This is a genomic window from Neobacillus rhizosphaerae (assembly GCF_050477885.1).
GTDB lineage: Bacteria > Bacillota > Bacilli > Bacillales > Cytobacillaceae > Neobacillus > Neobacillus rhizosphaerae_A.
Map to the genome: position 1 here is coordinate 1 of NZ_JBCNAC010000180.1, position 56,297 is coordinate 56,297.

A 56,297-nucleotide genomic window follows, 5' to 3' on the forward strand; every position below is an offset into this window, starting at 1 on the left:
GCTATGGTGATAGTGAGAGGGCGTTAAACTATAAGGATCCAAATTAATTGGCTATCTTAAAGAACAGTGTTAATTTTTATACCCTGATGATTGGAGCGGAAGGCACGAAGACTCCTGTGGGAGTATGGTTTAGGGGAGACCCCGCAGGCGCATGCGCCGAGGAGGCTCGCCGAAACACCCACGGAAAGCGAAGTGCCTGGAGCGGAAATCAACAGGCAAGTTTAACAGAGCCATTTTGAAAGAAAACAAAAAGCATGGATATTTTGCATTAATTGCAAAAATCCATGCTTTTCTAAATTACTCGTCTACTCTTGATAAATCATCATTTCCATCCTGATCCTCGAATGAGAACATGGTTCCGAATGGCATTCTTAATATATCGTTTATTTAATTTGGACAAAAACAAATAGGAAGGCGTCATACTGATTATTTTGCTTATCGATGTTCAGATTTTGAACGACGATCGTTATTTTGACAAGATCATTTTCCTTTGTAAAGGTTGCTTCTTCTACAGATATTCGCTCTTTCATTGCTTGATGGTTATAAAACTTATCATAAATGTCTTTTGTATTAAAAGTGAGAAGATCACTTTCATTTTCTCCCTTTAATTTTATGTCTACCCTGTTTTTATTAAAGTCTTTTAACAAGGTATACGTTTTTCCGTCTTTTTCAATAACACAAATCTTTTGATTGTGCTGTTTATCGTACATATTGATATCTGTTTGAATAAAAGTGTCATAGCCAGTAATAGGTATTGCTGATGATGAATCAAGATTTACGTATACAGGTTGCTTGAAATCAGTATCAACTGGGTCTTGATACTCTTTAAACCCAAAGGTCTCAGAAAAATCTTCATATACTTTAAAATCTTTTGGAAGCCAAGCGATTTTTTTTGTGTAGCCCATATTGTCTAAGTAATAAATGATAGTTGTAATTTTCTTCTTATCCTTATCAGGGATGGATTCCTTTGGCTTGATTTTGTTATTTTCAAGCATATTATTTTTCTCTAGTACGCTTTCAAGTGTATTAATCTGACTTGTTCGACTGATGGTAAACGCATCAACAGGAGGTACGATGGAAATTGCTGAAAAAACAATTACCATGGCAGCCACTATACCATTTTTCCGTACAGGCAATATACTAAATAAGATCCCAGCAGCAGCTGCGTATATACCAAACAGAATTACGTAATAGCGAGTATGTGTGACACCCGTATCAGTTAGACTTAAGACGGATGAGGCAATCTGGAAAAGAACAATGGGTACTAGTATCTTGGGGAAAACCTTTCTGAAAAAGACTGTGAACTTATTTTCGATTTCACTCGCTAAGATATAAACTAAGATTACCGTAATCGCATAGGAAACGAGCATAGGTTCCAAAAGGTTATCCGTCCAAAAGTCCCCGCCGATATTTTTGATAATGTAAATTACGAGAATTAAGGTAAATACTGCAATCAAGGGTATGACAATATAGGAAATTAGAACTTGTAAAAATTTAGGACAATAGGCTGCAGTGTTAATGTACTCTGTCTTTTGTTTCATATTTTCTTGAGATATATTTTTGTCTTCCGCTCCGGGATAGACTGGAATAAGCGATAGAAAATACATCGGTGCAAATAGGGTGAAAATAATAGTTGCTGCATAAGAATACACTTTATAATTGATAGAAAAAATCAATAGGTCAGTGGCACCCAAAATGATGCTAACGCCTGCCATAATAACTCCAGAGAAGAATAGAGAGATAAAAAATGATTTAAATGCAATCATAAAGCTTGCATTAAAGCTAATGCTGCTTTTAATAACTGGAACCCAAATGAAGGCAATGAGCAGGGCAAAGAGAGCAACTCCTGTTCTAATTCCCATTTCCATGCTTAGTGAATCAGTTGGTTTGATAATCAGGTAGTATCCGGCAGTTAAGAAGACCCCCACACCCATTAATACGTAACGAGTAGTAACATTAGAGTAAAACCTCTCATAGACAACTTGTAAAACTGCACTTAGAAATGCTCCAACTACGAATGTTAGAATATATTGTGTTTGTTCCTTTTCTACACTGATGCTGTAAGCAATGAAAGCGGCTGCTGCTAAAAGAAAAAGTGTCATCAGTGGGAAACGTGTAATTGCATCGGTCAATCCTGTAAGTCTATCTTGTAGCTTTTTCATCCATTTCATTTCCTCGAACCCCCTTTATTTTTCATATGTATTTCTCTTTAACGAAAGTCCCTTCACAAAAAAAAAATTTTTCCATATTCTTCATCTAATTATATCATATGGATGAATTGGTGTAAATTTACACTTTGTTTATATGCCCAAAAAGGTGCCTGTCCCCCAGTGCGTTACTGTGTTAACGCAGCGGGGGACAGGCACCATTTACATCCATCTTTATCCGTTTTTCTCGAAAAACACAAATACGTTTGTAATCCATTTAGCAGCGAAAGAGCCAAATAAATAGAATAAGAATAAATAAAAGTAATTGGATCCATTTTCTAATTGAAATAAGTGTAGAGCTGCCAAAATCGGTTTTATTGCTAAAGAGAACAAAGCACTTACTACAATTGCGTAGATGTAGTAATTTTTCTTCCGATTTAGTATCCATTGATAGACCAGCATATATACAACAGGGATTAAGGAAGTATCTAGTGTAATACTGATTGGTAAGAAGGGGATAATTTTAAAGGGATATTCCCATAAACCATGTCTGGTAGCAAATCCATCAATATATCCTGCCATCATATGAACAGTATAGCCAAAAAAACCGATGTGAAAGGCGCGCTTACGGTCGATAGTAAAAAATAAAATGATCAGTGGGAGAATGAACAAAATTAAATTTACCCAAAATTGCCATGTATCTATATTGGAGTACTTAGACCAATAATCAATCCAACCATCAGAAAGTTCTTTTTGTATTCGGCCTAGTCGTTCAAAACTTTTTACCTGACCTTCATTCATAATTGATCCCTCTTGTTTTAATAAAATTCCTATCATTAGTTTGTCATTCTTTGTAAAAATTACTCGAATTTTCCCATAAAATTGTCTTTTCCCCGATTTCAAACAAAAGAGATGTTAAGTAGTGCCAGCGATTCTATATTATGTATGTACGATTTTTTTGAAAAATAGGTGTTATCTCCAAGTTTTAACATTGACTTAATAAACTGTATACATTAAAGTTACAGTAAGGTTCGATTAGGAAGGATGAATGACGATGAATAGCGATTTTGTTATAGCGTTACATAGTCTTGTTTTATTAGCAAACTTACCTAATCAAATGGCAAATAGTGAGGCCATCGCAGAAAATGTTTGTACAAATCCGACAAGAATTCGAAAAATCATGAGTATTTTACGAAAAGGTGGGTATGTAAAGACTAAAGAGGGCATAGGTGGCGGATATGTGCTAAGCTGTAACCCTGAAAAGACTACATTGTCTCAGATTTATCTGGCCATAGCAACTGGTTCACTTAAACCTAGTTGGTGTACAGGTGACCCGAATCAAGCCTGTGTGATTTCTTCCAATACTCAGGTGGTAATGGACCAAATTTTCACTGAGGCAGAGATGCATCTTCATTCCTATTTAAATCAGATAACGATTAGCAGTGTCCTCGAAAGAATAAAAAGCTGTGAATTGAAGGAGTAGGTTGATTTCTTTCTTTTTTAGGACGTTTATCTCGAATTCGTAATAAATTATTTCAAAATACTTTATGTTTAAGGAGTGTGTTTGAAGATGGTAACATTATACTCTACACCAAGTTGTACATCTTGCCGTAAAGCAAAAGCTTGGCTTGAGGAATATCATATTGATTACACAGAAAGAAACATTTTGTCTCAACCTCTTACAAAAGATGAAATCAAGTCTATCCTTCGTCTTACGGAAGATGGTACAGATGAGATTATCTCTACTAATTCAAAAACATTTAAAGAACTAGACATCAATATCGAGTCTTTACCATTACAGGATTTATATGACCTAATCATTAATAATCCAAAAATTTTACGACGTCCAATTATGGTGGACGAAAAAAGACTGCAGGTAGGCTATAACGAGGAAGATATTCGTAGTTTCCTCCCACGCAAACTGCGTACTTTCTTAAGCATTGATACACCACAGGTAGTAAATTATTAATAATTGAAAAACATCCAATCTGTTTGGATGTTTTTTTATAATTATTTTTAGAAAAATAAAAAAACTAGTAGTCGACCCTGAAATATTGTTATATAATATGATTTAAATAATATAACTGTTATATAACATTCAGAGGAGGGAATGAAATTGTACAAAACAGATTCAATTGCAAGAAGAATACTTGGTTGGAAGTTAAATAGATGGGATCGTTGGTATGATTATGAAATGGGGAAATTTATTCATGAGTCTGATTTTCAGCCCGAACATAATCTGGAACACGCGATGCTGATCGTTGAAAGATTAGAGAAATTCGGATTTAGTTTTTCCAGTGATGGAGTATCAGAGGCTTCCTTTAATGACGTCAGAGGAACAGGTGAAACATTATCACAAGCCATTACCAATGCAGCTTATACTATGATTGAAAATACCTCTGTAGTAGAAAGCACTAGATTATGGAATCAGTTATGCTAAAACATGAAAAAGTTGGTTACTTAAAATAGGTAACCAACTTTTTTATTTGCATACATTAACGCGTTCATTGGCCAAAATTATTTTTGGTTTGTCTAATTATTTCCACACTCGGATATTTCGTAAGTGAAAATAATTTGTTGTTATGGTATGATAATCCAAAATAAGTGATCATTGGAAATGAAATGGTAGACAAACAACTTTGGTCAACCTTGGGAGATGGAACAGCGTGCAGAGTTGGAAACGTAATTTATGGGTGTTATGGATTGGGGTCTTTTTTACCGCGGCTAGTTTTTCTATGGTTATTCCCTTTTTGCCGATATTTCTTTTGCAAATTGGTGTTCATGAACATACGGAAATGTGGTCAGGATTGTTATTTAGTTCAGCTTTTTTTGCCGGTGCGGTCGCTGCCCCTTTTTGGGGAAGGGTAGCCGATCAATATGGCAGAAAACCAATGATTGTTCGGGCAGGGATTGTTCTCTTTTTTATCTATACTCTAATGGCCTTTGTGACTAATCCCTATCAAATATTGGTGTTGAGAATTCTACAAGGATTGTTGAGCGGATTTATTCCAGGTGCTATAGCCCTAATCGGAACCAATACTCCAAATGAAAAAGTGGGTTATGCACTTTCCTTAATTTCTTCAGCTTCTGCATCTGGAACGATTATCGGGCCATTGCTTGGTGGAGGAATTGCTCACCTCGTGGGAAATCGATGGGCATTTGCTAGTGCAGGTAGCATCGTTCTTATTGCCACTTTGTTAATTATTTTTTGGGTTAAAGAAGAGAACTTTACTCCTAGCAAGGAGCGGGGCTCTGTTAAAAAAGACCTGAAAATCGCTTGGTCCAATCGTCCGTTTATGTTCGTGCTGTTGCTGTTGGTGGTCACGTCGTGCTCAGTGATGACGATTGAACCCGTTCTTCCATTATATATTGTTAAATTAGGTGGTTCGTCTGAAAATGCATCACTGATAGCAGGTATAGTTTTCTCACTCCCTGGAATTGCTTCTGCCATTTTTGCACCATATTGGGGGAAATGGGCAGACAAGATCGGCTTCCATCGAGTACTTTTTATAGGATTGTTAGGTGGCGGGATAGGAATGCTAGCTCATACAATATTCAGCCAAATTTGGGGATTTTCCATAATTCGCTTTGCTTTTGGCATATTTTTCTGTGCAGTGTACCCGGCTTTAAATGGTCTGGTTGTTACATCAACAGATCGTAATTTCCGAGGAAGAGCGTTCGGGTTAAGTCAAACGGCCAATCAAATAGGTGGAATGGTGGGACCGATCCTTGGAGGATTCATCGGTGGAATTTTTCCAGTTCAAATTGTCTTTATCGTTACAGGTGTTTTACTTCTTGCTGCCACAACAATGGCCTATTGGAACAACACTGCACAGAAGCGAATTATAAAACGCAAGGCAGTTTCATAACTCCGGAATATAAAAAAGGGCCAACTAGGGCTCTTTTTTAATTTTTCATCCTCTTAGGAAGTAATATTGTCACAACTGTTCCTTCACCTTGTTCGGTTTTGATGGAGATTGTTCCATGGTGATTTTCTATGATGCGCTTACAAACCATTAATCCTAAGCCAGTCCCTTTTTCCTTAGTAGTATAGAAGGGCTCGAATAAGCGTTTCTGCCTCTCTTTTGAAATGCCGTAGCCATAATCTCTTATTTTTATAGAAAAATAATTCTCACTTTCATTCTTTAGTGATATTTCTATATTTTTATTAGTAGATGTTGCTTCAATCGCATTTTGTAGGAGGTTGATTAGAACCTGTTTGATTTGATTTGGATCACAAAAAGCAGTAATGGATGAATCAAAGTCCAGTGAAATATTAACGCTATTCATATTAAATTGTGGTTTCATGAAATAAAGTACACTCGAGATTAAGGTACCAATATTAATTTCTTTACAGATAAAACCTTCAGCTGGTTTGGCTATAAACATAAACTCACTAACAATATTATTAATTCGTTCTAATTCATCAAGCATAATTTCAAGATACCCTTTTAAGGAAGGATCTTGAATACTTTCATTAATTATCTGGGTAAAACCTGTTATTGAGGTTAAGGGATTCCGGATTTCATGGGCAATTCCAGCTGCTAATTCACCAACGAGCGATAGTTTCTCCATTTGCCTCAACTTGATTTCGTTTTCCTTTTCAGTTGTAATATCGATGGCTGTTCCATTTACCTCAACTGTTCGACCATTAACGACCATCGGATTTAACGAGGCAATATAATAGTAGCCATTCACATGACCTTCATAATTAACAGGCGTTCCACTCCATGCCTGTTCATAAAATTCATTCTTCTGTTTCGCAATCTCCATGGGTAAAAAATCAAAGAGTGTTTTTCCTATAACCCAAGCAGAGTCAATTCCTATTGTCGTAAGAAAGTCACCCTCACTAAATGTATGTATAAAATGATCATCTTTTTTTACAAACTTAAAGACAAAACCTTTTTGTCGTGGAATTAAGTCGCGGTAATTAATGTGAGTATGAGTAGTTTTCATGAAATACACCCTTTTAAAAATCTATTATAACAACTAAATAATAGTTCTTTTTCCATAGTGAAAACTCCTTTCTTTTTATAAAATTTGTTTCTGCATAGATGAGTTTTGGTTCATTTCTCTATCTCCGAGACATACATTTATAGTGGAAGGCAAGAAGTGAAAGGGTTGGGGACAAGCCTTCTTTCTTCTGCAATTTACAAAATTAAATGAAAGGGAGAAAAAATGGAATTTCTACTAGAACTGCTGCATAGCTACAGTACATTCTTTTCATTAGATGAATTACGAGAAGTTTTTTCAAATCCCGCTAGTTGGGGAGTAATTGGTTCTCTTGTTATTCTTGAAGGGTTATTATCCGCCGATAATGCGCTTGTTCTGGCAGTATTGGTGAAGCATTTGCCAAAAAAGCAGCGTAAGAAAGCTCTTTTCTATGGAATCTTCGGTGCTTATCTGTTTAGAATCATAGCGATTGGTCTTGGAGTGACCTTAATTAATGTGGGATGGATCAAAATTGTTGGCGGTCATTATCTACTTTGGATTGTGTTTCAAAACTTTATGAAGAAGGATGAAGAGGAAGACGAGGTTCAAAATAAGAAAATGAGCTTTTGGAAAACCGTGATAACTGTTGAGTTAATGGATATTGCGTTTAGTTTGGATAGTATCATTGCTGCATTTGGTGTATCCAATCAAGAATGGGTATTATTTCTTGGAGGAGTATTAGGAATTCTATTAATGAGGGGAGTGGCCAATTTATTCCTCGCTTTGATTGAGCGGGTCCCTGAATTTGAGACCACTGCTTTTGTGTTAATTGCTATTATCGCCATAAAAATGATTACCTCGGCATTTGGCTTACATTTAGATGAATTTGTTTTCTTTTCTATTTTAATTATTGTATTTTTAGGCACATTTGTTGTTCATGCCATAAAGGGGAACTCCGGCAAGGAGAGGACGATGTAGGAGGAGCGAAGAGGTTCGCTCCTTATTTACATGCGTGCCTAGAATGCTTGCCTCTTCTACAAACAATGCATTTCCGCTTCCACTTGATCCCAAGGTACAGAATAGCCTTGTCCCTTTGAGCAAAAAATGGATGACGAAGAATATTCTGGATCTGCATCCTTGTTGTAGTTAATTCTCTCTATTACTTGGTTGGAATTGTGACAAGGGTAATAACCGCCAAACACTAGGTTCAATATACCTTTCCCTTGTGTAATCGATGCAAATTCAGGGCCATAGTTCATAAATGTGGCAACAGGTACTTTTCCAGTTAGTATTGTTTTATTCCCTTCTGTAAGCGGAGCATCAAAGCTACCATGTGCATTTTGAATATCTGTTAATACCTTACCCAAGTGGTCTAATTCTAGTTTCATTTTAAAATCATAGAAGGGTTCCAACAGCACATTAGCTGCTTTTTCCAGACCTTGTCGTAAAGCGCGGTAGGCGGCCTCTCTAAAGTCACCACCTGAGGTATGTTTATTGTGGGCCCGCCCTGTTAAAAGAGTGATTTTCACATCAGTTATAGAAGAACCCGTTAACAATCCATTGTGGTCCCTCTCAAACAGGTGATGCCGAATTAGATTTTGGGTTCCGACAGGTAAATCATCCGTATGGCACACGTTCTCAAAGGAAATCCCGCTATTTCTAGCTGCGGGTTCTATTTTAAGATGCACCTCAGCATAATGGCCCAACGGTTCAAAATGTCCGTACCCACAAACTACAGTCTCAACCGTTTCTTTGTATAATATTTCTGGTTCCCCAAATTGAACATCCAAGTGAAACCGTTCCTTAACTATTTGCTTTAACACCTCAAGCTGAATCGTACCCATGACCCGAATGTGTATTTGCTGAGATCTTTCCTCCCACGTAACATTCAAGGAGGGGTCTTCTGCATCTAGGATATTGAAGTACCGTAATACCTCTTTTACATGTATAGATGGGTCAAAGATGACCCTTGCTTTTAGTGCAGAACCCATTTCGTAAACAGCTTTTTCATTTAATGCCCCCAATCCATCCCCGGCAGTAGTGGAGGAAAGTCCTGTCACGGCGAATATTTCACCTGCAGATACCTGATCAACTGTGATAAATTTATTTCCATTGTATATACGAATTTGAGTGATTTTTTCGCAGAGGATGCTGTCCGCATCAGTGTAGCTAATTTCTTCACGAACTTTAAGATTACCGCTAAGAGCTTTTATAAACGTTAGCCTTGTCCCTTTGTCATCATAGCGTATCTTATAGACTCTGCCTGCAAAAGGTAAATGATTAACATAATTTGTCGAAGTTAATAGGTCCATTTTTCTAAGAAAGCTCTCCACACCGATATCTTGCAATGCAGAGCCATATACACACGGATAGATTTTATTTCCGTTTATCATGGTCTTCATTGTTTCCAGCCAAATATCTGGCTGATATCCTGTGTCCATAAATTGATCTAAAAGTATCTCATTTCGTTCGGCTAAAAATTCAATTAATTCCTCATTCATTTCCATATCATTCAGAGTGTCGGTTATATCACAGGCATCTAGGGTTAGATTATCTCGAATTTCATCCATAACCCTGTGGATATCTGCACCTATTCGGTCTGTTTTATTGATAAAGAAGAATGTGGGAACTAGATGTTTTTGTAGAAGTCTCCAAACCGTCTCGGTATGGCCCTCGATTCCCTCAACGGCACTAATTATTATTACTGCATAATCCATCACCTGAATGGCTCGTTCCATTTCAGGAGAAAAGTCCACATGGCCCGGAGTGTCTATCAGATAATAGTCAGATTGATTAAAAGTAAACTTGGCTTGGTCTGCAAATACGGTAATGCCTCTTTGTTTTTCGATCTCATGTGTATCGAGAAAGGTATCCTTATGATCTACACGACCTCTTTGTCTAATTGCTTTCGTATGAAAAAGAAGCTGCTCTGCCAATGTGGTTTTTCCTGCATCCACATGAGCAAACATACCTATTGTTTTCTTCATGATGCACCTCTTTTTTCGTTCTTCTTATGTAAAATATTATACCAAATTGACCGTTGGCCCTCCTAAAAAGTTGCCAACGTCTCGAATATATAGAAAAATAGACTTATAGCTATTAGAAAGCTGAGGTGTTTGATTGTTGAAAAAACTCATCATTCTGTTTCTAGGTGCATATGCTTTTTTTTATCTTGGGCAAAAGGACCTTCTTCCTTCAATAGATCAAGTGAAAAATTTCTTAGACTATATTGATTCTCCGTTAAAAGAGGAATCAGAGCCGGAGAGTGCTCCGAGTTCCCCGCAGGTAACAAATCAAGAAACAGTTGAGGAACAAGAGGTAACATCGTCGGTACCAACTACAGCTGCAAATGGAAAATATCAGCCTACTGAAATCCAAACCTATCTGGTAACGGTTGAGGACGGGAAATTAGTGGTTTCAGGAAAGCCGACTCCTTATGGGAAATTCAATCAGGCAGATGGAGTTACTTTATATATTCAAGAACAGCGGGCAGATAAGAAAGCAACGATAAAGGTTCCTTTTAAAAAAGGAAAGATTCATTATGAATATCCGCTTGCCTACACAGTTGGGGATGTAATCATCAATTTGGATGAGTATTATAACGGGAAAGAGGATGACCCTGAACGGGTTCTCGGTTATGCTGAATATCATTTAACAGATGGTGATCCTTATTTATTACCAAGCTTTATGGTACAGAGCACGGACCCTGGTTTAGTAGCACTCGCGCAAAACATAACCAATGGCAAAAAAACGGATGTGGAGAAATCTAAAGCGATTTTTTCCTGGGTAGCGAAAAATGTTGCTTATAATGCACCATTGGTTAATTCAACCAATCCACCCATGTATACTGCAATGCAAGCCTATCAATCCCGTAACGTGCTCTGTTCAGGATATGCGGATTTAAGTGCTGCGCTTCACCGTGCGGTAGGGATTAAAACGAAAGTCTCTTATGGTGAAAACCACGCTTGGAATGAGGTCCTTCTAAATGGTGTCTGGCAGGCAGAAGACCCAACGTATGGCTCAGGGTTTATTAACGCGAATACCCAAAAATTTGTTCCTCATTATCAACCTGCGTATTTTTCCAAAACGGATAAACACAAGGAAGGGGAATATCCGTGGTAATAGGATGCGCCTAAACTATAATTGAGAGATACGTTATCTGTAACTAACAATAGGTAAAAAGCCAAATCCATAAATATAAGGATTTGGCTTTTTACTTTTTTAGGGTTCCTAAGTCATTTTTTGGACATGACTTTGTATATTCTACATAAAATGTACAAGTTGATACAACGGTGTGGTAGGGGTGGTTTTATTGAGTACTAGTATATTAATTAGCTATATTATCTTGGGATTTACCTTGGCAGCACCCATTGGACCAGTGAATTCTGCTCGGTTGGATAAAGGGATAAAGAATGGTTTTTGGCATGCATGGATTGTGGGTGCTGGATCCATGATTGCAGATGGAGTGTTTATGTTTTTGGTCTATTTAGGAATGGTTCAATTTTTAGGGATTCCTATTGTTCAAATCTTTCTTTGGTTATTTGGAGGGTTTGTATTAATTTATTCCGGAATTGAGAGTATTAAGAATGCAAATACCATAACTCTTTCGTATTGTAGACAGAAGGACTCATTATTTAAGTGTTTTTTAACTGGATTTATTATGTCGATTACCAGCCCGTTATCCATTTTGTTTTGGCTAGGGATTTATGGATCAGTATTGGCCAAAACGGCTCAAACTAACGGAACGGAGTCATTATTAATTTATAGTAGTATGATATTTCTTGGCCTCACTTTTTGGGACGTGTTTGTGGCGGCACTGACGACAGGGTTCCGAAAATTATTAAATGTGAAAAGTCTAATTGCTATTTCTATTGTATCCGGTGCATCGTTAATAGTATTTGGTTTATATTTTGGATATCAAGGAATCGATGCACTTTTGCTAGATAGGTAAAGGTAGTTTTTCCTAGAATATTTTATCTTAAGGTTATATATGTGAATGTTTTTCTTTCCTATGGTATAACATGGATGGAAAGAGCGTTATTGAAAGGATTAAGGATAGAAATGGATATCCTATTATCATTTATACATACACTACTAATTAGTTTTGTCGAGTTGCTTTATCTCTTCGGTGTCATCATGGCAGTGGGAGTGGTTTTAGGAATCTTGGAAAGGTATTCAAATTCCTTTCTTATAAGAGCATTTGGCCCAAGAGGAGTTATGTTCACAGCATGGATCGGAACTCCTATACATGAAATTGGCCATCTTATTCAGTGTTTCATCTGGGGACATCGAGTCAAGAAGGTAAAATTACTGCAACTTAATAGTCCTACAGGTATCTTAGGATATGTGGAGCACCAATATAACCGGAACAGCTGGTATCAACAGGCAGGCAATTTCTTTATCGGACTAGGACCCATTTTTAGTGGGATTGGTTCTTTAATTTTAGGTATGTACCTCTTAGTACCGGAAACGTACAAGGCCTTTGTTAAGGAGATAGACCTACATGTTACTCTAGAAAAAATTGATTTTACTTTTATACGTATAATAACAGGAGCAATACTTGCGATAAGTAAAAACCTATTTACACTTGAAAATCTAATCAATCCGCTATTCTGGATTTTTTTAATAGTAGGTATTAGTATTTCTTCACATATTGCACTAAGTAAAGCAGATATTGAGGGTGCAGCTAAGGGATTAATAACAATTTATTTCATTCTTTTATTGTTCAACGTTATTGCAGCTGTATTCAAACTCAATAGCTATGGGATGATAGTGAAAATTGCAGAATTAAATGCATATGTCCTGGCTTTTTCAAGTATCGCTTTATTTTTCTCAACTGTTGCTTTAGTGGTGAGCATCGTTCTCTTTAATATAAAAAAGCAATTACGCTAGTAAAATTGTACATGTTTCATAACTCATTAGAATGAGCAGTAAATAAAAACGGCAAACTATAGCGTGGTCGAAAGAACATTGAAGATATTAAAAATAGCTGGAGGGACAATTGTTAATGAATTCTAAGTATGCTGCATTATTTGAGTCGTTTACGTTTCGGAGTAAGGTTTCGTTAAAGAATAGGATCGTTATGGCTCCTATGACCAATTTCTCATCCAACCCGGATGGCACTGTCACAAAAGCGGAAGTTAATTATTACGCAAGACGTTCTGCAGGAGTGGGCATGGTTATTACAGCTTGCACGTATGTTGCAGAAAATGGAAAAGGTTTTCACGGGGAATTTGGGGGCGACCGCGATGAATTAATTCCGAGTCTACGACAGCTGGCTTCAGGGATAAAAGACCAAGGTGCAAAAGCCATTCTGCAAATATTCCACGGTGGACGGCAAGTACCACCTGAATTAGTTCCGAACGGGGATGTTGTTAGCGCAAGTGCTATTCCTTCAGAAGGTGAAGGGAAACCAGTTCCAAGGGAATTAACCGATCAGGAAGTAGAATCCATTATAAAGGACTTTGGTGAGACTACTCGTCGGGCAATTGAAGCTGGTTACGATGGGGTAGAAATTCACGGAGCAAACGGATACCTCATTCAGCAATTTTTCTCTCCACACTCGAATCGCCGAGAAGATCGATGGGGAGGAAGTTTGGAGAAACGACTTACTTTTCCTCTAGCTGTTGTCGACGAAGTAAAGAGAGTAGCAGCGGAACATGCAACCGGACCGTTTGTGATTGGCTATCGCTTCTCTCCTGAAGAGGCAGAAACACCTGGGATCACGATGGCAGATACATTGGTTTTAATTGATGCATTAGCTAAAAAGGATCTTGATTATTTACATGTTTCCCTACAGGATTTTTGGTCAAAACCAAGACGTGGGGTGGATGACACTCGCTCTCGAATTGAAATTATTCAAGAACGTGTAGGCGATCAAGTTCCTGTTATTGGAGTGGGCTCTATTTATACCGTGGATGATGCCATACAAGCGATTCAAACGGGCGTGCCATTAATTGCCTTAGGACGCGAAATCATTATTGATCCTGATTGGGTACAGAAAGTAGCGGATGGAAGGGAAGAAGAAATTATTACAAGAATAGATAAAGATAAGCAGCAGGAACTGGTTATACCTGATCCACTCTGGCAGGCAATTATCCATTCACCAGGTTGGTTTCCTGGGATAGAATAAATTAACTAAGAAAGTGTCCCAGTTATTGGGATGCTTTTTCTATATAGCTTTGTATTAAACGGAAAAAACAGAAACATTGTCATGTGGACTTTTTTTTACATTTTTTAATTTGAGACTAGTTTGGCTAGAATTTTGGGAAGCCAGAAGAGGATTTCTACAAATAGAAGGATGAATTCTACAAAATTTCAAGTTATTCTACTAAATCACGGGTGAATTCTACAAAACTTGGTAATAAACTTCCAATTATTAAAGTTTCAGAGGAAGATTGAGGATTATTCTACAAATTAAGGATGTAATTCTACAAAAAATTGATTTATTCTACAAAATTGAAGTTGTATTCTACAAAACATGGAAATCAATTTCCAACTAACAATTGAGTGAGCAAAATCGAGTCCCAAAATAGGATCATTCACCACGCAAGAAGGCAGAGGAACATCGGTCAGTATGGTGTAATTAATAGTAATCAAGTCATAAGATGTGTGAATTCAAAAGGAAACATAAGTATGAATAACAACATTCTGTACAAAAAAACTTAATTTTGTAAAGCATCTTATTTATATCCATTAAGGTTTGAAAAATATGCCTTTTAGAAGACTAAAGTTATAATAGTGGTATTGTTAAATGTGGAGAGGACATCATCATGAAATTTTTAGACAAATCATTGGCTCAGGAAATCGTCGATCGAACGATGAAAATAATCAAGCGAAATATTAATGTCATGAATGATAAAGGGGTTATTATTGGCTCAGGGGATCCAACTCGAATTGATTCCATTCATGAAGGAGCCCTGCATGTCATTGAAAACCAAAAGGAATTTGAAATTGAGGAACACGATGCAAAAGGGCTACATGGGGTTAAGGCAGGGATCAACCTTCCGATTAATTTTAATAATCAAGTGGTCGGTGTTATTGGAATCACTGGAGCTCCTGAAGAAATTCGTAACTACGGCGAACTGGTGAAAATGGCAGCGGAAATGATTCTTCAGCAGGCCGTTTTAATTGATCAAATGCAATGGGATGAACGACTGAAGGAAGAACTTATTAGTCAGCTTTTGCATGGAACGGAAAACCTCAATTCTCATTATTTTGAAAGAGTTCGGCGCTTAGGAATTAATTTAGATATCCCGCGGCTTGCTGTAATTTTAACAGCAAAGGACAGGGCAAAGGGATTCAAGACTATACGCGATCGATTGGACAAGGAAGATTTATTAGTCATGCATCCAGATTATTTAATTCTTCTTAAAAAAGTAACGAGCCAGAATGTTACTAGGGCAAGAATAGAACTTGAGAAATGGGCTGAGACAGTTGGAAAATATCTAGGGGTACACTGTAAACTGAGTATCGGAAACTATCATCCCGAATTAAAAGGAATTGCTGACTCCTATCGTGAGGCTGTTCTAACTTCATTTGTGGGAAAGAGGATTGATCCTGTAAAAACTATTTATTTTTATGACGATTATAAAATTCCTGTTCTGCTAGCAAGAGCAAAGAATCTTGGGATTGGGGAAGAACTTTTAAATTATTATCAACTCTTACAACAGAATGATAAAAAAGGGGAATTGGTGGAAACGTTATTGACGTTTATTGAGGAAAACGGGGATGTACATAGTATTACAGGAAAGTTATTTATTCATCGAAATACCTTAAGATATCGGCTTGATAAGATAACTGAAATAACAGGAAAAGACCCGAGAAAGATTAAGGATTTGCTCGAACTATACTTATCTGTTATTCAAGAGTTGATAAAGTAATTGTGCAATTGAACAAAAGACCTGGTCAAACCGGGTCTTTTTTTTGATGGTTTGCCCAATGAAAACGATGTAGCAAACGCTTACAATGAGTATACAGACAAACAAGGAGGGATATACAAATGGATGCAAATATCCAAGTAAGCGCTTTAGGTGCCATTTGTGCACTTGTAATAGCTATTATTTTAATTTTGAAAAAGGTTTCTCCTGCATATGGAATGATCGCTGGAGCATTAATCGGCGGACTGATTGGTGGAGTAGATATTACTAATACCGTAACCTTAATGATGGAAGGTGCGAAAGGCATTATTCCAGCTGTACTACGAATCTTAGCTGCTGGTATTCTAGCAGGTGTATTAATTGAATCTGGTGCAGCAGCTGTTATCGCAGAGACGATCGTCAAAAAATTGGGTGAAACAAGAGCGTTACTTGCCCTAGCGGTAGCAACCTTGATTTTAACGGCTGTTGGAGTATTCATCGATGTTGCCGTTATCACTGTATCACCTATTGCCCTAGCGATTGCCAAAAGAGCGGGCATTTCAAAAACTGCGATCTTGTTGGCTATGATTGGTGGAGGTAAAGCTGGTAACCTCATGTCACCAAACCCAAATGCCATTGCCGCATCGGATGCATTTAAGGTTCCCTTGACATCTATTATGGCCGCGGGTATCATTCCTGCCATTGTTGGATTAACACTTACTTATTTTATAGCGAAAAAGCTAGTGAAAAAAGGTTCAGCTATCAAAGACTTTGAAATTCAAGTACACAATGGAGGAAAACTTCCGCTCTTTTTACCAGCGATTGTTGCCCCTCTTGTAACCATAATTTTATTAGCATTAAGACCACTTTTTGATATCAGCATTGATCCGATGATCGCTCTACCGGTTGGGGGAATTGTTGGTGCCCTTGTAATGGGTAGAGGAAGAAAAATCAATGAGTATGCTGTTTCGGGCTTAGGAAAAATGTCAGGTGTTGCAATTATGTTACTTGGAACAGGAACACTTGCAGGAATTATTGCTAATTCTGGTTTGAAGGACTTGTTAATCGAAGGTCTAAATGCACTTGGGCTTCCAGGTTATGTACTTGCTCCAGTATCAGGTATCTTCATGTCAGCAGCAACGGCTTCAACTACAGCCGGAACAGCAGTGGCGAGCCAAGTGTTTAGTGGCACGATTTTAGGTATGGGTGTATCAGCTATCGCTGGTGCTGCTATGATTCATGCAGGTGCTACCGTATTAGATCACCTGCCACACGGAAGCTTTTTCCACGCGACTGGCGGAAGCGTAAACATGGAAATCAAAGAACGTTTGAAGGTTATTCCTTATGAAACGCTAGTAGGTTTATCCATGGCGATTATTTCAACCTTGATTTATGGAGTGTTTCACTTTTTCGGATAGATAAATGACCAAAAGAGGGGCGAAACACTCCTCTTTTTACAGCATCCAATGTAATTGATAGGAGAGGGATCGAGATGAAGATAGTTATTGCACCTGATTCATTTAAAGAAAGCCTCTCAGCCCTTGAAGTAGCTGAGGCAATTGAAAAAGGCTTTAAATATCATTTTCCAAATGCAGAGTATGTGAAAATACCGATGGCAGACGGTGGAGAAGGGACTGTTCAATCTCTAGTTGATGCAACCGGTGGAGAAATTATCCGGAAAACTGTAACGGGTCCTCTTGGAGAACCAGTCGAAGCGTTTTTCGGTATGCTTGGTAATAAACGTACGGCAGTGATTGAAATGGCGGCAGCATCTGGGTTACACCTAGTTCCAAGAGAGAAACGAAATCCGTTAATTACCACAACGAGAGGAACAGGAGAACTAATATCAGCTGCTCTTGATTATGGTGCCACTCATATCATTATTGGAATCGGTGGAAGTGCCACTAATGACGGTGGTGCTGGGTTGGCTAAAGCCCTTGGTGTGGGATTATTCGATAAGAATGGTTTGGAAATCGGAGAAGGCGGAGGGGCGCTAGGTAAATTAGCTTCGATCGACTTAGCTCAATTAGATTCACGCTTAGTGAATATTAAAATTGAGGTTGCCTGTGATGTAGATAATCCACTAACAGGAGAAAGAGGAGCTTCCGCTATTTTTGGTCCTCAAAAAGGCGCGACACCGGAAATGGTCGAACAATTGGATTGTAATCTTGACCACTATGCAACCATTATTGAACGTGAGCTTGGAAAAAATATAAAAGATGTAGCAGGAGCTGGAGCCGCTGGTGGGCTTGGCGGAGGCTTGTTAGCCTTCTTACCGTCCGTATTAAAACGGGGTGTCGATATAGTGATTGATGCAACTGCTCTTTCCAAATCGGTTGAAAATGCTGATTTGGTCATCACGGGTGAAGGTAAAATTGATCATCAAACCATCTTTGGGAAGACACCAATTGGCGTAGCAAAAATGGCTAAAAAATATGATGTTCCTGTGATTGGACTTGCCGGAAACCTCGGAAAAGAGAGTCATGTTGTTCATGATTATGGAATCGATGCTATTTTTAGTATTGTTCCAGGTGTTGTTTTACTTGAAGACGCCTTCGAACATGCAGCAGAATATGTAGAAAGAACAGCTGCCAATATTGCAGCAATTTGGAAAATGAAATAATAAATTTAGGCCTATCTCTCGGTACATATCGAGGGGTAGGCTTTCTTTTGGTATACTATTAGTAAGGAGTGACAAAGCAATTCCGTTGATTCATGTGTCAAATTTAGAAAATAACAAATCAACTATCTAAAGGGGAATTCATGATGGGTGAAGAGAGATTCATAGAAGTAACTGGGGGAAAAGTGTGGGTTCAAATGTTTAATGAAAGTGCACCAGGTACGCCAGTTATTATTTTACATGGGGGACCAGGGTCTTCCTCCTATTCGCTTCAAGGATTGAAAGCACTAGCAGAGGAACGACCAGTTATCTTTTATGATCAACTAGGCTGTGGAAGGTCGGACAGACCAACTGATACCTCACTGTGGCGTTTGGAACGCTTCGTGGAAGAATTAGGGCAAGTACGACAGGCCTTAAATTTAGGTGTGGTCCATATTCTCGGCCATTCCTGGGGAACCACCCTTGCTGCGGCCTATTGCTTAACACAGCCAAGCGGTGTAAAAAGTGTCATCTTTTCAAGCTCTTGCCTTAGTGCACCGCTATGGGAACAAGACCAGAAACGCAACCTACAAAAACTTCCTCTCGAGGTGCAAGAAACGATCAAACGATGTGAGGAAAATGGGACAACGGATTCGAAGGAATTCAAAGAGGCTACAGATGAATTTAATAAAAACTTTGTTTGCCGTTTAGATCCTTTTCCTGACTGGTTAAAGCAAGGCTCACAATTTAGAAATCCAGAAGTATACAATATCATGTGGGGGCCATCTGAATTTACGGTATTAGGAAACCTTAAAGAATTTGATTGTACATCTCAATTAAAGGGCATTACTTGTCCAACCCTTTTTACATGCGGCCGTTTTGATGAAGCAACCCCTGAGTCAACTGAGTATTTCAGCAATTTAACACCAAATTCACGCTTCCATGTGTTTGAAAACAGTGCGCACATGCCATATGTTGAAGAGCCAGAAGAGTATTTACAAGTAGTAGGAGAGTTTTTAAGAGAGGTTGATTCTAACTAAATCGTTGGCGGGACACTTGGTCTCGCCATTTTTTTCGTTAACTCCTTAAATTTATAACAATTTAGTGAAATGTAGGGAAGGAAAAAGGAAAATTACGGGATTTGTCGAATGGTATAGGAAAATATATCTATATAAGAGGGAAAATATAATGAAAAGATTGGGCCAACTTATTCTCGTTTCCATTTCAATTTTATTTACCATCTATCAATATATTACCGAGAAGGATCCAATTTTTGAAGTCGACTTCTTTCTCTTTACCTTTTTAGCTTGGGTCGTTGGATGGCAATATGATAAGTCACGTTATTATGCAAAAAGGGCCCAGGCTGGAGAGATTAGTTATAAGAGATTGATTGATTCGCTGCCCGAACCCGTTTATATTACAAGGGATCATAGATTTCTTTATGTGAATAACGCGGCAGTAAGTATGCTTCGTGCTCAAAATAAAGACGAAATCATTGGAAAGTCCATTTTTGACTTTATTGTTCCAGAATATAAGGGGCGTTTATTAGAGCGCTATAAGCAAATAAAGAAAGAGAAACAGCCAATCCACACGATTGAATATAGAGCAAAGCGTATGGATGGAACCACTTTCTTTTTTGAAGTATCTTCCCTGTCTATTGTCTTTGGTGAAAAAGCGGCCGTTTTATCCATTGGCAAGGATATTACGGAGAAAAAGGAAGAAACCGAGCGACTTCTTCAAAAGTCAGAAAAGTTGGCTCTTCTTGGGCAAATGGCAGCAGGTATTGCGCATGAAATTCGGAATCCTCTTACCTCCATTAAAGGATTCATTCAGCTAATGAAAAATAGCACTAAAAATGATCAGTACTTCGAAATTGTATTGACAGAACTTGACCGGATTAATTCAATCGTTGGTGAATTTCTCGTCCTCGCAAAACCAACGGCAGCTGTTTTTGTTGAACATAATATCAAGGAATTATTAACTGATGTTATAACCTTAATTAACAACCAGTCTATCTTGAACAATGTACAAATTCTCACTGAGTTTAGTCCTGAACTTCCTAGCATCAGCTGTGAGGAAAATCAATTAAAACAGGTTTTCTTAAACCTTTTGAAAAATGCAATAGAAGCCATGCCAAAAGGTGGAACGATAGAGGTCATCGTAAAAGAAAAGCAGGAAGGAAAAATTTCAGTCCAGATTATTGATTCAGGTTTGGGAATACCTGAAGAACGAATTTCTACGCTTGGAGAGCCTTTTTATACCACAAAAGAAAAGGGAACCGGACTTGGATTAATGACTTGTTTTAAGATTGTAGAAAATCACCATGGCACTTTAAACATAACGAGCAAAGTAAATGAGGGAACTCGTATTGAAGTTCTTCTTCCAACTATGACTCAGCCATTAATTAAACAAGAACCTGTCCTTTTTTAAAAAAGTTATTTGGAAATAATATTCCATTGTCGCAACTAAATCTAATACTATATGATTATCCTAACAGCTGGTCCTATATTACTAGTTTCGGAGGGATATCATCCGTTGAAGAAAATCTTGCTTTGTGTAGCAGTGTTATCATTATTATTATCTGTATTTACTTTTGGTCACGGGTTTGCAGAAGCGCAGTCGGAACCAATTGTTAAAGTGAAATTGATTAATTTTTTGGGTAACAAATCAGAAATCACCATAAAACCAACCGGTGACTATAAAACGAGTGACCAGATTATTCTTTTAAAATCAGGAAGCACTTATGTATTAAAATTAGAAAATGAAAAAATAGTACTATATAAAGATAATAATCTAATTAAATCATTTGATTCCTTTTCTGCCAGTCCTATTTCATCTAGTTCACAACTTTCCATTAATAATCGCCTCTATTTAGGCAACTTTGATTTTATGATTGAAAACAAAAAATATATCCGCCCAATAAACTCCGTTACAATGGAGAATTATTTAAAAGGCGTTGTTCCAATTGAAATGTATCCATTTTGGAACATCGAAGCGTTAAAAACTCAAGCTGTGGCAGCAAGAACGTATGCAATGAGTTATATTAATCGCGGTTTGATAGATGACACCATTTTATATCAAGTATACGGTGGCTATATTTGGACACCTAATACAACAAGAGCAGTAGATGAAACGAAAGGCCAGGTTGCCCAGTATAATGGCCGTCTAATCGATGCTGTATATTCTGCCAGTAATGGTGGTCGGACTGAAAGTAACGCCAATGCGTGGGGAACAACTGCTGTTCCTTACTTGCCCATTAAACAAGATCCTTATGATCCAAAAACAAGTTGGAAGTTTGCATTTCATCAAACACAAATAGATATTTCCTCGTTGGACTTAACAAAACCATCAGATTGGTGGTCCTCAACAATAGAACTTGATTCAACCATTTCATCTAATATTAAGCTGTGGCTAACCAACAATGGTTATGCAAATAAAGAAATGAAAATTATTTCCATTCCTGAATTTTCACTTCATAGTGTGGGTTCTGGTGAACGTGTCTCAAAAGGAAACATAACGGTAGAGTTTTTTGTAAAAGATAAGGTAGACGAACTAGGTAACTTAATAACACAACATATGTCGCTTTCAAATGTCAGTATATCTAAAGTACGATCTATAATAGGTAATCGTATGATGCTTAGTTATTTAGTAAATGAAGTGAAAGTAGAAAATGGTGTGATTAATGTATCAGGTACAGGTGACGGCCATGGTGTAGGGATGAGTCAATGGGGCGCCCAAAACATGGCAGGAACAGGGAAAAATTATCAAGAAATATTAAAGTTTTATTATCCAGGGATTGCTGTTACACAAATGTATGAAGGAAATACCCAAACTATAGCTACTGCTAAAAAGCCAGGCTGGTTAAAAGAGCAAGGAAAGTGGTATTACATTCAATCAAACGGAACTAAAGCAACTGGTTGGCTAAAGGATGCTAGCAAGTGGTATTATCTTGGGACCAATGGTGTCATGCTAACTGGCTGGCAAAAAGTTGACGGAAAGTGGTACTTTTTAAATCCAAATGGAGCAATGGCCACTGGCTGGCTAAAAGCTAACAATAAGTGGTACTATCTATATTCCTCTGGTGCAATGGCTACTGGCTGGATTACCGATCGTGGAAAGAAATATTTCTTATCATCATCCGGTGCAATGGTTCAAAATAAGCAATACATTAATGGAAAATGGTACACCTTCCATTCAAGTGGTTATTTACTATAATTTTTAAGCGGTGCCTGACACCCAGCGGATTTTTCTGCTAGGTGTCAGGCACTTTTTTTTGGAAAAAGATTGACTTTACTCTGATAAAGATTATAATAAATTTAATTAATATTAATCCGATAAAACTAATGTGAATTATAGGTAAAGTGGGTGAGGTATATGTTTCTTCATATAGACCATGTGAATAAAGAATTTGGTAACCAATCTGCGACTAATACGGTTCTTTCAAATATTAATCTTGACATTAAGGAAGGAGAGTTTGTCTCTATCCTTGGACCTTCAGGTTGTGGAAAATCAACATTATTATCAATTGTGGCCGGTTTAACCAAGCCATCTAGTGGTGAGGTAATTCTGAACGGTGAGAAAATTACCAAGCCAGGGAGAGACCGCGGAATGGTATTCCAGCAGGCAGCGCTTTTTCCTTGGATGACAGTAGAAGAGAATGTGATGTTTGCACTAAGGAAGGAAATGAAAAAGAAAGAGGCAAGGGAGGTTGCTCACCATTACTTGAAAATGGTACAACTAAGCAACTATACGAAGCATTCACCACATGAGTTATCAGGTGGTATGCAACAACGGGTATCCATTGCCAGAGCCTTATCAATGAATCCTAAAGTATTACTAATGGATGAACCGTTTGGCGCTCTTGATGAACAAACCAGATCAAGGCTTCATCTTGAATTAGAAAAAATTTGGATCGAAACGAGAAAAACCATTTTGTTTGTTACTCATAGTATTCGTGAGTCTATCAAGCTATCAGACAGAATCATTGTTATGGGAACACGACCTGGTGTGGTTCTAGAAGATCTTCCGGTAAAAATACCAAGACCTCGTGAAAATCATACACAAATGGTAGCAAAATTAGAGGAAAAGATTATGAGTTTATTACAATCAGAGATTGATAAAGTGGTAAAAGAGGAATTAGCCTATGCAGCCAACAATTAAACGTATTATCTTCTTTGTAGCCTTAGTTGTGTTATGGCAGGTGGGTGTATCAGTGAGTGGTGTTTCACCCTCTGTTATGCCGGCACCAACGGATGTCCTAGAGGCGTTAATCAAGGGCTTTGCTGATAAAACATTAATCTATGATATTTTAGCGAGTTTCCGCCGCTTATTCATTGGTTTAGGTATATCGATTGTTCTAGGCTTAGGTCTTGGCATTCTTTTAGCGAAAAATAAAACCGCGGATGAAACGTTAGGAACACTGGTCTTAGCACTTCAGAGTGTACCTAGTATTGTTTGGTTACCAATTGCGATTATGTGGTTCGGACTGAACGAAACATCGGTCATTTTTATCGTAGTCCTTGGTGCTACGCTTGTCATGACCATTAATATGAGAATAGGCATAAAAAATGTGCCGCCTCTTTATATACGAGCAGCACAAACTATGGGGTCTGGTGGGTTCGACCTCTTTACGGGCGTGATTTTTCCAGCGTCCATTCCTTACGCCGTAACGGGAGCAAGACTTGGTTGGGCATTTGCTTGGCGAGCACTCATGGCTGGGGAAATTCTAAGCACAGGACCTGGACTAGGCTATACGCTGAAATACGCTTCAGATTTTGGCAATATGAGTATGGTTATTGCCATTATGATTATCATTGGTGTGATTGGCACCGTTGTTGATATTGTCTTCTTCCAACGAGTGGAACAAAACGTAATTCGCCGTTGGGGTCTAGAAACAACTAATTAAGGGGGAAATAGAGAAATGAAGAAACAGACTGCGATTATTAGCTTATTATTCCTACTTCTAATGGGGGCATTAGCTGGATGTGGGACAGACCAAGCAAGTTCAGGATCAGGTAAAGAAGAGAAAAAGGTTGTTATAGGCTATTTCCCTAATATTGACCATGCACCTGCCATGATTGCACGTGAAAAAGGCTACTATGAAAAAGAATTAGGGGATGGCGTTAAAGTGGAATACAAGACGTTCCCTGATGGCGGTGCCTTTATGACCGCACTAAAAACTGGAGAGATTGATGCAGGTTTAGTTGGTCCAGGACCTGTTATGAATAACTTCACAAATGGCGCTGACGTAAAAATTATTGCAGGAGCATCTTCAGGTGGAACAGCGATTGTTGCTAGCAAGAAAAGCGGAGTGAATTCTGTAGAGGATTTCAATGGTAAAACTTTTATTACTCCAGGCGTAGGTTGTACGCATGATGTTCAAATGGAGACATTCTTACAAGATTTCGGTATTTCTTCTGCGCGAATTGGCGGTACACTAAAGCATGTAACTGGTAATCCAGCACAATATGCAGCTATGTTTGAATCAGGAAAAGTGGATATCGCAGCTGTTCCAGAGCCATGGGCTTCACAGTTAGTAAAAGAAGCTGGTGCAAAAATTATCGTTGACAGCAAAAAGATTTCTTTTGGAACCACATTACCGAATACAATTCTCGTTTCAAGCGGCAAGAAAATTAAAGCGGACAAAGATATTATTCAAAAGATTGTAGATGCACAAAATGAGGCGATTGCTTTTATCAAGGATAATCCTGATGAAGCTAAAGAAATTACGATTAAGAGCATTAAAGAGAGCACAAAACAAGAACTAGATAAGGAAATTGTTGATGGTGCTTGGGAAAATATCCGTTTTACAACGGATGTCAATAAAGATGTAATCCAAGACTTCGCTAACTCTTCTGTTGAGCTTAAGTTCTTGAAGGAAAAGCCGGATTTTGCGTCTTTAATAGATTTACAATTTATTAACTAATATGAATGAAAGGTGCTGGTGTCATTTGACTCGGCACCTTTTTGTGAAAAAGGGTGGTTTTCGTTGAAACGTATATTATTTCTCCTCCTTTGCGTGACGGTTCTATCTTCGTGCTCAAAGGAAGAAAAGAAAGTAGAGAATGATTTTCCACTGCACATGGAAGTGGGCAATTTCGATGGGATTAACCAAGATGGAGAGGCGTTTTCTTTTTCTAAGTTAAAGGGAAAAGTGTGGGTAGCCGACTTTATGTTTACCAATTGCGATACGGTCTGCTCTCCTATGACGGCAAACATGGCCATGCTGCAGCGTAAATTAGCTGATGAAGATGTAGATGCCCATCTTGTTTCTTTTAGTATTGACCCTGAAAATGATCAACCAGGGGTATTAAAGGACTATGCAAGTGGGGTAGGTGCTGATTTTTCGAATTGGGACCTTGTTACTGGTTATAAGCAGGAGTTCATTGAGAGCTTTGCAAATAAATCTTTTATGGCGGCAGCAGCTAAACTAGAAGGATCGAATCAATTTGTTCATAGTACTTCCTTTTATTTAGTAGATGAAAAGGGGATTGTTGTACAAAAATATGAAGGGGTATCGGAGCCGCCTTATGAGCAGATTGTGAAGGATATAAAGTCGTTACAATAAGTTTGCAACTTGTTGTTTATAATATTATGTTAACTAAATACCGAACTTATGGGGCCATAAAAGAAAAACAATGGCCCCATTTTTTTATTTTAGTATCTCCCTAAACTCTTTCCCCTTTTGAACATAGTGTTCACTGGACATTTGCAGCATCTGCAGGTCCTTTTCTGTTAGTTCTCTAACGACTTTACCTGGCGAGCCTAGAACGAGGGAGCGGGGCGGTATTTTAATTCCTCCAGCAAGCAAAGTATTGGCGCCAATTATACATTCCTCGCCAACCTCGACGTTGTCTAATAACGTGGAACCCATTCCTATAATCGAACGCTTCCCAATTTTACATCCATGTAAAATAACATTGTGGCCGACCGTTACATCATCTTCAATAATGACAGGGAAACCCTCGTATAGGTGAATAGTCGAGTTGTCTTGAATACTGCATCTCTCGCCAACGATAATTGGTCCATCATCACCCCTAAGTACTGCGTTAAACCAAACCGTTGATTCTTTTCCAATCTGAACATTCCCAATGATATACGCCCCTGGTGCCACAAAGACAGAATCATGAACAGTAGGTGAAACTCCATTGTACGGAATCAACATCATAAATCACTCCAATAACTTTCAGAATAATCTTACATCTAAATAAAATTATAACATGAAGTGTGCAATACACCGCTCAAAAATGCCTAATTAAATTGTAAGCGCTTCATAATTTACAAAATAGTAAAAATAATCAAAAAACATTGACAGTGATTTTTTTCGGTGGTAACCTTATAAAAAATTAATCTTGAATCTATGAAGAGAAGAGTAGGATTTGCTCCTTGTTTCACAGAGAGTCGGCATATGCTGGGAGCCGATAACAGGGCAATCTGAAGATCATCTCAGAGATGTTTAGCTGAACAGTCCAAGTAGGCTACACCGGTTTGTCCGCCGTTATGATGGAACACGTACAAGAAATTGTACGTTGATCGAGAGCCGCAGCTTCTTTTTGAACTTGCGGAAGTAGGGTGGTATCGCGAGTTAACTCGTCCCTATATTATGGGGACGGGTTTTTTGTTGTTTTTAGACAATAAATATCTATTTCTAACATACATGAATTATGTGGGAGGGAACGTGAAGATGAATCAACAGGTCGATAAAAAAGCGTTTAATGTGGAGGATATTATTATTGCCAGCCATACCATCAAGGATGTGATTTCACCAACTCCATTGCAGTATAATCATTTGCTTTCCGAACGGTATGAATGCCAAGTGTATTTAAAACGGGAAGATTTACAAAGTGTTCGTTCATTTAAAATTCGTGGCGCTTACAACCGTATTAAAAAATTGAATGGGGAAGAACTTCAAAACGGGATTATTTGTGCAAGTGCAGGAAATCATGCACAAGGTGTTGCTTACTCCTGCCATTTGTTAAACATCAACGGAAAAATCTTTATGCCGAGTACGACGCCAAAGCAAAAGGTGAACCAGGTAAAGTTTTGGGGAAAGGACAGTGTGGAGATTGTCCTCGTGGGGGATACCTTCGATGATGCATATGATAAAGCAATGGAATGTAGTCGGAATGAAAACCGAACTTTTATTCACCCTTTTGATGATTATGATGTGATTGCAGGTCAAGGAACCGTTGCTGTTGAATTGTTAAATGATTGTCCTGAAAAAATTGATTATCTGTTTGCGGCAATCGGTGGTGGTGGTCTCCTTGCTGGAGTAGGTACGTACTTAAGGCACTATTCCCCGCAAACACAATTAATCGGCGTCGAACCTCAAGGAGCACCAGGGATGAAGACATCTATTTTAAAGGGAGAAGTAACGAAGCTCGAAGAAATCGATCCATTTGTCGATGGTGCTGCAGTTAAAACAGTAGGTACAAAAACCTTTACCATTTGTAAGGAAATTGTGGATGAAATTACGGTTGTTCCAGAAGGTAAGGTGTGCACGACGCTTTTGTCCCTCTATAATGAAAATGCTATTGTCGTTGAACCAACCGGTGCGCTTTCCGTTGCAGCTCTAGATACATATGCAGATCAAATAAAAGGGAAAACAGTGGTTTGTATTGTAAGTGGCGGCAACAATGATATTGGAAGGATGCAGGAAATTAAAGAGCGTTCTAAACTATACGAAGGACTTCAGCATTATTTTATTGTACAGTTTCCACAGCGTCCGGGTGCATTACGTGAGTTCCTATTTGATGTACTTGGACCAAATGATGATATTAGCCATTTTGAGTACACGAAAAAGAACAATAGAGAAACGGGACCTGCGTTGGTAGGGATTGAGCTGAAGGATAAAGAAGATTACTTCCCATTAATTGAAAGAATCAAGGCAAAAGGCTTCATTTACAGAGAAGTGAACAATGATAGTACGTTGTTTCAAATGCTGGTATAGACGTGAAAAGACCTTCCTTTATGGAAAGGTCTTTTTTTACTAACATGATACTTAACAAATGTCATTTTTAAGGTATAATATTATCTGTGTATGAATCAGTATTTTTTTGTGCTGGATTCAATAAATAGAAATTATCATGAACTGCTAATTATTATACTGAAACGGTACATGTTAGTATAATAAATTTGTGTAGATTCAAAGCGGAAAGAGAGTGTTCATAATGGGTCGTAAATGGAACAATATTAAAGAAAAAAAAGCGTCCAAAGATGCAAATACTAGTCGTATCTATGCGAAATTTGGTGTGGAAATCTTTGTAGCAGCGAAGCAAGGGGAGCCAAATCCAGAATCTAATCAGTCATTACGATTTGTTCTCGAGCGGGCTAAAACCTACAATGTACCGAAACACATTATCGACCGTGCGATTGATAAAGCAAAAGGTGGTTCTGAAGAAAGCTATACTGAACTTCGTTACGAGGGCTTTGGACCAAACGGTTCCATGGTCATTGTTGATGCCTTAACAAATAACGTAAACCGAACTGCTTCAGATGTCCGTGCTGCATTTGGTAAAAATGGTGGGAACATGGGTGTAAGCGGTTCTGTTGCCTATATGTTTGATGCTACTGCTGTAATCGGTGTCGAAGGTAAGTCCTCTGATGATGTCCTTGAACTTTTAATGGAAGCCGATGTAGATGTACGCGACATTATTGAGGAAGAAGATTCTGTCATTGTTTATGCTGAACCTGATCAGTTCCATGCAGTTCAAGAAGCATTTAGAAACGCGGGAATTACAGAGTTCACAGTAGCCGAGCTAACTATGCTTGCACAAAATGATGTAACTCTTCCTGAAGATGCACAAGCTAAATTTGAAAAAATGATTGATGCACTTGAAGATTTAGATGATGTTCAACAAGTGTACCACAATGTGGATTTAGGTGAATAATTAATAAGCAGACCTTCCTCAGGTCTGCTTTTCTTTTTAAATAATTGAATAAATTTTCTGTTCCGTTTAACAATAAAAACAGTGTTATTGTTTAACACTAAAATTTCAATGTGGAGGGATATGCTTTGGATATTCTTTTTAGCTTACTCTCAACCTTACGAATTATGAGTTATAGAGCGGTCTATTTTATTAGACATATGAATTACAGACTGCAATGGCTATTTCATATGTACGCTCTAGCATAGGGTATTCAAGTATTGATATTCGCATTGAAGGAAGAAAAGGCGAGCATGGGATCATGCTTGCCTTTTTAATAGCTATCAAAAGAATAATTATTTTTTTACAGCGGACAGGATAAAAATCGTAGCAATAATTAAAAATGAACCAATCCATTCTGCTGCTCCAAAGGGAATATGTAGCCAAGCAACTGCTAAAAAGGCAGCTGATAATGGTTCGACACAGGCTAAAAGACTAGCCTCAGATGCTTTTATGTATTTCATACTTTCCATGTAGCAGAAGAAGGCAATTAACGTGCCAAAAATGACTACAAAAATTACGCCTAAAAAAGAAGGAAGGCTCCAGGTTCCTTGAAACACCCATGGCGGATGAATGAAGCTAAAACTAATTCCTCCGACTGTCATTCCCCAGCCAACCGTGATTAATGATCCCCAGTTTGATAATAAATCCCTCGGATAAAGTGTATAGAATGCAAGTGAAAAAGCGGACAAGATTCCCCAAAATAAAGCAGAAACGGAAATGGAAAGTGAATGGATATTTCCTTGAGTAACAAGAAGAAATGTTCCCAATAGAGCAAAAACTATCGCAATCCCTTCATGCTTAGTAGGTAGCTTATTCCCTCGTATACTTAAATAACCAGCAATAATTACAGGTGCAAGGTATTGTAAGACCGTGGCGGTTGCTGCATTTCCATGTTCAATCGCTGCAAAATAGGTAAATTGAACACCAAACATCCCTAAGATGCCAAAAACGATGAGTTTCACCACATCCATTTTGTTTTTCCAAATCAGCCAAATATTTTGCTTTCCAACCGTTTGAGAAAACAGGAGTAAACCTACTCCTGAAAAAATTAACCTAGTGACAACAAGCCAACTGGTACTGAAGCCTTGTTGATGAAATAAGTATTGAGCAACCGTCCCGGAAACTCCCCAAAAGGTAGCTGCAATTATGACTAAAATCATCCCTTTTGTCCTTGGATACGCCAAGATGACACCGCGCGAATTCATTTTATCCCTCCAAAAGATGCAAACTAATTATCTATAAATATAGCAAAGTTTACTATAGTTATGTAATAAATTTGCTAATAAGTGGGTGTGATGCGCGTACGGCACTATATTTTACTGATAGAATAGAAGAAGGAATAAGCTAGCAAATTCTTATCAAATTGCTAGCAATTTGATAATTCATGCTACTTATAGTTATTTAAGCGCAAACATAAGAAATTATTATGTACATTGATAAGAAGTTCAATCTATACGTTTTGAATTTATTACCATAAAATAGTACTATCAAGCAACAAGGGGGATTACCAATGAAAGCAATTATCGTCCCTGAATTTGGGGCACCAGAGGTTATGCAGTATGTAGAGGTTGAGACACCAAAAATAAGTGCTAGTCAGGTATTAATTAGAGTAGAGAAAACGAGTGTGAATTATGCAGATGTGAAAGCGAGATATGGTGAAAAAGGAAAAGGAAACTTCCCTTTTATTCCTGGACTTGATACGGCTGGTGTGATTGTGGAAGTTGGGGCAGAGGTAAATCATTTACAACCGGGACATAGAGTCATAGCATTTCCAGCAAATGGGTCTTACGCAGAATTTGTAGTAGCGGAAGGTATTCTTACATATGAAATTCCCGATTCGATGGATTTTGCCACTGCAGCTGCCTGTCCTATTGTTTCTTTTCTTTCTTATAAACTATTAGCCGATATTGCAAGGATCGAAAAGGGGGAAACCATCCTCATTCATTCCGCAGCAGGTGGAGTGGGAACTACGGCTATTCAGATGGCAAAACTGCTAGGTGCAAGTAAAATTATTGGGACGGTTGGTGACGAAAATAAAGAATCTGTTGCACTAAAGGCTGGTGCCGACCATGTTATTTGCTATAACAACGACGATTTTTCACGAAAAGTAAATGAATTAACAGATAATCAAGGAGTAGATATTGTCCTCGATTCCATTGCAGGTGAGATAACAGGGCAAAGTCTAACCTGTCTTGCACCATATGGAAGGCTGGTTCAATTTGGAAATTCAAGTGGGTCAGTAGGTAGCTTTAAAACCAGTGATCTGCATTCTAGTTGTCGGTCGGTGCTAGGCTTTAGCTTAGGGACGACAAGGAAAAAACGACCAGAGACCTTACAATCCACGGCAAAGGAAGTGCTCAGATTGTTTAGTGAAGGGAAATTAAAAATGAAGATTGGTCATCACTACCCTTTGGAGGCTGCTATTACAGCTCATAAGCTAATTGAAAGTAGATTAAGTATTGGAAAAATCATATTAGATGTAAAAGAAACTCTATCATAAAATAATAGGCCTCTAAGCTAGATGTTGAAAAGCCCCTAATCAGACTAAACTGATTTTAGGGGTTATTTTTTGTAAAAATAACATGTCCGCAATATAGGTAAATGTTATATGATGGATATTATAGATAGATCTACCAGTTAATAGTTTAGGGGGTAATTTTTAAAAATATGAAAAGACAGTACGATCTCGATTGGATTCGTGTCCTCGCAACACTCGCCGTTTTCATTTATCATTGTTTCATGTTTTTTAATCCCTGGCCTTGGCATGTAAAAAATAATGAGACCGACCCAAGCTATATTACATCGGTCTCCTTGTTTATGAGTTCCTGGTTGATGCCAATTTTTTTTGCTTTATCGGGCATGAGCTCCTATTATGCCCTGAAGAAAAGGTCTGGGAACGAATATGTGAAGGAACGACTTGCCAGGTTAGGTGTACCGCTTTTGTTTGGTGTTATGATTCTAACACCTCCACAAGTATATATGGAACGCGTTAGTCATGGTCAATTTTCCGGATCCTTTTTTTCTTGGTTCCCGCAGTATTTTGATGGAGTTTATTTAGATATTGGTGGTACGGGGAATTTTGCTTTTGTAGGTCTTCATTTATGGTATTTGTTCATTCTTATGCTATTTAGCCTTATTACGCTTCCACTTTTTCTTAAAATGAAACCAACTATTACGAAAGAATTGAAATCATACCAGTTATATCTAATGGCTATTCCTTTAATGATTGTGTCCGCTTTCGTGGATGTTGTTGGTCTTGGAGGTTGGGATATTACTTTTTATTTGGTCCTATTTTTATTTGGTTATTTTATTCTTACAAAAGAATCTTTCAAAAAGGTGATTCAAAAACTGCTTCCTATCAATCTAGTTATTTCAGTTTGTACAACTGTTATTTTTGTAAATGGATTCTTTTCAGGTATGTCTTCATTTGGTTTTATAGCAGCAATATTGTTTGCATCCATTAAGGCACTGAATTGTTGGACGTGGATCCTTGTCATTTTTGCTGTAGCGGAAAGGCATTTATCTTTTTCAAATAAGTGGTTATCATACGGTTCGCAAGCATCCATGCCATTCTATGTTCTTCATCAGCCGGTTATTGTTACGATAGGATTTTTTATTGCAAATGAGGCATGGTCCATTCCAGTAAAACTCATCTTTTTAATGGTTGTTGCTTTTTTAATCATAATGCTAGTTTATCATCTAATGATTTCCAAGGTATCTACTTTACGAATCCTGTTTGGTATCAAGGGAGATAGTAAAACAAAGTCTAGCCCAGATGTTAATATATTTGATTCGAAAAATTTGTAAGAAGCATCTAAAAGTAGCCCAGTTCGATTTGAACTGGACTATTTCATTCTGTTAATAAAATAATATATTTATAGAATGTGACTTTCAAAATAATTTATTCAAAATGTTTAGTGACAAATTCCCCAATTTCATCAATTGCCTGTTGACCCTCTGGGATGGCGAACGTTTGAAAAACATGCCACATATCATCCCATACCTTAAAGTTGACTTCAACCCCCGCTGCTCGAGCACGATCCACTAGACGTGCCGCATCACTTAGTAGGATTTCATCATTTCCAACATGAACTAACAGAGAAGGAAGCCCTGTTAAATCAGCATATATTGGTGAAACAAGAGGATGACGTGGATCTAGATCGCGAATATACAACGCTGGGGTTAAACGAGTGGCATCTGGTGATAACCAGGGGTCCGCTTCTGCACGTGTTACCATGGATTCCCCTGTGCCTTCCATGTCTGTCCAAGGGGATAATAGCACAGCTAAGGCAGGCAGCGGGTCGCCCGCATCCTTAAGAGATAAAAGGGTTGCTAATGTTAGTCCGCCGCCTGCTGAATCACCACCGATGACGATATTTTTTGAAGATACACCTGAGTTGAGAAGCCATCGGTAGACACGAACGGCATCTTCAATTGCAGCTGGAAAAGGATGTTCAGGAGCGAGTCTGTATTCCGGAACAAGTACACGTGCGGCAGTGGAGCGAGACAGCTTTGATGCTAAATATCGGTGTGTATTACAGCTACCCATTATGTAGGCACCACCATGAAGGTAAAGGAAGACACGGTCTTCCATAGCATTTGGTGCGTTGACCCATTCCGCTGGTATCCCCTCAATTTCCACTTTTTCAACAGTAATATCTTGAGCTACTGGGGTCAAAGCGGATAAAGCTTCTAATCCTTGTCTAGCTGTTTCAATATTTGCTTCAGGTGATTGGTTTGCCTTTGACATCTGTAAATACTGCCTTACTAAGATACTTTCTTGACTGGCCATCAAAATTTCCCCTTTCAATTTGTGAGTAAGTGCATACATATATGTAATTCTCCGTAATTGACCGATTTCCTCCATAATTTAACATACGTACAAAGGAACATTTTAAGATGTTCTTTTCTATATCACCATAACAGTAGGAAAAAACAGAAACCGGTAACGTAGGAAGGATCTACGTGACCGAAACCATTCAAAAAATGAAAAACGGTCACGTAGTGGATCTACATGACCGTTTTAAACAGATTTCTATAAAGTGATCTTCTATGTGTATCATTATACTGAAGTTCCAACTAGTTCTTACCGCGGTATTAATGGTTTAACCGAGATAGCAGGAGAGAAATTTGTAATGATGCAACCCTCTAATTGCTGTGGACTTAACAGCCCTAAATTAAAGGCTGATTTTATTTTACTATCATCTGGTTTCTTAACCACTTGGATGAGATCATGCATCTGTAATTCTTCTAGTCTTCTAACGGTGTCCACTTCATGATATTTTTCAGTTTTACGAATCTGTCTTTGTAGTTTGAATCCACTTATTGTAATTTCCCCTTTATGGTTGCACCCGACAAGATTATTAAAATATGCTTGGAAAGCGTCCTTTAGTGTACTCATTTCCATTTCAATTTCTTTTTTCTTTTTATTAAGCTCGTAATACTTGTTTAACATCTCACCTGTAATTAAGGAATCATTGTTATTTAACAATCTCCTCGCCTCCTTACGAACGTATATTCTATATTATGATTATCCTGCCGAAATAAGTACTGAAGAAAAAAATTCTCACATATTTGGGGTCAGGCACCACAATAAGAAAAAATATTTGCATTCTTGCCGAATTACTGGCAATCTTATGTAAGTAGTATTAAAATCTTCTCGGAAAGACAAATAGGTGATTAAATGATTGAAGTAAAGACATCGAAGCTTAGTGATGGAGAATTAAATAGAGGGGTATTTGCGACACAGGATATAGCAAAAGGTGAATTAATCCATGAGGCACCGGTTATTCCTTATCCAAACAGAGAGCATGTTCATATTGAGAAAACATTGCTAGCTGATTATGCTTTTGAGTATGGACAGAACCACACAGCCCTTTTGTTAGGATATGGTATGCTATTTAATCATTCTTATCAGCCTAATGCCATTTATGAAATTAACTTTCCAAATCACACTTTTGACTTTTATGCATATCGGGATATAAAAGCAGGAGAAGAAATTCTTATCAATTATAATGGCGATGTGGATGATGACGAGCCGCTTTGGTTCAACAAAGAGGAAAAAACAGATAGCCTAAATGAGTAATTAAAGAGGATAGAGAAGGAGCGATGATATTCGCCTTTTCTATCCTTTTGTTTTTATGAGAAGTTATAATTTATTGCGAGGTAACAACAATTTGTTTATAGTTATGCTGTGAAAAGATGGAAAAAGAGAATTAACCAATGTTGAGGAGTTTAGGAGTTTTTTTAAGGGGAAGGGTTCAACTACTTAAGAAAATTCCAGAGAGGGGCTGGGAAGTAGTATGAAATGCAATGTTACAAAGGGTTGTATTAATTATGAAATTTCAGGTAGCGGTTTTCCGATTCTAATTTTGCATTCGATGGGGACTGACTACCGGTCGATGAAGGCTTGGTTAGAGCCTGTTTATAATGATATTGAGGGGTTTCAAAGGATATATATTGATATCCCTGCACACGGACAAAGTTTGATTGATGATCAGTTTGCAACTTCGGACGACATGCTTTTGAATATCTTAGAATTTATTGATCGGATTATTCCAAATCGAGAATTTTCCCTAATAGGCTTTTCGTATGGTGGATATTTAGCCCAAGGAATTTTGCACCAAAGGAGAAACCTTGTGAAAAGTATTTGTTTATTGGCTACTGCACTCCACCTAAAAGAAAAAAGAATTCTTCCTGAAAAAGTAATTCAGGATCAAGATACTGGTGCATTAATGGGATTGGATTCAGATATTAGAATAGCGTTTGAAACATTAATGAATATCCAAAATAAAGAAAACCTCGAAATTTTTTTACGGGAAATTCAACCTGGTCGCTTATTAGCAAATCGGGATTTTTTACTGTCAAATTGGAGAGAAAAAGGCTATTACTTTTCGGAAGAACCATTTCAGGACGCTGATATGGTTTCACTCCCCGCTCTCTTTATCTTAGGGAAACAGGATTCAATCTGTGGTTACAAAGATCACTTTGATCTTTTTGAAAAATTTCCTCATGCCACGTTCGTTGTATTAGATCAAGCGGGACATATGTTACATATCGAAAAACGTGAAATTGTTCAGGGTTTAATTAAAGATTGGTTAACTAGGACGAGTACCATGAGTTAATAATTGAATAAAGCAAGAAACAAGGTCAATCGGATAAAAAATTCCGGTTGACCTTGTTTTTTAGTAAGGCAATTTAGTCAAAACTAATAAAACTAACCATTTTATCGGTATGATACTGAAGGAGTGCAAGAATTTGACTAAGGTAGAGATTTTAAAGTTATTAATATTTATTGAGTCGGTCTACACAAACTTTGTAACAAAAGATGAAGTCGTCCTTTTTTGGTTTGAGATAGGTCCGTATTTGGACTATGAAAAAGTGTTGGTTAAAGTTAGATGCCATATTAGACAAAGCCCGTATCCTCCTACTTTTGTGGATCTGGATGATTTTAAAGGAGAATTGGTGATGGCTCCTTTGTTTTATGCTGCAAGAGAAAATGATATTAGAGTTAACATTCAAGATTCTCGATCAGCATGGATGTGTGAGTACTCCATTAGATAGGTTTAGGGTTGGCCTTGTTTACTAAAAAAGGGTACCCGCCCATGCCTTTTTGAAATTTCAACATAATCTAGACTGTAACCTACACAAAGGAGAGTTGCTCTAATGAATAATATAATGCAATTTACAGGTGAAACGAGGACAATGGGTGGATTCCCAGGTATGGGTGGAACAGGAACAATGGGTGGATTCCCAGGCATGGGTGGAACAGGAACAATGGGTGGATTCCCAGGCATGGGTGGAGCAGGAACAATGGGTGGATTCCCAGGTATGGGTGGAGCAGGAACAATGGGTGGATTCCCAGGTATGGGTGGCATGAGTATGGGAGGATTTCCAGGCATGGGCGGCATGGGCATGGGAGGATTTCCTGGCCATGGTTGGCATGGCGGATGGGGAGGATTCCATGGTCATCCATGGCATGGCGGTTGGGGAGGACACCACGGTCATCCATGGCATGGCGGTTGGGGAGGTCACTTCGGGCATGGAGGATTTAGCGGCTTTTGAAGTTCTCCAGTTAATGATTGATATGGAGGCTTGTGACGACCCATCATTCAATAATGAATGACGTTTTTTTTCAGGCTATAGATATAAAATAAAAATGTTTATCTTAACTTGTTTAGAAATATAAAATTAGGTATGCCCTCAAACAAAAAAGAAAAAGCCTTGTTCAATCAAGGCTTTTTCTTATGAATTACAAATTTGTGTAAATTGTTAACTGAAATAAAATAATGATAATCCCTATTTCGTAGACTAGTATTTTCTGATAATTACAATTAATATAGTATTATTCTGGTAAAAATAGGGGGAGATAGAAATGTTTATACAAAAGGCCACTATAAATGAACTTGAAGTCGTAACCGAACTATTTGATTTGTACAGAGTGTTTTACCAACAAGATTCAGACCTTTATGCAGCTAAAGAGTTTTTGAAAGAAAGAATGGTAAATGAGGAGTCTGTTATTTTCGCCGCTTTCGAAGACAATACAGCACTTGGATTTGTTCAGCTTTATCCATCGTTTTCATCGGTGAGCATGAAACGCTCTTGGGTACTAAATGATTTATATGTCAAACAGGAGGCACGTGGAAAAGGCGTAGGGGAGAATCTGATTAAAACGGCGCTTCATTTTGCAAAAGAATCAGGGGCAAAGGGTGTTTTGCTTGAAACAGGCAAGGGGAATGTTAACGCCCAAAGACTCTATGAAAAAATAGGATTTGTGAAGGAAACGAACTATTTTTATTACTATTCGGTTTAAAATCTGCATAAATAGAATAGTAGTTTGTGGGGAGGCGAAAAATGAACCAGAGAAAGAAATTTATGATTAATTGTTTTATTTTCATGGTTTTGAGTCTCATTGGTTTTGCATTAATTGCTGCCAGCACGATGAATCCTTCACAATATTCCGGTAATGGTAATTTTGCCATTCTGTTTACATTGCCAACCGTACCACTCTACCTTTTATTTCTTTATTATCTAAGCCGATGGATCTATAAAATAATAAACGGAATAAGTATGAAAAATCGGCTTACTTTTCTTGGCTGTATGGCAGTTGTATTTTTGGTACTCATCTTCTTGGAAGTTAGATACATTCAGAATTTGGTTATCTTACTTGGAGGAGGGCCAGAGAGACCAGAATCGAGAATCTACCGTTTTGGCTGGTATAATCAATATACCAATACGATATATTTTAATTGGATCACCTTCAGCTTGGGTATGATTATAAGTGTGATGATTTCAATCGGTTATAGTCTAATAAAAAAGAGTTCACGCCATAACTAGAGGAAGCAGAAAAATGACTGCTTCCTCTCTTTTATGAATAACCCTATGACTTCATTCCCGTTCATATTCGTTAATTATTCAAATTTCCTGAACTTTTAGTACCCATAAATCTGTTAAATTGAAAATATAGTATAGATGAGGTGATGTTATAATGAAAAATTTAGCGTCAACGGATGAGGTTCAGGGTGGGAAAGTCTATATGGTTGAAATGCAGGATGGAGAAATTAGTTCTTTTCGCGTGTTAAGTGAGACACTAACCCATTATATTTTTTCTTATTCTACTAACGAAAATGTAGAAGTATTTGAAAAGGCCAAAAATGAAGTAATTGGTATATTTGAGGTTCGTGAGTGGTGGGATACAAAGGGAAAAAAGGAAGGTCCATTAGTAAACAGGTAATCTTCTAAAAAAGCCTCATTATTTTCTAATATGTTAAAATAATACATATATAGAAAATAACTTTTTACAGCAAGGGGAGAGGTTCGTGCTTTTTCATTACCATTTTTGGACACCACATCTAGAGGAAATGGAGACCTTTTATCAAGCCCAGGGGTTTCGGGTAAATCAACGGTTAGGGAAATATAAAGGATCGTTTCAAACCTTTAATCCTCCATTATCCTGGGATGAATTCAGAGATCAAGGGATCATATTTCGTATCATTGAAATGAAGAAAGGGAATGTAAATATAAGCTTTGGTTTTGGAAAACGTGTAATGTTTGATCATATTGGGTTCCTCGTGACAAATGAAGAGAAAAGCGAAATATGTGAAAATGCCAACCTATTGAACTGGAAAGTGGAATTAGGAGAGAGGAGGACCTTCATAATTACACCGTATCAATTTTTGATTGAATTACAAACACATTTAGATGCAGTAGATGGAGATGGAAAGAAAGCAGAAATTGATAAAATGATCATCTCTACGCCCATTGAGGGATTGGAGAAGGACTTGGAGATGCTTTTTGGAAGAAAAGTCCTTGAAATACAAAATATCATAGAAGAAACTGTGATGTTGAAAGAAGTAAAGCTATCGATAGTTGATAAAAATGAAATTATTGACCCAAATGGGGTACTAATTAATCTTGGTTCATGAGCAGAATCTTTTATAAAAATCCCCCCTTATTCGAAGGGGGGATTCTCTTTATTTCGAATTACCAAGAAGTTCAGCCAAATGTTTACGAATAGCTTCTGGATTTCCGGAAATTTGTTCTTCTCTTTGTTGGTCTTTTCTCCATTTCTCGAGTGATTTCACTAATACCTCTTGCTCAATGGTTTGTGGAATGACTACAACACCGTCCGCATCCCCAACAATTAAATCCCCGGGAAGGATAGTGGTACCTCCGCAGGAAATTGGAACATTCACTTCGCCAACTCCTGCTTTGCCACTTGCAGCTACAGTCGTTCCCTTACAAAAGATAGGAAAATTCAATTCTTTTATTCCGACAATATCACGAATGACTCCGTCAACAACAAATCCACTAATACCAAGAGTTTGAGCCATTCCAACAACAAAGTCTCCAGCGATTGCTCGATAATGGTCGCCTTTTGCATCAATGACTAAAACATCACCTTGTTTTGCCTCGTTTATAGCTTTTAGTACTGCAAGATTATCCCCAACAGGAATTTTGACTGTGAATGCTCTCCCAACAAGTTTATATACTTCCTTTAGTGGTTTGATGGTTGGATGCAGGTTATTTAAACCGTCCATCGCATCGGAAATACATGTAGTGGGAATATTGCGAAATTTTGCTGCGAACTGATCCATTTTCATTCTCCTTTCTCCCATTCTTCTATAATAAATTATAGCTTAAAACAGAAAAAGGAGGACTTTTTTATGTAGTCCTCCTGGTCATTATTTATTTTTTAAGGAATGATATTGGGCAATATGGTTATCTAATATTTGGCTGATTTGAACAGTTCTTTCGTTTGTAAGGCCATTAGTTAGTCCGCAATGAATCATTTCATTTCGAAGAGCCTCGATGGCAGCTTTTAATTCACTATATGTCAGTTCCTTCACTAGCATAATACCCACATCCAAATTTAAGTAGTTTAGTACATGTATTTACATTTTTAACAATAAATATGGAAAGTAACTTTAGTTCAATTATAAGGTAAATAAATGTGGTATTGCAGTGAAACATCTCACATTTAGTGAACATTCTAGTACATTTTTCATATGAAGGTAGTATTAATTACACAGAAAAGGTGGTGGAGTCACTTTTTTAAATAATACTATTTTTGGCAGCATTACTATCGTTTAAGTCTGCGTCTTGGATATATGAAATAGGGATGATCATTGGGACAAAATCTCCATTTTGTTCTCCATACCCTTGATTTCGTTTGTAGGAGATGAAATGGTCTACGAACTGTGTTGGGCCCGTGTTAAGCAGGGAGCCATGGTCCAATACGTTAACTTTTAAAGCTCCAACATTCACTATCATCGGTGCAAAAATCATTTCGCTCCCCCTCCGAGTACTGTTCTCTTTAAATTATGCTGTTCTTAACCGAATTACTATCTGTAACATCAGGGTCTACTACCCAAGAAATTGGAATATATACAGGAGAGAGGTCTCCATTTTGTTCTCCAACGCCCTGGTTTCGTTTATAAGTTTGGAACTGATCAATAAGCTGGTAGGGGCCTAAGTTAACAAAGGAACCATTATCTACAGTATTGACCTTAAAGCCCAAAAATGTAATCGCCATTGGTGCAATGTTCAATAAAATCACTCCTATGCACTAATTTCTGTTATACACATGGTTGTAGATGCACAAGCTATTTATCATTTTTTACAGAAGGTGAGTCACTACAATCATCATCTAAAATCATGTGGATGGGGATGGCTGTTATCGAGAGGTCTGCACTTTGCTGGCCAAAACCTTGATTTTTTTTTCCAGCGACATTATTACCTATTAGGAAGTTTGACCCTAATGAAATAGGACTTGTGTGATCTGCGCTGTTTATCTTCAAATCACCAATATTGATTTTTGTTGGGATAAAAATCATCCTTACCTCCTATGGTTCTTTTTAGAAATGAAGATGTCTTTAAATATATTCGCTGGAAGGAAGTATCAGAACGTGATAAAAATCCATAAAAAAAGAAAGTGGGGGTAAACCACTTTCAATGAAGGAAAACTTTTATGGGTTAGTACAGCATATGTACTTGCTTGTACGTGCATGTAGTGAACATGTCCATTTGAAAAAAATATTTTTAAAAAAGGGCGCTAACAAATCTTTTGAATAAGCTCAATCGTATTATTTTTTGGCGAATTGACCAACGATGAAACCTGGTATGATTCCATTAAACCCTCATATAGAGGAACAAGGAATTGATTTAAAAAATGTGGGTCTGTAATAGATGGATCCAGCCAGATTTTCTCATCCTCCGGTTTCAATATAACGGGCATTCGATCATGAATATCCTTCATTAATTCATTTGGCCTTGTAGTAATAACCGAACAAGTGTGGATTGTTTGACCGCCTGGCGACTTCCAGCCCTCCCAAATTCCTGCCATTGCAAATAACTCATTGGACCTTAGTTTGATTCGTATAGGGGTTTTTGTTTTATCTTCGTTCCTCTTCCATTCATAAAAGCTATCAGCAATAACTAAGCAACGCTTTTTCATAAATGCATTTCGGAAGCTGGGCTTCTTATTTAAAGTCTCCGCGCGGGCATTAATCATTTTATGACCAATAGATGCATCCTTTGCCCATGGGGGTATTAAGCCCCATTTTAAATAACCCAGTCTGTTTGACTTTCCATCATTAATCACTGCAAGCACACCCTGAGAAGGTGCAATATTATAACTGGGGGAATAAAATTCTTCATCGAGGAAAGATTTAATTTCATAACGATCCAAAATTTCTTCCAAGCTAGCAGTAAGTGTAAATCGACCACACATTCTAGGTCACCTCAATGTTTATTTACGTTTATTGTAGCAAAGTAAATCAAAAAAGGTGAAACAAGTCCAATGATTGTAGAAAAAAGAGCCTCAATTATATTTGAAGGCTCCTAAATTACTTTTTTCAATGTGTTCTTCTTGCGAAATCCACAAAACGAAATTTATCAGGTCTATGTCTTGATTCTGTAAATTGGAAAAGGGTAGCATCATCTAAATAAACATAATTTTTGATAACAACCACATTATGAAAGCCATCTAAGTCTAAAAGGGTGCGGTCTTCCAAAGTAGGCTCAACTACGACAATTTCCTTTTTAGCAAAGCTTATTGTTAGATTTAATTCGTTTTCAATATATTGGTAGATCGAGTCAGCACAAATCTCTTCCGTTAAATGCGGAACAAACTTTTTACTTAAGAAATCCTTATCTAAAATAATCTTTTCCCCATTCATTTCCCTTGTACGTACGACCTTCCAAACCTGTTCTTTACTTCCTAATTGTAACTGTTGTCTAATGAATCCATCGGGTTTCATTAAAGAAAGCTCATTCACAATCGTTTTTGGTTTGCTCCCCATTTTATTGGCAAGTTCTTTAAAACTGACCAATCCTGAGACAGGGAAATCAAACTTACTAATGTCTATGACAATTGAACCTTTACCTCTAACTTTTTGGATATATCCGTTTTGCGAGAGCAGGTTTAACGCTTTCCGAATGGTTTCCCTCGATGTATCGAATTGTTCCTTTAATTCGTTTTCTGAGGGAAGAAGCGTCTGTGGTGGAATTTCCCCACTCTTAATTTGCTCCACAATATTGTTATAGATGGTTAGGTATTTGTTTGTCATTGTGACATCTCCGTTCATTTTTTCAGGTGGTACACAAGTGATTCATATGGTCGTATTTGGATTTCCCGGCTAAACTTCGCAGAATCCTTATAATTAGAGAGTAACATCTCACTTGTAAACTCATCAAGATTTAAATGAGAAGGGAGGTGGAATGTCTTTTCTTTTCCATAAAAATTATTAATCACTACTAATTTTTCAGAGCCACTCGACCGAATATAGGCAAATATCTCTTCATCTTTATCCAAAATGAGTTCGAAATCACCATCTGTAATCACATCATATTGTTTTCTTAATTGAATTAGCTTTTGGTAGTGGTAGAAAATAGAGTCTTTATCTTTAACCGCTTGTTCAGCGTTAATTTCTTTGTAGTTAGCTGCCGTACCAATCCATGGTGTTCCAGTAGTAAAGCCAGCGTGTTCACTAGCATTCCATTGTACAGGAGTTCTAGAATTGTCCCGAGATTTTTGCTTTAAAATTTCAAGAATTTCTTGTTCTGCTAACCCTTCCTGTTTCTTTAAGTTAAAAATATTTAAGGACTCTACATCACGATAGTCGTCAATCTTAGTAAAGTTTGGATTCGTCATCCCAAATTCCTCCCCTTGATATATATAAGGGGTTCCTTGCATTAAATGCAGGGCTGTTGCCAACATTTTAGCAGATTCTATATGATAGGTTTGGTCATTGCCGAAGCGTGAAACCACTCGTGGTTGGTCATGATTACACCAGAAGAGGGCATTCCAACCACCACCTTGATTCATCTCGACCTGCCATGTAGATAGAATTTGCTTTAATGATTGAAAATCAAAATCTGCTTTTGTCCACTTATCTCCATTTGGATAATCCACTTTCAGATGATGGAAACTAAACGTCATATTTAATTCTTCCTGATCAGGATTCGTATAACGAATACAATTATCAATGGATGTAGAGGACATTTCGCCAACAGTCATAATATTGTATTTTGAAAAAACTTGCTCGTTCATTTCATGCAAAAATTCATGAATTCTCGGTCCATCTGTATAAAATTTCCGACCATCACTGTCATCTTGAGGGAAGTGCTGATCTTTAGAAATTAAATTAATAACATCCAAGCGGAATCCATCGACACCTTTTTTTAACCAAAAGTGCATCATCTCATAGAGCGCCGCGCGTAACTTATTGTTTTCCCAATTGAGGTCCGCTTGTGTAACATCGAACAAATGAAGGTAACACTGGTCAGTTTCTTGATCGTATTCCCATGCAGATCCACCAAATTTTGATTCCCAGTTTGTGGGCGGTTCTCCATTTTTACCGTCTTTCCAAATATAGAAGTCACGGTACGGGTTATCCTTTGAGGACTTAGCCTGCTTAAACCATTCATGTTCGGTAGAGGTATGATTGATGACGATATCCATAATAATTTTAATATTACGTTTATGAGCTTGTTCCAAAAGCCGTTCAAAATCAGCCATCGTTCCGTATTCTTCATGAATGGAATAATAATCACTAATATCATAACCGTTGTCACGTTGAGGGGATTGATATATAGGGGTTAGCCAAAGAACATCGACCCCAAGTTCTTTTAAATAATCCAATTTTTCAATGATTCCTTGGATATCTCCAGTACCATTTCCGGTCGTATCATTAAAACTCTTTGGATAAATTTGATAAACGACTGCCTGTTTCCACCATGCTGCTGACATACTAAACACCTGCCTATTATTTTTGAATTTCTCTAATGTGGAAAAGGAGGGAGATGGTCTCCCTCCTAAATGGAGTGTCATTTTATTTTTTTAGATTTAACTTTTTAATACCTGTTTTTGCAAAGATGTTAGTTAAAATGAATGGAACAACAATTGCAATCAACATACATACTGCAAACATAGCCATATATTTTGGCTGTATGGATAAGATTCCAGGAAGACCACCGACACCAATTGAGTTAGCCATGACACCTGTTGCTACTGAAACAACACCAGCAATCATGGAACCAATCATCGCTGCTAAGAATGGAAAGCCATATTTTAAGTTAATACCGAACATCGCTGGCTCTGTAACACCTAAGTAACAGGAAATTGCAGCTGGTATTGAAACCTGCTTTTCTTCTTCATTTTTACGATTGATAAAAATCATTGCGAGAACTGCTGAACCTTGAGCAATATTTGATAAAGCAATCATTGGCCACAGATTTGTACCACCAAGCTCACTCATCAATTGGAGGTCAATTGCATTTGTCATATGGTGTAAGCCTGTAATAACTAGTGGAGCGTATGCAAATCCAAAGATTGCGGCAAATAACCAGCCAAACGCAGAAGTTAAACTTGTGTAAACTACATGAGAGATACCAGAACCGATAGACCAACCAATCGGACCCAAAATGGTGTGTGCAATTAATACTGTTGGAACTAATGCGAAAAACGGAACAACAATCATAGAGATTGAGTTTGGAACGATTTTACGTAATCTTGTTTCCAAGAAACCTAATACAATTCCAGCTAAAATCGCAGGGATAACTTGTGCTTGATAACCAATCATCTTAATATGAGCAAAACCGAAATCCCAGGTTGGAATTTCCTTGGCACCTGCAACGCCGTAAGCATTTAATAATTGAGGAGATACTAAGGTAATACCCAAAACGATACCCAAAATTTGCGAAGCGCCCATTTTCTTTGCCACTGACCAAGTGATTCCAACCGGTAAGAAGTGGAATATCGCTTCACCAATTAACCAAAGGAATGAGTGGACACCAGCCCAAAATTGAGAAACTTCAACGATGGTTTTTGTTCCATCTTCGAGTAATTTAATGTCACCGATTACATTTCGGAAGCCCAGGATTAAACCGCCGACTACAAGAGCTGGAATTAATGGAGTAAAAATTTCAGCCAAATGCCCCATCATTCGTTGTAACCAGTTCATGTTTTGCTTTGCTGCTACTTTAGCTTCTTCCTTTGATGTTCCTTCGACGCCAGCAATTTTTACAAAATCGTTGTAGAAACTAGAAACATCATTTCCAATAATAACTTGGAACTGTCCTGCTTGGGTAAATGTACCTTTTACAAGCTGAATTCCTTCGATTTTTTCAACATCAGCTTTTGATGGGTCATTTAAAACAAATCGCATACGTGTTACACAATGGGTAACGGCTGCAATATTTTCTTTTCCTCCAACGTGCTTCAATAAATCCTTTGAAGGTTCTGTGTACTTAGACATTTTTCTTTCCCCCTGTAAATGGGATTGCCCCCATTATTATCTATTTCGTATCTGATATATATACAAGCAGTATTGAGTGCGTTTACATTAGAGGTTTTCCTCTTGTATATACAAGTTGTGAGTACGTTTTCATTCTAACTTGTATATACATGTAAGTCAACAAAGAAATGTTAGATTTATTTTTTATTTGTAAACGACCTTAGGTTCACGCAAAAGTTTCTATGACCTTAATGGTAATATCTTAATATGTCTTTTGTATCACTTTTTGTCTTTACAGCATTAAACCGTTGAATGAATTTTGTGAAAATGGTAAACTATAGATGTTTAAATTCTTCTGAGTTTAGACCTCCTAATTGTTGAGAACTTAGCCTAGACCACTAAGTTCTCGTTTGAACCTTTGAACAATTGTTCAAGGGTTCTTTTTTTTACACAATAAAAAATAGGTTGGAATATTCCAACCTATTCAATCTTCACATATAGAGTCCTGCCAAGAAAATTCCAAGTGTTTTTTGATAAATTTCATCAAATTGGGAAAGAGGGAGAGGGTTTATTCCTTTCCCAATCTCAATTGTAAATCCTGGCCTCCTCCAATCTTGGATAAACCAGTCTTTATATCCAGCATAGCTTTCTATCGTTTTTACAGGCTCATAACCACTTACTCTACTAAATTCATTGACTAATGTCTCTGACTCAGGGGGTTCAAGATTTTCAAATCCCCAGTACATCACTTCACCCTGTGTATGGAACGCGAGCACTCGTGAAAAATCGCGTTTTTTTGTCAGATCTGCCATCGCAATGGCTTCAGGTTCAGAGAGAGGCATTTCACCACCGTAATCCCTTGGCCCAGGCTGATCAGGGTTCCTTGCTTTTTCAAGCTCCCATCTAGCCGGGAATTGATCGTTAAGGTCAACACCTCTAATATTGGCTTTCCATCCAGAAAAATCCGTATTGCCTTTATTGTAGTCAATGACTCTTGTATTCCATGGCGCGCTTGAAGGTGGCCCATGTAAAACGAGATCGACACCATCTGGGTTTACCATTGGTACAATTGATAAAGTGCTTTGCTGGTAAAATCTGCTGGTTGAAAGTCCACGAATGGCAGTGTGGTTTGTTAGTGATAATAGGTAATCATTTATAAAAGTCATAATGATGGGGGTAGTAATCCATTCATTTGCATGGAAAGATCCATTGTAGTGAACCTTCTTCCCACCAGTACCAATCACCATCTCAGGAATACTTTTTCCCAACACGGTTTTTCCTATTGAAGGTGTCTGTAAAAATGGGTAAACACCTTGTAATCGGTTGATATCAGTGATCAAGGTTTGATAGTCGTATTTTTGTCCGCCGTTCACTAATCTCCAGGTTATCCTTAATGGAACTTTAATTGTTTGGCCCACTTTTATGTTAGTAGGATTTATGTTTGGATTAACCAGTTGCAGGGTTTCTAGTGCAAGATTACGATTTTGAGCTATTTTCCATAAAGTATCCCCATGGCGTATTTGATATTCCTGAGCGACAAAACCTGGAATCCGAATCTTTTGCCCAATGGAAAGAGCATTTGCTTGCACGTTCCGATTGGAATCATTAATTAATTGCAAATCTATTTTAAATAACTGACTATAGTGCCATAGAGAATCCCCTTGCCTAACAACAATATCCATGAAGCACCTCCAGTTGAGATTAGACATATTAGTAAAATGTATGCTTCTGAGGATAATTTATTAGGTTTTTATGGTGTCAGGCACCAAATGGTTACATACCCATTACATGTTAGAATCAAATTAGGTAATCGATATTGTCGTTTGCTTATTCAAGGAATCTGCTTTTCCACTCAGGTAATGGCAGCAGGCAGTGATCTTTTTTTCCAAACCATTTATATCGATTATTGGCAATCCATTCGTAAAGTCGGTCACGAAAAAAAGGAGGGACTAACAGGAATATGGATAGCATTTTCCAAAGACCACGTAAATGGGAACTAACTCGTAAAGCGGCAGTGGATTTTACATATATTCTTTTATTATCAATTAAAACAAAGCTATTTATATCGGTTGATAATCCGTGCGTTATTAAAAGGTTTTGACCTGTTCTGCTTTGAAGGGAGGCAAATTTAAACGTTCCGGACGGATCCCTTTTAATAATAAATTGTACGCTTTTATTGCAAAGATTACAGACACCGTCAAATAATATTATTCGTTCCATGGGTTTCACCAACTATTTTTCATTTTTTTTAGCTTACCATATAAGCAACAATAGAACTTATTAAAATATTCGAAACGAATCCGCGTGTTTTACGTATTACTATTTAACTACAAAAAGGGGGCTAGGAGATGGATATTTACACAGGGTTTGATATGTTTTCAATTATGCAGACTATTTTCCCAATATTTTTTATTATTGTCGCTGGAATCATACTTTTTTCCATTATTAGGGGTATAAGGGAATGGAGTTCTAATAATAGCCAACCGCGGTTAAACGTTGAAGCGGTTGTGTTTTCTAAGCGAACACAAGTACGACATGGCGGTAATGATCATCATTCTAGTACTTGGTACTATGTAACGTTCCAGGTTGAGAGTGGCGATCGGATGGAGTTTGGTGTAAATGGTCGAGAATACGGTCAGTTAGCTGAAGGTGATCGAGGAGAACTCGTCTTCCAAGGCACACGCTATCATGGTTTTACTCGAAGACAAGATGGACTGTAAAGTTCACACATATTGCAAAAACACGAAACCTGAAACCAAGATTTTTCGTCTTTATATGTATTAGATTGAATTTAGGGAAGCGAAGGAAGGATACACGGTCGGAAATGGGGTATACAAATATGTGGAAAAATAAATTAAGTGAATTATTAAAGGTTAACTATCCAATCATTCAAGCACCAATGGCTGGCGGTCCAACCTCTCCTGAACTAGTTTCTGCTGTATCGAATGCTGGTGGTCTTGGGATGGTAGGGGCTGGGTATATGAGTCCGGAGCAGTTACAGATACAAATTAAGACTATACGAAAATTAACCGATAAGCCTTTTGGGGTAAATTTATTTGTTCCTTCAACCTACTCAACTAATGTTGATAATCTGGAAAGAGCGATGGCTTTATTACAGCCTATTAAGGATCAATACAATATTACCAATCAACTCACACTTCCTACATTTGAACAAGACTGCAAGACCTTTCTAGAACACATAAACATAATCATTGAAGAAAAGGTACCCATTTGTTCTTTTACCTTTGGGGTGCCCACACAGGAAGTAATCAAAAAGCTTAAGGAATCTTCAGTCATATTGATTGGCACGGCAACAACGGTGCAAGAGGCAATAATTAATGAACAGGTCGGCATGGATGCCGTTGTTGTCCAAGGTGTGGAAGCAGGCGGACACCGTGGAACATTCCATCATGAGGATAAAAGAGGCTTAGTAGGACTGATGTCACTTATTCCACAAACCGCGGATTCTATTCGTATTCCATTAATCGCTGCAGGGGGCATAATGGATGGGAGGGGGATCTGTGCAGCGAACATACTCGGTGCATTAGGTGTCCAAATGGGGACTGCCTTTCTAGTATGTGAAGAAAGCGGCGCACATCCTCTTCATAAGGAAGCTATATTACTGGCAACAGAAGAACAAGCTGTACTAACAAAAGCGTTTTCAGGAAAAATGGCTAGGGGAATAAATAACAGTTTTATAGAAATATTGAACCCATATGAAGATGAACTGCCTGACTATCCCATACAAAATGAATTAACGAAGACAATACGAAAAGCCTCTTCGTCTATGGGGAAAAAGGATTGTATGTCACTTTGGTCAGGACAGAGCCCGCGATTAGCGAAGAGAATTACTGTTAAGGAATTGATGGAAAGGTTAAAACTGGAAATGGATAGTTATTGTAAAAGAAGTTAAACTTGCAAAAAAATGATGGGGATAAGGTATTCAGGAGTCAGTTGGAAAATTTATGTATACACACTATTTTTATGATATTATGAAAATAGTTCGACAAAATATTTATTTAGTAATCTCGTGATTAAAATGATCAATTATTTAAGGGGAGGGACTCGCATGAAAAAAAGTATACAAAAAGCTCCCTACCTATTATTTTTGTTAGTATTTCCAGCTTTGGCCATTGTTTATAGTTTTTTAAATAACCGTTCACATAAAGCCTTTGATATTTCTACAACAGTGGATCAAGTAATTCCCTTTTTGTCGTTTTTTATCATTCCGTATATTTTTTGGTATGTGTATATATTTATGTTTTTAGTCTACTTTTGGTATAAGGATACGAAGGTTTATTTAAGAACATTGCTTTTGATTGTGGTTGCCGAGCTGATCTGCTTTGTTATTTATTTCTTTTTTCAAACCACTGTCTCAAGACCATTCATTCAAGGGGATAACTTTCTTCAAGTGCTAGTGCAGTGGATATATGAAAATGATCGGCCATATAATTGTTTTCCGAGTATACATGTACTTACAACGTTTGCCGTTATGCTTGCATCACTTCACATAAAAAACAAGCATCTCATTACCAATTTATGTATCCACGTAACAGGGTCATTAATTATTATATCCACTCTATTTGTTAAACAACATGTCATTCTTGATATGGTGGGTTCGATGTTTCTTGTTACCTTCCTTTATGGAATTACATTTGAACTGTTAATCTTTCGTTTGGGCGAGAAGTCTGAGCCAGTTTCTCTAAAAAACAAATAGTTCAGTATAAAAAGAGTGTGCATAGACACTCTTTTTGTTTTATAAAGCTTGTTTATAATTCAAACACAAGACAGGGTTTCAAGTCATATGAACGGTTTTAATATGCTGCAGATTTACAAAAACAGGATCTTCTTTTGCACTGATTAATTCTACGAAATTATTTTTAATTCCTTGCACTTTTCCAATTACATTCTCATCTTCACCAATATTGAAGACAATTAATTCGCCAACACATTTCTCAATTTGTACTTCGAATGATCGTGCAAATGTAAGGCCACTTGGATTTACTGGAAGACTTGAGTTACTAAGGCCATATGGCCGTTGGTTACTAGTATAAGGGATTAACCATTTAAGATGGTGAAGGGAGATAAACATCGTTTTATAAATAGGGGAATAAAATACAAAGTAATTATTCATGATACTAATAATATACCCATGTAATGCTTGTTTACTTGTTACATAGATTTCCGTAAATATTCCCTTAGCAGCTGTTAGTGTTTTTCTCAAGGATATCTCTTCATTGTGGTTATAAATTGGTGTAGGCTCATCATTAAAACTAATTTCAGCTATTTCATCATGTTTCAAGAATTGCCAGTTTTGTATATGAACTATAGGTATATATAGATAGTCATTACCATTAAAAACAACCCATAAATCACTACCAATATCTACTAATAAACCACTTATTATTTTCTTTCCCGAAATCTCTAGTTTGATATATTTTCCTATCTTATCTTTCAAGCTCATTTACTCACTTCCTTTCCTTAAATGTTCCATTTACAAATAGAGAAGGGCTGAAGCAGCAAAGGGATTTTTTTAAATTCATCTATGAGGATCTGCCCAGCTCATATTTGTAATAGGACTTGAGGATGCAAAAGATAATTTGGCCCAAACGTTCAACGTATGTTATTTCCATTTCATGTGAGGGTGTGTAATTATAATCTAAAAGTTCTTTTGCTTCTATTTGGCCATCCGGCAAACGGGAAAGCTTTTATTTCATCACGACGGACGGGTTCACCTGTAAAGCGGAATGCTTGTGTTTCTTTATCTTTTTGTTTCCAAACACTCTTAGTATCATTTGTATTCATTTCATGTGTAGTATTTTCTACTTTATTATTGGACCCATTCTGAGACATGCTTGGTTTTGGTGTATGTGGTGCAACTTCGTGTGTTTTTATTGTTTTTACTTCTTTCTTTGGCATTGATAATAGTGGGGCAGGTTTAGGTTCCATTTTAAAGAGAGGGGCTGATTCCATTTCAGGTTTCAAATCTTTTAAAGATTCATCACCATTGGGTTTGATTGTTTTAGGTTCTTCGTTCTTTTTGTCGTTATGACACGTTTCATTTTGTGGTTTCTTTATTTCCACAACCATTTTTGGTGTCATTTCTTCAGAATGATTTTTCTTATTTTTGTGAACTACTTCTTTGGTTTGAGTAACAACTGATTCAACTTTTATTGGTTGTGACCAAATTACTTTTTCTTCTATATCCATTTCCTCGTGTTTCTTATCTGCTACTTTGGATTTCGATTCTGAACCTTTATTCGAAAATGACTTTGTTTTTTGTTTTGATTTGTCTTCTTTTTCTTGGTAGGAATGACAATCTTTATCTTCTTTTGATTCCTCTATTTTATCGTCATCACTTTTGTTGGCTTTATCGCTGCTATTTTTGGTTTCTTTTGCATCTTCCTGTTTAGACTCTTCTTCCTTAATAACACCTTTTAAAATGTTAGAAACATGTTCAACTTTGATTAGAATCCGCTCTTCTCCGTTTATCACAGTTACGAAGTCTTCATCAATGTCACTTAAGACTCCAGTAAATTTTTGTTTGTTGAATGCTAAAATGGTTACCCAGGTATTTTGAAAGGAGTGCAGGAGTTCTTTTAAACTTTGAGTTTTTTGAAAGCTTACTGAAGATAAATCTGCCTTAAACTGTTTTGTGTTTTTTGTGATTGCTTGAATTTTATCGATATTATAATAAAAGATATATTTATTTTCGGTTTCTAGTACAACATGGTCTGTTTCAACACCAATTAATTTTCCTTTATAAACATTCTCACCTACAAAAAGATTTACATGAAATCCTTTTAGTAAATCCAATGCAGCTGAAAATTTTTCTAACCCCATGAAGAATCCTCCTTTAGTTAGTATAGGTCGCTTCTCTTATGGAGAAGCGACATATGGGTTACTCGTTATCGTCCTTTTTCTGATCATTGTCATTATCTGATTTACCAGAGTCATCTTTTTTTCTTTCAACCATTAAGCCGTAGCTTATGTTTCGAATGTGCTTCATGGAGAAACGCACAACTTCTTCCTTAACAATTAGTGAAGCAAAGTGTTTATTGGCATCACTGAGTACACCTTCTAATGATTCAGAGCCGCCACGATTGATTTTTACCCATTGGAATCTGATACTTTCTAAAAGCTTATGAAAGTTTTCAGCTGTTTTAAAATCTAGTTTGTCAGGGATATTTATTCCTAATTTCATATCGTCTTTTGAGCTTTCTGTGACACTTCTGATATGGTTCGTTTTGTAGTAAACGACCCCATCAGTTTCTGTTAGTAGTACAAAGTAATCTTCAAATACGGCAAGTAATTTACCTTTTCTTGATTCTGGACCTCCCCGGTCAACCCTGATTGTTTTACCCACAAATTGATTCATTAATTCTCTATCCATAAAAGTTTTTTCCTCCTTTTATTAAATAAACATTTACACTGCATCTATATGTATCACGGGATGATGTTGTACTAATAAAGTAGCCTTTTTTTCATAATCTGGATAAAAAATAGGCAAAAAAAGGTATATGATACATGACCATATACCTAAAAGTTATATAAGAGTTGATAAATTTTCTTTGAGATACGTACCTCTATTTTTAATAAAGTTAAAAAATACAACTTTCTCTTTCTCGAAGCTTTCTATTGTCGAAGTTAAATAGGGATCTTGATGAAGATGTGCGGTTAATTCATCAAAAAGCCTATTAATGATTGGCTTTTGAACCGAAAGAGTAAAATCATTTTCTAAAATATTTGTAAGTATTTCTTTATACTTTCGTTTGAAATTTGAAAAATGGAGCAACCGACCAGTAAGCGTATTATACCCAGTTATAGGCACATAGTCATAATCTAACAACTTACCATGTAGGTTCCTTCCCCATGTACCATCATAATCCCAAGGTGTTATTTCATATAGATTTGTTTCGCTATTTTTATATAAAGCATAATTATGAATAAATCCGTCATAATTTTGTGTACAAACAGCCCCTGCAACCCATTTTAAATATTTATCCACGTCTAGGTAATGATGAATTTCTTTTTCAAAACTCTCATTCTTATAGGTATTAATCATGGCTATAAATCGTCCTAATTCCTCTAAATCCTCTTTTTTTCCATATTTTATTGTGTAGCCTTGGTCTAAACGAGTTTTAAGTTCATTTTTTTTAGTTAATAGTGAAAAATTTGCTCGGTTATTCGTTGCATAGATAATCGAACCTTCCGGTAAATTCCTTTTTTTAAGAAGAAATTGATCAAAAGATTCTATTTCCAAATATATACCTTTGCAAAATCCGTTTATATATAGAAGAACATGCTTAGAGTGGGGAGAAATAACCCCAATACGATCAAAAAAATCTAGTGATAGTTTGTTTCTTGATATGGAAACATCAGAATACTCAGCATTAAGATGTATTTCATGTGCTCCGTTAAAGGTATAGGGCTTTTGAAATACAATTCGATAAGATCTCTTTTTCTTATCTCTTATCACGTTTCCTCTATAGGAAAGCTTTATATTTAGACGATTATCACCCATTTTTAATACTGCTGGTACTAATTCATCCTCCCATATATCCTTTTCCAATTTCCTTAACCACTTTGGATTAATAAAAATTTCATATTTTAACACGTAAATACCCCTTAACAGTATTTTTTTTAGTTATATGTGTAAAGCGTTGTGGATGTGTATAATCCCAAAAATATTATGTGTCTAAAAAATATATGTTTGTCTATGGCAAATGCGCTAAATTTTCATAAATTGGAATAGATAATATAAATTTTTAAGAAAGTGGTGGAAAAATGGTTTTAAAGCTTGATATTGAGCAATTACTTTCAGAAGCTAAGGAAAATGGGGTAGATGGGTTTTTAAATAATAATCCAGTGGGTAAGAAAAAAGGAGATAAGTCCGGTTCTGGAGGCTCAGGTAAAAGCGGTTCACATGGAAGCAACGGCAGTCATGGAGGTAGTGGGGGTAGTCATGGAGGCAGTGGCAGCCATGGTGGAAGTGGTAGTCACGGAGGTAGTGGCAGCGGAGGCCAAGGAGGAACACAAGGCAGCGGCAGTGATGGTAGTCATGGAGGCAGTAGTGGAAGTAAAGGTAAAAAGGGCAAAAAAGGTCCGAAAGGTAAAAAAGGCAATAGCAGTCATGGAGGCAGTGGCTCTGGCGGTAGCGGAGGAAGTCATGGAGGCAGTGGCTCCGGCAGTAGTGGAGGAAGTCATGGAGGCAGTGGCTCCGGCGGTAGTGGAGGAAGTCATGGAGGCAGTGGTTCAAGCGGAAGCGGAAGCAGCAGTTCATGTGGAAGCGGAAGCAATGGCTCTTGCGGTAGTGGAGGAAGTCATGGAGGCAGTGGTTCAAGCGGAAGTGGAAGCAGTGGCTCTTGTGGTAGTGGAGGTAGCGGTTCAAGCGGAAGCAGTGGCTCAGGGAATAGTGGAGGCAGTCACGGAGGAAGCAGTGGAAGCCACGGCAGTGGAGGCAGTCACGGAGGCAGCCACGGCAGTAGCGGAAGTAAAGGTAAAAAAGGCAAAAAAGGGCCAAAAGGCAAAAAAGGACCAAAGGGCAAAAAAGGGCATGGAAGCCACGGTAGCAGTGGAAGTCACGGCAGCAAGGG

59 protein-coding genes and 1 other annotated feature are annotated in these 56,297 nt (G+C 37.5%); of the genes, 36 read left to right on the forward strand and 23 right to left on the reverse strand.

All coding sequences use genetic code 11. The features are described 5' to 3' along the window. The first annotated feature begins 47 nt into the window (after window positions 1-47). The gene (locus ABES03_RS23925; protein WP_430121411.1) at window positions 48-239 is read left to right on the forward strand and encodes a hypothetical protein; all 192 of its coding nucleotides are present in this window, start codon (window positions 48-50) and stop codon (window positions 237-239) included. Between the two features lie 144 nt (window positions 240-383). On the opposite strand, the gene ABES03_RS23930 is transcribed toward ABES03_RS23925, so the two are convergent. Together ABES03_RS23930 and ABES03_RS23935 are read right to left on the reverse strand one after the other, a co-directional pair. After that, window positions 384-2,171, reverse strand: a complete 1,788-nt coding sequence (locus tag ABES03_RS23930; protein ID WP_430121413.1) for a DUF4153 domain-containing protein — start codon at window positions 2,169-2,171, stop codon at window positions 384-386. 210 nt (window positions 2,172-2,381) lie between these two features. Beyond that, the gene (locus ABES03_RS23935; protein WP_430121415.1) at window positions 2,382-2,948 is read right to left on the reverse strand and encodes a CBO0543 family protein; all 567 of its coding nucleotides are present in this window, start codon (window positions 2,946-2,948) and stop codon (window positions 2,382-2,384) included. A gap of 253 nt (window positions 2,949-3,201) precedes the next feature. Between ABES03_RS23935 and ABES03_RS23940 the strand changes: the two genes are divergently transcribed. From ABES03_RS23940 to ABES03_RS23955, 4 genes are all read left to right on the forward strand, one after another. Next, window positions 3,202-3,630 (forward strand): RrF2 family transcriptional regulator, encoded by a 429-nt coding sequence (locus tag ABES03_RS23940; RefSeq protein WP_430121417.1) that lies wholly within the window; start codon window positions 3,202-3,204, stop codon window positions 3,628-3,630. Between the two features lie 87 nt (window positions 3,631-3,717). Beyond that, window positions 3,718-4,116, forward strand: coding sequence for a transcriptional regulator SpxA (spxA, locus tag ABES03_RS23945; RefSeq protein WP_430121419.1), 399 nt, complete (start codon window positions 3,718-3,720; stop codon window positions 4,114-4,116). Window positions 4,117-4,257: 141 nt separating this feature from the next. Further along, a complete protein-coding gene (locus ABES03_RS23950; RefSeq protein WP_430121421.1) occupies window positions 4,258-4,587 on the forward strand; it encodes a BC1872 family protein in 330 nt (109 codons plus the stop codon). A 226-nt stretch (window positions 4,588-4,813) separates the two neighbouring features. Further along, window positions 4,814-6,016, forward strand: a complete 1,203-nt coding sequence (locus ABES03_RS23955; RefSeq protein ID WP_430121423.1) for an MFS transporter — start codon at window positions 4,814-4,816, stop codon at window positions 6,014-6,016. Window positions 6,017-6,053: 37 nt separating this feature from the next. Here ABES03_RS23955 and ABES03_RS23960 read toward each other — a convergent pair whose 3' ends face one another. Next, complete coding sequence (locus ABES03_RS23960) at window positions 6,054-7,103, reverse strand: ATP-binding protein (RefSeq protein WP_430121425.1); 1,050 nt, start codon at window positions 7,101-7,103, stop codon at window positions 6,054-6,056. 222 nt (window positions 7,104-7,325) lie between these two features. Here ABES03_RS23960 and ABES03_RS23965 point away from each other — a divergent pair, with 222 nt between their 5' ends. Continuing rightward, window positions 7,326-8,057: a TerC family protein gene (locus ABES03_RS23965; RefSeq protein ID WP_430121427.1), complete on the forward strand. Its 732-nt coding sequence runs from the start codon at window positions 7,326-7,328 to the stop codon at window positions 8,055-8,057. 56 nt (window positions 8,058-8,113) lie between these two features. Here the strand turns inward: ABES03_RS23965 and ABES03_RS23970 are convergent, their stop codons facing one another. Next, on the reverse strand, window positions 8,114-10,066 hold the full coding sequence (locus ABES03_RS23970; RefSeq protein ID WP_430121429.1) for a GTP-binding protein: 1,953 nt from the start codon (window positions 10,064-10,066) through the stop codon (window positions 8,114-8,116). Window positions 10,067-10,202: 136 nt separating this feature from the next. Between ABES03_RS23970 and ABES03_RS23975 the strand changes: the two genes are divergently transcribed. From ABES03_RS23975 to ABES03_RS24040, 14 genes are all read left to right on the forward strand, one after another. Continuing rightward, window positions 10,203-11,201, forward strand: coding sequence for a transglutaminase domain-containing protein (locus ABES03_RS23975; RefSeq protein ID WP_430121431.1), 999 nt, complete (start codon window positions 10,203-10,205; stop codon window positions 11,199-11,201). Window positions 11,202-11,391: 190 nt separating this feature from the next. Then, entirely contained in the window at window positions 11,392-12,030 is a 639-nt protein-coding gene (locus ABES03_RS23980) for a LysE family transporter (protein ID WP_430121433.1), read from the forward strand. Between the two features lie 74 nt (window positions 12,031-12,104). Further along, entirely contained in the window at window positions 12,105-12,971 is an 867-nt protein-coding gene (locus tag ABES03_RS23985) for a hypothetical protein (protein ID WP_430121435.1), read from the forward strand. A 115-nt stretch (window positions 12,972-13,086) separates the two neighbouring features. Next, on the forward strand, window positions 13,087-14,211 hold the full coding sequence (locus ABES03_RS23990) for an NADH-dependent flavin oxidoreductase (protein ID WP_430121437.1): 1,125 nt from the start codon (window positions 13,087-13,089) through the stop codon (window positions 14,209-14,211). Window positions 14,212-14,851: 640 nt separating this feature from the next. Further along, window positions 14,852-15,961 carry a sugar diacid recognition domain-containing protein gene (locus ABES03_RS23995; RefSeq protein WP_430121439.1) on the forward strand — a complete coding sequence of 370 codons (1,110 nt, stop codon included), beginning with the start codon at window positions 14,852-14,854 and terminating at the stop codon, window positions 15,959-15,961. Window positions 15,962-16,080: 119 nt separating this feature from the next. Further along, complete coding sequence (locus tag ABES03_RS24000) at window positions 16,081-17,355, forward strand: GntP family permease (protein ID WP_430121440.1); 1,275 nt, start codon at window positions 16,081-16,083, stop codon at window positions 17,353-17,355. Window positions 17,356-17,429: 74 nt separating this feature from the next. After that, complete coding sequence (locus ABES03_RS24005; RefSeq protein ID WP_430121442.1) at window positions 17,430-18,560, forward strand: glycerate kinase; 1,131 nt, start codon at window positions 17,430-17,432, stop codon at window positions 18,558-18,560. Window positions 18,561-18,700: 140 nt separating this feature from the next. Continuing rightward, window positions 18,701-19,576: a proline iminopeptidase-family hydrolase gene (locus ABES03_RS24010; RefSeq protein ID WP_430121444.1), complete on the forward strand. Its 876-nt coding sequence runs from the start codon at window positions 18,701-18,703 to the stop codon at window positions 19,574-19,576. 148 nt (window positions 19,577-19,724) lie between these two features. Beyond that, complete coding sequence (locus tag ABES03_RS24015) at window positions 19,725-20,966, forward strand: ATP-binding protein (protein ID WP_430121446.1); 1,242 nt, start codon at window positions 19,725-19,727, stop codon at window positions 20,964-20,966. A gap of 105 nt (window positions 20,967-21,071) precedes the next feature. After that, window positions 21,072-22,751: a SpoIID/LytB domain-containing protein gene (locus tag ABES03_RS24020; RefSeq protein WP_430121448.1), complete on the forward strand. Its 1,680-nt coding sequence runs from the start codon at window positions 21,072-21,074 to the stop codon at window positions 22,749-22,751. Between the two features lie 159 nt (window positions 22,752-22,910). Further along, the gene (locus ABES03_RS24025; protein ID WP_430121450.1) at window positions 22,911-23,696 is read left to right on the forward strand and encodes an ABC transporter ATP-binding protein; all 786 of its coding nucleotides are present in this window, start codon (window positions 22,911-22,913) and stop codon (window positions 23,694-23,696) included. Then, on the forward strand, window positions 23,680-24,441 hold the full coding sequence (locus ABES03_RS24030; protein ID WP_430121452.1) for an ABC transporter permease: 762 nt from the start codon (window positions 23,680-23,682) through the stop codon (window positions 24,439-24,441). Before ABES03_RS24025 ends, ABES03_RS24030 begins: the two co-directional genes overlap by 17 nt. 15 nt (window positions 24,442-24,456) lie before the next feature. Further along, window positions 24,457-25,461, forward strand: a complete 1,005-nt coding sequence (locus ABES03_RS24035; protein WP_430121454.1) for an aliphatic sulfonate ABC transporter substrate-binding protein — start codon at window positions 24,457-24,459, stop codon at window positions 25,459-25,461. A 63-nt stretch (window positions 25,462-25,524) separates the two neighbouring features. After that, a complete protein-coding gene (locus ABES03_RS24040; protein ID WP_430121456.1) occupies window positions 25,525-26,103 on the forward strand; it encodes an SCO family protein in 579 nt (192 codons plus the stop codon). A gap of 84 nt (window positions 26,104-26,187) precedes the next feature. Here the strand turns inward: ABES03_RS24040 and ABES03_RS24045 are convergent, their stop codons facing one another. Next, window positions 26,188-26,700 carry a gamma carbonic anhydrase family protein gene (locus ABES03_RS24045; protein ID WP_430121522.1) on the reverse strand — a complete coding sequence of 171 codons (513 nt, stop codon included), beginning with the start codon at window positions 26,698-26,700 and terminating at the stop codon, window positions 26,188-26,190. 186 nt (window positions 26,701-26,886) lie between these two features. Further along, window positions 26,887-27,136, forward strand: a binding site (T-box leader). An 83-nt stretch (window positions 27,137-27,219) separates the two neighbouring features. Here ABES03_RS24045 and ilvA point away from each other — a divergent pair. Together ilvA and ABES03_RS24055 are read left to right on the forward strand one after the other, a co-directional pair. Next, on the forward strand, window positions 27,220-28,485 hold the full coding sequence (ilvA, locus tag ABES03_RS24050) for a threonine ammonia-lyase IlvA (protein WP_430121458.1): 1,266 nt from the start codon (window positions 27,220-27,222) through the stop codon (window positions 28,483-28,485). A 220-nt stretch (window positions 28,486-28,705) separates the two neighbouring features. Continuing rightward, complete coding sequence (locus tag ABES03_RS24055; protein WP_430121460.1) at window positions 28,706-29,425, forward strand: YebC/PmpR family DNA-binding transcriptional regulator; 720 nt, start codon at window positions 28,706-28,708, stop codon at window positions 29,423-29,425. 332 nt (window positions 29,426-29,757) lie between these two features. Here ABES03_RS24055 and ABES03_RS24060 read toward each other — a convergent pair whose 3' ends face one another. Beyond that, complete coding sequence (locus ABES03_RS24060; RefSeq protein ID WP_430121462.1) at window positions 29,758-30,669, reverse strand: EamA family transporter; 912 nt, start codon at window positions 30,667-30,669, stop codon at window positions 29,758-29,760. A gap of 305 nt (window positions 30,670-30,974) precedes the next feature. On the opposite strand from ABES03_RS24060, the gene ABES03_RS24065 reads away from it, so the two are divergent. Both ABES03_RS24065 and ABES03_RS24070 read left to right on the forward strand, forming a co-directional pair. Continuing rightward, window positions 30,975-31,964 carry a quinone oxidoreductase family protein gene (locus ABES03_RS24065; protein WP_430121464.1) on the forward strand — a complete coding sequence of 330 codons (990 nt, stop codon included), beginning with the start codon at window positions 30,975-30,977 and terminating at the stop codon, window positions 31,962-31,964. 167 nt (window positions 31,965-32,131) lie between these two features. Further along, window positions 32,132-33,271, forward strand: coding sequence for an acyltransferase family protein (locus ABES03_RS24070; RefSeq protein WP_430121466.1), 1,140 nt, complete (start codon window positions 32,132-32,134; stop codon window positions 33,269-33,271). 94 nt (window positions 33,272-33,365) lie between these two features. On the opposite strand, the gene ABES03_RS24075 is transcribed toward ABES03_RS24070, so the two are convergent. Next, a complete protein-coding gene (locus ABES03_RS24075) occupies window positions 33,366-34,256 on the reverse strand; it encodes an alpha/beta hydrolase (protein WP_430121468.1) in 891 nt (296 codons plus the stop codon). Window positions 34,257-34,550: 294 nt separating this feature from the next. Beyond that, the gene (locus tag ABES03_RS24080; protein WP_430121470.1) at window positions 34,551-34,955 is read right to left on the reverse strand and encodes a hypothetical protein; all 405 of its coding nucleotides are present in this window, start codon (window positions 34,953-34,955) and stop codon (window positions 34,551-34,553) included. 192 nt (window positions 34,956-35,147) lie between these two features. On the opposite strand from ABES03_RS24080, the gene ABES03_RS24085 reads away from it, so the two are divergent. From ABES03_RS24085 to ABES03_RS24120, 8 genes are all read left to right on the forward strand, one after another. Then, window positions 35,148-35,549, forward strand: coding sequence for an SET domain-containing protein (locus ABES03_RS24085; protein WP_430121472.1), 402 nt, complete (start codon window positions 35,148-35,150; stop codon window positions 35,547-35,549). A 217-nt stretch (window positions 35,550-35,766) separates the two neighbouring features. Further along, window positions 35,767-36,588 (forward strand): alpha/beta fold hydrolase, encoded by an 822-nt coding sequence (locus ABES03_RS24090; RefSeq protein WP_430121474.1) that lies wholly within the window; start codon window positions 35,767-35,769, stop codon window positions 36,586-36,588. Window positions 36,589-36,721: 133 nt separating this feature from the next. After that, on the forward strand, window positions 36,722-37,027 hold the full coding sequence (locus ABES03_RS24095; RefSeq protein WP_430121476.1) for a hypothetical protein: 306 nt from the start codon (window positions 36,722-36,724) through the stop codon (window positions 37,025-37,027). A 102-nt stretch (window positions 37,028-37,129) separates the two neighbouring features. Continuing rightward, a complete protein-coding gene (locus ABES03_RS24100) occupies window positions 37,130-37,528 on the forward strand; it encodes a hypothetical protein (RefSeq protein WP_430121478.1) in 399 nt (132 codons plus the stop codon). Between the two features lie 310 nt (window positions 37,529-37,838). Then, on the forward strand, window positions 37,839-38,276 hold the full coding sequence (locus ABES03_RS24105; RefSeq protein ID WP_430121480.1) for a GNAT family N-acetyltransferase: 438 nt from the start codon (window positions 37,839-37,841) through the stop codon (window positions 38,274-38,276). A 41-nt stretch (window positions 38,277-38,317) separates the two neighbouring features. Next, window positions 38,318-38,800: a hypothetical protein gene (locus ABES03_RS24110; protein WP_430121482.1), complete on the forward strand. Its 483-nt coding sequence runs from the start codon at window positions 38,318-38,320 to the stop codon at window positions 38,798-38,800. 151 nt (window positions 38,801-38,951) lie between these two features. Continuing rightward, on the forward strand, window positions 38,952-39,197 hold the full coding sequence (locus tag ABES03_RS24115; protein WP_430121484.1) for a hypothetical protein: 246 nt from the start codon (window positions 38,952-38,954) through the stop codon (window positions 39,195-39,197). Window positions 39,198-39,282: 85 nt separating this feature from the next. Continuing rightward, window positions 39,283-39,888 carry a hypothetical protein gene (locus ABES03_RS24120; protein WP_430121486.1) on the forward strand — a complete coding sequence of 202 codons (606 nt, stop codon included), beginning with the start codon at window positions 39,283-39,285 and terminating at the stop codon, window positions 39,886-39,888. A 48-nt stretch (window positions 39,889-39,936) separates the two neighbouring features. Here ABES03_RS24120 and ABES03_RS24125 read toward each other — a convergent pair whose 3' ends face one another. The 11 genes from ABES03_RS24125 to ABES03_RS24175 all read right to left on the reverse strand — a co-directional run bounded on the left by ABES03_RS24125 (window position 39,937) and on the right by ABES03_RS24175 (window position 48,921). After that, a complete protein-coding gene (locus tag ABES03_RS24125) occupies window positions 39,937-40,560 on the reverse strand; it encodes an RraA family protein (RefSeq protein ID WP_430121524.1) in 624 nt (207 codons plus the stop codon). 87 nt (window positions 40,561-40,647) lie between these two features. Further along, window positions 40,648-40,818, reverse strand: a complete 171-nt coding sequence (locus ABES03_RS24130) for a Spo0E family sporulation regulatory protein-aspartic acid phosphatase (protein WP_430121488.1) — start codon at window positions 40,816-40,818, stop codon at window positions 40,648-40,650. A 199-nt stretch (window positions 40,819-41,017) separates the two neighbouring features. Next, window positions 41,018-41,251, reverse strand: coding sequence for a hypothetical protein (locus tag ABES03_RS24135; protein WP_430121490.1), 234 nt, complete (start codon window positions 41,249-41,251; stop codon window positions 41,018-41,020). A 28-nt stretch (window positions 41,252-41,279) separates the two neighbouring features. Further along, window positions 41,280-41,498 (reverse strand): hypothetical protein, encoded by a 219-nt coding sequence (locus tag ABES03_RS24140; RefSeq protein ID WP_308084178.1) that lies wholly within the window; start codon window positions 41,496-41,498, stop codon window positions 41,280-41,282. Between the two features lie 70 nt (window positions 41,499-41,568). After that, window positions 41,569-41,799: a hypothetical protein gene (locus ABES03_RS24145; protein ID WP_430121492.1), complete on the reverse strand. Its 231-nt coding sequence runs from the start codon at window positions 41,797-41,799 to the stop codon at window positions 41,569-41,571. Between the two features lie 218 nt (window positions 41,800-42,017). Further along, a complete protein-coding gene (locus ABES03_RS24150; protein ID WP_430121494.1) occupies window positions 42,018-42,695 on the reverse strand; it encodes an SOS response-associated peptidase in 678 nt (225 codons plus the stop codon). Between the two features lie 124 nt (window positions 42,696-42,819). After that, window positions 42,820-43,533, reverse strand: a complete 714-nt coding sequence (treR, locus tag ABES03_RS24155; RefSeq protein ID WP_430121496.1) for a trehalose operon repressor — start codon at window positions 43,531-43,533, stop codon at window positions 42,820-42,822. Between the two features lie 14 nt (window positions 43,534-43,547). Continuing rightward, on the reverse strand, window positions 43,548-45,215 hold the full coding sequence (gene treC / locus ABES03_RS24160) for an alpha,alpha-phosphotrehalase (protein ID WP_430121498.1): 1,668 nt from the start codon (window positions 45,213-45,215) through the stop codon (window positions 43,548-43,550). A gap of 82 nt (window positions 45,216-45,297) precedes the next feature. Continuing rightward, the gene (gene treP / locus ABES03_RS24165; protein WP_430121500.1) at window positions 45,298-46,722 is read right to left on the reverse strand and encodes a PTS system trehalose-specific EIIBC component; all 1,425 of its coding nucleotides are present in this window, start codon (window positions 46,720-46,722) and stop codon (window positions 45,298-45,300) included. A 470-nt stretch (window positions 46,723-47,192) separates the two neighbouring features. Beyond that, window positions 47,193-48,383: a M14 family zinc carboxypeptidase gene (locus ABES03_RS24170; protein WP_430121502.1), complete on the reverse strand. Its 1,191-nt coding sequence runs from the start codon at window positions 48,381-48,383 to the stop codon at window positions 47,193-47,195. Window positions 48,384-48,528: 145 nt separating this feature from the next. Next, on the reverse strand, window positions 48,529-48,921 hold the full coding sequence (locus ABES03_RS24175; RefSeq protein WP_430121504.1) for a thiol-disulfide oxidoreductase DCC family protein: 393 nt from the start codon (window positions 48,919-48,921) through the stop codon (window positions 48,529-48,531). Window positions 48,922-49,049: 128 nt separating this feature from the next. Here ABES03_RS24175 and ABES03_RS24180 point away from each other — a divergent pair, with 128 nt between their 5' ends. From ABES03_RS24180 to ABES03_RS24190, 3 genes are all read left to right on the forward strand, one after another. After that, on the forward strand, window positions 49,050-49,421 hold the full coding sequence (locus tag ABES03_RS24180; RefSeq protein WP_430121506.1) for a DUF2500 domain-containing protein: 372 nt from the start codon (window positions 49,050-49,052) through the stop codon (window positions 49,419-49,421). A gap of 119 nt (window positions 49,422-49,540) precedes the next feature. Next, a complete protein-coding gene (locus ABES03_RS24185; RefSeq protein ID WP_430121508.1) occupies window positions 49,541-50,614 on the forward strand; it encodes an NAD(P)H-dependent flavin oxidoreductase in 1,074 nt (357 codons plus the stop codon). A 156-nt stretch (window positions 50,615-50,770) separates the two neighbouring features. Next, window positions 50,771-51,418 (forward strand): phosphatase PAP2 family protein, encoded by a 648-nt coding sequence (locus tag ABES03_RS24190; protein ID WP_430121510.1) that lies wholly within the window; start codon window positions 50,771-50,773, stop codon window positions 51,416-51,418. Window positions 51,419-51,496: 78 nt separating this feature from the next. Here ABES03_RS24190 and ABES03_RS24195 read toward each other — a convergent pair whose 3' ends face one another. From ABES03_RS24195 to ABES03_RS24210, 4 genes are all read right to left on the reverse strand, one after another. After that, window positions 51,497-52,165 carry a DUF2642 domain-containing protein gene (locus ABES03_RS24195; protein ID WP_430121512.1) on the reverse strand — a complete coding sequence of 223 codons (669 nt, stop codon included), beginning with the start codon at window positions 52,163-52,165 and terminating at the stop codon, window positions 51,497-51,499. Window positions 52,166-52,353: 188 nt separating this feature from the next. Next, window positions 52,354-53,544, reverse strand: a complete 1,191-nt coding sequence (locus tag ABES03_RS24200; protein WP_430121514.1) for a hypothetical protein — start codon at window positions 53,542-53,544, stop codon at window positions 52,354-52,356. Window positions 53,545-53,602: 58 nt separating this feature from the next. Then, on the reverse strand, window positions 53,603-54,094 hold the full coding sequence (locus ABES03_RS24205) for a hypothetical protein (protein WP_430121516.1): 492 nt from the start codon (window positions 54,092-54,094) through the stop codon (window positions 53,603-53,605). 153 nt (window positions 54,095-54,247) lie between these two features. Then, window positions 54,248-55,318, reverse strand: coding sequence for a CotH kinase family protein (locus tag ABES03_RS24210; RefSeq protein WP_430121518.1), 1,071 nt, complete (start codon window positions 55,316-55,318; stop codon window positions 54,248-54,250). Between the two features lie 309 nt (window positions 55,319-55,627). On the opposite strand from ABES03_RS24210, the gene ABES03_RS24215 reads away from it, so the two are divergent. Beyond that, window positions 55,628-56,297, forward strand: a 670-nt coding sequence (locus ABES03_RS24215; RefSeq protein WP_430121520.1) for a hypothetical protein, incomplete at its 3' end; no start/stop codon positions are given.

Coding starts and splice junctions, on each gene's coding strand:
- ABES03_RS23930 (WP_430121413.1), bottom strand. CDS start 2,171: ATGAAATGGATGAAAAAGCTACAAGATAGACTTACAGGATTGACCGAT.
- ABES03_RS23935 (WP_430121415.1), bottom strand. CDS start 2,948: ATGAATGAAGGTCAGGTAAAAAGTTTTGAACGACTAGGCCGAATACAA.
- ABES03_RS23940 (WP_430121417.1), top strand. CDS start 3,202: ATGAATAGCGATTTTGTTATAGCGTTACATAGTCTTGTTTTATTAGCA.
- spxA (WP_430121419.1), top strand. CDS start 3,718: ATGGTAACATTATACTCTACACCAAGTTGTACATCTTGCCGTAAAGCA.
- ABES03_RS23950 (WP_430121421.1), top strand. CDS start 4,258: ATGAAATTGTACAAAACAGATTCAATTGCAAGAAGAATACTTGGTTGG.
- ABES03_RS23960 (WP_430121425.1), bottom strand. CDS start 7,103: ATGAAAACTACTCATACTCACATTAATTACCGCGACTTAATTCCACGA.
- ABES03_RS23965 (WP_430121427.1), top strand. CDS start 7,326: ATGGAATTTCTACTAGAACTGCTGCATAGCTACAGTACATTCTTTTCA.
- ABES03_RS23970 (WP_430121429.1), bottom strand. CDS start 10,066: ATGAAGAAAACAATAGGTATGTTTGCTCATGTGGATGCAGGAAAAACC.
- ABES03_RS23985 (WP_430121435.1), top strand. CDS start 12,105: ATGGAAAGAGCGTTATTGAAAGGATTAAGGATAGAAATGGATATCCTA.
- ABES03_RS23990 (WP_430121437.1), top strand. CDS start 13,087: ATGAATTCTAAGTATGCTGCATTATTTGAGTCGTTTACGTTTCGGAGT.
- ABES03_RS23995 (WP_430121439.1), top strand. CDS start 14,852: ATGAAATTTTTAGACAAATCATTGGCTCAGGAAATCGTCGATCGAACG.
- ABES03_RS24000 (WP_430121440.1), top strand. CDS start 16,081: ATGGATGCAAATATCCAAGTAAGCGCTTTAGGTGCCATTTGTGCACTT.
- ABES03_RS24005 (WP_430121442.1), top strand. CDS start 17,430: ATGAAGATAGTTATTGCACCTGATTCATTTAAAGAAAGCCTCTCAGCC.
- ABES03_RS24010 (WP_430121444.1), top strand. CDS start 18,701: ATGATGGGTGAAGAGAGATTCATAGAAGTAACTGGGGGAAAAGTGTGG.
- ABES03_RS24015 (WP_430121446.1), top strand. CDS start 19,725: ATGAAAAGATTGGGCCAACTTATTCTCGTTTCCATTTCAATTTTATTT.
- ABES03_RS24025 (WP_430121450.1), top strand. CDS start 22,911: ATGTTTCTTCATATAGACCATGTGAATAAAGAATTTGGTAACCAATCT.
- ABES03_RS24030 (WP_430121452.1), top strand. CDS start 23,680: ATGCAGCCAACAATTAAACGTATTATCTTCTTTGTAGCCTTAGTTGTG.
- ABES03_RS24035 (WP_430121454.1), top strand. CDS start 24,457: ATGAAGAAACAGACTGCGATTATTAGCTTATTATTCCTACTTCTAATG.
- ABES03_RS24045 (WP_430121522.1), bottom strand. CDS start 26,700: ATGTTGATTCCGTACAATGGAGTTTCACCTACTGTTCATGATTCTGTC.
- ilvA (WP_430121458.1), top strand. CDS start 27,220: ATGAATCAACAGGTCGATAAAAAAGCGTTTAATGTGGAGGATATTATT.
- ABES03_RS24055 (WP_430121460.1), top strand. CDS start 28,706: ATGGGTCGTAAATGGAACAATATTAAAGAAAAAAAAGCGTCCAAAGAT.
- ABES03_RS24060 (WP_430121462.1), bottom strand. CDS start 30,669: ATGAATTCGCGCGGTGTCATCTTGGCGTATCCAAGGACAAAAGGGATG.
- ABES03_RS24065 (WP_430121464.1), top strand. CDS start 30,975: ATGAAAGCAATTATCGTCCCTGAATTTGGGGCACCAGAGGTTATGCAG.
- ABES03_RS24070 (WP_430121466.1), top strand. CDS start 32,132: ATGAAAAGACAGTACGATCTCGATTGGATTCGTGTCCTCGCAACACTC.
- ABES03_RS24075 (WP_430121468.1), bottom strand. CDS start 34,256: ATGGCCAGTCAAGAAAGTATCTTAGTAAGGCAGTATTTACAGATGTCA.
- ABES03_RS24085 (WP_430121472.1), top strand. CDS start 35,148: ATGATTGAAGTAAAGACATCGAAGCTTAGTGATGGAGAATTAAATAGA.
- ABES03_RS24090 (WP_430121474.1), top strand. CDS start 35,767: ATGAAATGCAATGTTACAAAGGGTTGTATTAATTATGAAATTTCAGGT.
- ABES03_RS24100 (WP_430121478.1), top strand. CDS start 37,130: ATGAATAATATAATGCAATTTACAGGTGAAACGAGGACAATGGGTGGA.
- ABES03_RS24105 (WP_430121480.1), top strand. CDS start 37,839: ATGTTTATACAAAAGGCCACTATAAATGAACTTGAAGTCGTAACCGAA.
- ABES03_RS24110 (WP_430121482.1), top strand. CDS start 38,318: ATGAACCAGAGAAAGAAATTTATGATTAATTGTTTTATTTTCATGGTT.
- ABES03_RS24115 (WP_430121484.1), top strand. CDS start 38,952: ATGAAAAATTTAGCGTCAACGGATGAGGTTCAGGGTGGGAAAGTCTAT.
- ABES03_RS24125 (WP_430121524.1), bottom strand. CDS start 40,560: ATGGATCAGTTCGCAGCAAAATTTCGCAATATTCCCACTACATGTATT.
- ABES03_RS24130 (WP_430121488.1), bottom strand. CDS start 40,818: ATGCTAGTGAAGGAACTGACATATAGTGAATTAAAAGCTGCCATCGAG.
- ABES03_RS24135 (WP_430121490.1), bottom strand. CDS start 41,251: ATGATTTTTGCACCGATGATAGTGAATGTTGGAGCTTTAAAAGTTAAC.
- ABES03_RS24140 (WP_308084178.1), bottom strand. CDS start 41,498: ATGGCGATTACATTTTTGGGCTTTAAGGTCAATACTGTAGATAATGGT.
- ABES03_RS24145 (WP_430121492.1), bottom strand. CDS start 41,799: ATGATTTTTATCCCAACAAAAATCAATATTGGTGATTTGAAGATAAAC.
- ABES03_RS24150 (WP_430121494.1), bottom strand. CDS start 42,695: ATGTGTGGTCGATTTACACTTACTGCTAGCTTGGAAGAAATTTTGGAT.
- treR (WP_430121496.1), bottom strand. CDS start 43,533: ATGACAAACAAATACCTAACCATCTATAACAATATTGTGGAGCAAATT.
- treC (WP_430121498.1), bottom strand. CDS start 45,215: ATGTCAGCAGCATGGTGGAAACAGGCAGTCGTTTATCAAATTTATCCA.
- treP (WP_430121500.1), bottom strand. CDS start 46,722: ATGTCTAAGTACACAGAACCTTCAAAGGATTTATTGAAGCACGTTGGA.
- ABES03_RS24170 (WP_430121502.1), bottom strand. CDS start 48,383: ATGGATATTGTTGTTAGGCAAGGGGATTCTCTATGGCACTATAGTCAG.
- ABES03_RS24175 (WP_430121504.1), bottom strand. CDS start 48,921: ATGGAACGAATAATATTATTTGACGGTGTCTGTAATCTTTGCAATAAA.
- ABES03_RS24180 (WP_430121506.1), top strand. CDS start 49,050: ATGGATATTTACACAGGGTTTGATATGTTTTCAATTATGCAGACTATT.
- ABES03_RS24185 (WP_430121508.1), top strand. CDS start 49,541: ATGTGGAAAAATAAATTAAGTGAATTATTAAAGGTTAACTATCCAATC.
- ABES03_RS24190 (WP_430121510.1), top strand. CDS start 50,771: ATGAAAAAAAGTATACAAAAAGCTCCCTACCTATTATTTTTGTTAGTA.
- ABES03_RS24195 (WP_430121512.1), bottom strand. CDS start 52,165: ATGAGCTTGAAAGATAAGATAGGAAAATATATCAAACTAGAGATTTCG.
- ABES03_RS24200 (WP_430121514.1), bottom strand. CDS start 53,544: ATGGGGTTAGAAAAATTTTCAGCTGCATTGGATTTACTAAAAGGATTT.
- ABES03_RS24205 (WP_430121516.1), bottom strand. CDS start 54,094: ATGGATAGAGAATTAATGAATCAATTTGTGGGTAAAACAATCAGGGTT.